The following is a 57,671-nucleotide window of genomic DNA, read 5'->3' on the forward strand; positions in this document are numbered from 1 at the left end:
AGGCCTTCCGTGGTGAGGTCCTTGATGGACTTTTCGATGAAGGGTGCCTGGTCGAAGACCGGCGTGAACCTGGCGTTGGAGCCCAGTTCCGCCTCCAGGCCCTTCAGCGAGTCCCGCACCGCATGGGAGATGCCCACCGTGTCGCCCTCGGGTTTCTTGGTCACGGAGATGGCAAGGGTTTCGGCGCCGTTGGTGCGGGTGATGGAGGTGCGTTCGTCATCCTTGAGGGAAACATCGGCAACGGAGCCGATTGTTGCCCCATTCCTGGCACCTGCCAGCGGGAGTGCCTTGATGGCGTCCAGGGAGTCCACCGGGCTGCCAATCTGAAGCGACAGCGTCTTGCCCTGCTCCTGGAGCGTCCCGGCGGGGACCAGCGCGCCGTTATTGGACAGCGCGTCCCGGATGGAGGTGACACCTGTACCCGCCGCTGCCATGGCGTCGGCCCTGGGAAGGATCTCGATGTGCTGGGATGCGCCGCCGGTGACATCGGCGCTGCGGACGCCGTCGATCTTCTGCAGCCGGGGAACGCTCAGGCGCTGCAGGTCGGCATTCAGCTCGCTGAGCGTCTTGTCCGAGGAGACGGCGAGGAAGACGATGGGGAAGTCGCTGATGCTTCCGGCAATGGCCTGCGGCTGGACATCGCTGGGCAGGGACCGCTTGGCATTGGAGATGGCCCGGTCGATCTGGTTCCTGGCCCGGTCCAGGTTCGACCCGTACGTGAACACCATGGTGATCTGGGAGACGCCGGTGCGTGACGTGGAGGAGGTGGATTCCAGCCCCTCCACGCCGTTCAGCGCCTTCTCAAGCGGGCCGCTGACCTGCTTGTCCACCACTTCCGGCGACGCGCCCGGCATGGAGCTGAGCACCGTGATCTGCGGGAACTCAATGGAAGGGATGAGTTCCTGCTTCAGCGATGACATGGTGATCACGCCGAAGACCGAGGCGAACACGGTGATCAGTGCGATCAGGGCCCGGTTTGCCAGGGAAAGGTGCGCCAGCCGGAACATGGGTGGTCTCCTGGGGGTCTAAGTGACTGGTACATGCCCTGGGGGTGCCAGCCGCTGGCCCCGCAGGGTCAGTGGCTGGCGGAAACGCTCTCCAGCTGGAGGGACGCGGCCGTTGCCCGTTCCAGCTCCGCGGCAAGGTTCGGATTCTCATCCAGCTTCACCCCGTAGCCGGGCATCATGTCCTTGAGCTTGCCCTGCCAGCCCTTGAAGTTCTTGGGGAACGTCTTCTGCAGCAGTTCGATCATGATGGGGACAGCGGTTGAGGCTCCGGGCGACGCGCCCAGGAGCGCACCGATGGAGCCGTCGCGGCCGGCAATCACCTCGGTACCGAACTGAAGGATGCCGCCCTTTTGCGGGTCTTTCTTGATGATCTGTACACGCTGGCCGGCGGTGATGAGTTCCCAGTCCCCGCCCTTTGCCTCGGGGTAGTACTCGCGCAGTGCCTCAACCTTCTGGTCGTGCCGCTTGACCACTTCCTTGACGAGGTACGCGGTGAGGTCCATGTTGTCCTTGGCCACGGCCAGCATCGGGATGATGTTCCCGGGCCGGATGGACAGCGGCAGGTCCAGGTAGGAGCCGTTCTTCAGGAAGTTGGTGGAGAAGCCGGCGTACGGACCGAACAGGAGCGAACGCTTCCCGTTGACGTAGCGGGTGTCCAGGTGCGGAACAGACATGGGGGGAGCGCCCACGGAGGCCTGGCCGTAGACCTTGGCACTGTGCTGGGCCGCGATGGCCTCGTCCGTGCAGCGGAAGAACTGGCCGGAGACGGGGAAGCCGCCATAGCCCTTGCTTTCGGGGATGCCGGAGGCCTGCAGCAGGTGCAGGGCCCCGCCGCCGGCTCCGACGAAGACGAACTTGGCGTGGATCTTGCCGTGTTCCCCGGACTTGGGGTACTTCAGCGTCAGGTCCCAGCCGCCGTCGGAGGCGCGGGAGATCCCGGTGACGTCGTGGTTGTAGTTGATTTCGACGCCGTTGTGCCCAAGGTAGGTCACCAGCTCGCGCGTGAGTGCCCCGAAGTCGACGTCGGTGCCCTCGGCCGCGCGGGTGGCGGCGATGCGCTGCTGGGGGTCGCGTCCCTTGACGATCAGTGGCGCCCACTTGGCGATCTGCGCGTGGTCCTCGGAGTACTCCATGCTGCGGAACAGGGGGTGCGGCTTCAGCGCCTCGTAGCGGGTCTTCAGGAACCGGGTGTGGTCCTCGCCGATCACGAAGCTCATGTGCGGGACAGTGTTGATGAAGCCCTTGGGCGAACCGATCAGGTTGTTGTCCACCAAGTGGGACCAGAACTGGCGGGAGAGCTGGAACTGTTCGTTGATGAGCAGTGCCTTGCCGGGGTTGACCGAGCCGTCTTTGGCTGCGGGGGAGTAGTTGAGTTCGCAGAGGGCGGCGTGGCCCGTGCCCGCGTTGTTCCAGGGGTCCGAGCTTTCGAGGCCCGGCTGGTCCAGCCGTTCGAACAGGGAGATGGTCCAGTCCGGCTCCAGCTGCTTGAGGAATGCCCCCAGGGTGGCGCTCATGATGCCGCCGCCTATCAGGACAACGTCGGCGTGTGGGGTCTTGGAAATGAAGGTCACGATCAGTCTCCGATTGCAGCGGCTCTGGCTGTCACAGAATATCCCCGCGCGGCCCGCATACTGAAATTGGCCGGGCCCGTCAAGGCTTTAGCTGGACCTTCGTGAAAACTTCGTTTAAGACCGGCGATGCAGGGTAGCTCAGCACCCGGTCTGACAGGGCAAGCGCGGAGATGGGGAAGGCGATGGGGACTGCCGGCACGGTCGCGGCGATCTGGGCATTGATGGTGTGATAAAGCTCATCCCGTTCCTTGCCGTCAGGCAGTCCCCGTGCCCGGTTGATCTTCGAGAACACCTGGGGATCCTGGTAGCCGAACTCGCCGTTCTTCTCTCCGAAGAGAGGGCCGACGAAGTTGTCCGCGTCCGAGTACGAGCCGTTCCAGCCGAGGATGTGCAGCGCGTGGTCGCCGGCGGACTGGACCTTCTGGAGGTAGCCGTCCGACCAGTCCACGGGGACAGGACGGATATTGAAGCCGACGGCGGTGAGCTGGCGGCTGAGCTCGGCGTAAACCTTTTCCGGCGTGGGCAGGTAGGGCCGGGTGACGTTCATGGGGTAGTAGAACTTCAGTTCCTCGCCCGCGTAGCCGCCCTCCTTGAGGTAATCCTTGGCCTTCAACGGATCGTGCCCGAGTGCCGGGGCGTCATTGTTGAAGCCGCTGATCTTGGGCGGGACAAACTGCGTGGCTTTGGCCGTGTTGTCGATAAAGAACTTCCGGATCAGGGTTTCCTTGTCGATCGCAAGCTCCACCGCCTGCCGGATCTTCTGGTTCTGCAGTACCGGGATGTCCTGGTTCATGCCGACGTACATCACCGAGAACGGGTCGCGCTGCACAATCTGTTTGCCGCGCTTGACCAGTTGGTCGAAATTCCCCACGGTCACGGCGTCATAGCCGTCGATCTTTCCGTCCAGCAGGGCCTGGAGGCGAATCTGGGGATGGTTGTAGGCCTGGAAATTGATGGTGGCGATCTGGCCGCGGTCACCCCAGTAGGTCTTGTTGCTGGAGAGGGTGACACTGTCGCTGCCCCACGCCGCCAGGGTGAAGGGCCCGGTGCCGACGGGGTTCGTGGCGAACCTGGACATGGCCTGGCCGCCCCGGTTCTGGTCCAGGACGTCTGCCGTGCCGGCGGCAAGGGCCCCAGGGGACGCAATGGCGAAAGCCGGCAGGGTCAGGGCCTGGAGGAACGCCGTGAAGCGCTGCGTCAGGTCGATCTGGACGGTGTCGGCCGAGACCGCCGTGCAGCTCTTGAAGATGGACAATCCGGGCTCGTCCGAGTGCGCCTTGAACACGCTCTTGAACGAGCTGCCTGGCGCCTGCCTCCGCAACTCGGCGGGAAACGCGAACCAGCGGTTGAAGTTGGCGCAGACGGCATCGGCGTTGAATGGCGTGCCGTCCTGGAACGTAACCCCGGAGCGGAGCTTGAAGGTGTAGGTCCGGCCCTCGTTGGACTCGTTCCATTCCGTGGCCAGCAGCGGGGTCGGCTTGCCGGTGGTCTGGTCCACGCCCACAAGGCCTTCAAGGATCTGGCGGGTGATGCGCTGCGACTCCACGTCGCTGGACAGGGCGGGATCCAGTCCCAGGGGCTGGGCGGCCGTGCCGAAACTGAAGGTGGCATCAGGCTCCGCCCGCGCGGAACTGGGCGTTCCGGATGTGGGGGAAGGGGACGGCATCCCGGTGCATGACGTCATGCCCAGCGCCATGAGGACGGCGCCGGCCTTGATGACCGTTCGCCGCGATGTACTGCTGGGCACTCGTTTATCACCTCTGGATGCTGCCGGCTCCGCCCCTTGCGGGCCGGGACCAGTCTAGAGGACAAGGCATGGGGCCAATCCCAGGCACGTCCGGGACGCGCCAGGGCCGGGCCCGCTCGTTGCAGCGGGCCCGGCCTTGGTCATGTGGGGAAGAGAGGGCTTACTTGGGCATGAGGACGGAGTCGACCAGGTAGACCGTCGCATTCTTGGTCTTGACGCCGCCGCAGACCACGTTGGCGTTGTCCACCTTGAGGTTGTCGCCGCTGCCGGTGACGGTGACGGAGCCGCCCTGGACCGTGGCGTGCGTGCCGGCAATCTTGTCCGGGGTGATCTGGCCGGGAACCACGTGGTAGGTCAGGATCTTGCTGAGCAGCGCATCGTCCGTCTTCAGGGTCTCGATCGTGGCGGCGTCGATCTTCTTGAAGGCGTCGTCCACCGGCGCGAAGACGGTGAATTCGCCGCCGTTGAGCGTGTCAACCAGGTCCACCTTGGGGTTCAGCTTGCCGGAGACTGCAGCGGTGAGCGTGGTCAGGATCGGGTTGTTGGAGGCGGCGACGGCCACCGGGTCCAGGGCCATGCCCTCCACCGAGCCCGCACCGGTGGGAACCTGCTTGGCGTAGGCGGCGCAGCCTGGGCCAACCAGGTTTGCGGCCGGGTCCATCATGCCGGCCGAGGAGCTGGCCGACGCACTGGCGGACGGGGACGCCATGCTGGAGCTGGGGGAGGATGACATCGGCGCCGACGACGCCGACGAACCGGAGGTGCTGCCGGAACTGCCACATGCGGTGAGGCTGAGCAGAGCGGCCGCTGCAACGCCTGCGACGGTGAAAGTTGTGCGCTTGAAGGTCTGCATTTCAGTTCTCCTTGGATCGTTTTGCCTGCCGCCCCGGATGGGATGTCCGCGGCCTGCAGTCTGCCTTGGGGTAAGCACCTGCCCTTGGCTGGTGTCTCAATGGCTATTCGGCCGTTGGGCAGTGGTGGATGGGTGATCTTTGGAGTTTTTCGATTTGAGGCACTAATCCGGCCCAAGCACCGTCATGCCTTAAACGCAAAATCCCCCGGCCGAAGCCGGGGGATCCCAGGTGCGCAAGGGGGGACTTGAACCCCCACGCCCGAAGGCACAGGAACCTAAATCCTGCGTGTCTGCCAATTTCACCACTCGCGCGCGGTTTCCTGCCGGGAACCCTGAAGGTTCGACGGCGGATGCCAGTGTCCATTGTAGCGTTGCCCGGGTACGTGGCTGGGAGGGTGCCTGGACAACTGACAGGGGCGGTTGCCTGCGGGGTCAGTTGTCCAGATTGAGGTCCCGCCGCAGTTTGGCGACGTGTCCCGTGGCGCGGACGTTGTATTGGGCAAGGGAAACGTTGCCAGAGGGGTCCACGACGATTGTGGAGCGGATAAGGCCCTGGTACGTCTTGCCGTAGTTCTTCTTTTCGCCCCAGGCGCCGTAAGCCTCGGCCACCGCGTGGTCCGCGTCGGAGAGCAGGGGGAACGTCAGCGACTCGTTGGCAGCGAACTTGGCCAGTTTTTCAACCGGGTCGGGGGAGATGCCAAGGACGTCGAAGCCGGAGGCCTGCAGCGACGCAAGGTTGTCCCGGAAGTCGCAGGCTTCTTTGGTACAGCCGGGCGTGGAGGCGGCCGGGTAGAAATACACAATGGTGGAGCGGCCGGGCCGGGGAGCCAGGCTGACGTCCTTGCCGGTCGAATCCTGAAGAGTGAAAGCGGGTGCTTTGTCGCCGGTAACGAGTCTTTCAGCCATTGTTTTTCTCCTTGTCGCGGGCGGGACACAACAGCCTAGTAAGCACGTGGGGCGAGTGCTAATCGGCATTTGGCTATACTTGCTGCTATGCCTGATATGGATCACTGGCCCACAGGGCGCCTCCTGTCCACTGCTGCGCGCCTCGTTGAACACTCCTGGAACGAAAAACTTGGCGCCATCGGACTCACCCACGCCGGTGTTATCGCCATCGAGGTCCTTGCCGCGCAAGGACCCATGACCCAGGCGCAGCTTGCCCAGTATGTCCGTGTCCAGGCCCAGACCATGGGCAAGACACTCAGCCGGCTTGAGTCCCACGGCCACATCGTCCGGGTCCGCAGCACCTCGGACCGCAGGAGCCACGTCGTGTCGCTCACCGAGCAGGGCAAGGAAGCCGTTGCCCAGGCCGTGGAGATGGAGCGCTCCGTGCTGGCATCGGCGTCGATCGACCCCGAACTGCTGCGCCAGGAACTCAAGGCCGTAGTGCGCGAACTGGCCAGCCAGTTCTCCACCACGCCCAGCAACGCGGGCGACCTGGTGGACAACGCCGCCAAGTAGCAGTTGGCCCCGCAGGCCGTTTAAGGAAAAGCGCGGTCCCGGCATGGAAAAGCCGGGACCGCGCTTTTTTGGTGCCCGACTGTGCGGGGTGCCCGTTCCGGACGCCGTGAAGCCCTAAAACAAAACAGCCTCCGGTTTGTGTTTCCACAAACCGGAGGCTGTTTTCCCAGTGGTGCACCCCCCGGGACTTGAACCCGGAACCCATTGATTAAGAGTCAATTGCTCTGCCAATTGAGCTAGAGGTGCATCTTTTTTGCTTCCATCCCCGGGCTTTTTCTTTCCCGTTGATCTCCGCAACGACATGAAACTCTACACGAACTTTTGGTGCAAGTGAAATCGGCCCGGGTGGCGGTGCCTGAATCACTGGAATGGGCGCAAAACCAGCACGAAATCAGGGTTTTCGTTGTTCGTCAGCAGCCACAAACCTCCCTGCGGGGTCCGAATCACGTCGCGGATCCGGCCGTATCCGCCTGTGAAATAGGCCACAGGGGTGCCCGCCTCTGTCCCGTTGAGCGGCACCGTCCACAGGCGCTGCCCCCGGAGGGCGCCCAGATAGGCAACACCCCCGGCTATCTCCAGTCCGCTGGGTGAAGAATCGCTCGTCGACGGCCACACCACTTTTGCATCCTGGAACTCCGCCCGGTGCGGTGCGCCGGTGACCAGCGGCCAGCCGTAGTTGGCGCCCGGCACAATCAGGTTCAGTTCGTCGTCCACGTCGGGGCCAAACTCGCTGGCCCACAGCCTGCCGGCGTCATCCCAGGCCAGGCCCTGGACGTTCCGGTGGCCCAGGCTGTAAGTGGCGTTGCCGAACGGGTTGCCCGGGGCGGGGCTGCCGTCGGGCGTAAGCCGAAGAATTTTTCCGCCCAGGGCGTTGGGGTCCTGCGGCTGCCCGCGGCGCTGGGCGTCGCCGGTGCCCACGTACAGGAGGCCGTCCGGGCCAAAGCGGATCCTGCCGCCGTTGTGGGTGGTGGCCTTTGGGATTCCTGTAAACACAACCTGGGGCTGGCCGAGCGCCAGGGAACCATCGCCATTGGCCTTGACGGTAAACCGGATGATGCGGTTGTCCTCCTGTGCGGTCAGGTAGGTGTACAGCAGGTGGTCCGTGGCGAAGTGCGGGGACAGTGCCAGGCCAAGCAGGCCCCCTTCCCCGGCGGGGACCACGCCCGGGATTTTGCCAAGCGTTGTGGCTTTTCCTTCCCGGACGGCCTTCAGGAGCGCTGTGTCCCGCTCGGAGATGATGGCGGTGCCGTCCGGAAGGAAGACCGCCGCCCAAGGGATGCTCAGCTGCAGGTCCAGCCGTTCCTGCACCGCCGGTACGGGGGCAGAAGAAGCGGAAGGGGCAGGGGCGGTAGAGAGTGGGGGAACAACGACGGCGGTTTCCGGCGGGGTGCCGCGGCTTGCCGTGCCTGTGGCCGGTGCAGGCGGCCCGGGGGTCCCCGTGCAGGCGGCAAGCGCCAGGGACAGGGCCAGCGCCAGGCACGATGCCAGCACCTTGGATGAGTCCAGGCAAGGAAGGCCCGCCGCAACGCGGCGGGCCTTCCTCCTCTTAGAGCCGTTTGCGCCGGGGCGCGCGGAAGCCGGCGGCCTCCGCGTGTGCGGCAGATTCAAACCAGACTTCCGCCCGGGTCTGCTCATAGTCGGGATGTCCTTCTTCGTAGTAGACCATCGCGGCGGCATCGCCCTTCACGGTGTAGTCCGCCGGTCCGCTCCCATCGGGGCCCGGCGCGGCCGAACCTGCGCCATAGGGCTCATCTGCTGCGAGGTGTCCGGCCGGCTCGACGGCAGCCATACCCTGTGCCTGAGCGCCCTGGGCGTGACCGCCTTGTGGCGGCGCGCCCTGCCCGGCCGCTGCCACGTCCTGCCCGGCCGCGGGCACACCCTGGTCCTGGCCGGAGGGCTGGTGGTGATCCGCCCCGTTCTCCACCAGGGCGGAGGACTGGGTGCGGTCCAGTGTTTCGGCCGCTGCGGCCTGTCCCTCGGTGCCATCGGCGGCTGGCGGCACGGCCGGCTCCTGGTGGGCCGGTGATGCGGACGTGTCGGCGTGGTGCCGTGGCGCGTGCCCGCCGGCCGGCTGCGCTGGCGCCGCGCCGCCGTCGTCCGTGCCTTCCAGTGCAGCCGTTTCAGCGCCGGGAAGCGTGGGGGCGTGCGGTGCCGTGTACTCGTCATGGTGGAGCGGGCGGGTCGCCGGGGGTGAAGCCTGCCCGGACGGCGCCCCGGCGGGAGCTCCGGCCTGTGCCGGCTGTTCCGCGGGAGTTCCGGCTGCACCTACGGCGGAGGAGCCGGAACCGGAGCCGGCCTCGGACCACTGGGTTTCCCACTCGGCCTGGTCTGCCGCCTGGTTCTGTGCCTGGTCCTGGCTGCGACCGTCCCCGTCCTCTGTGCTGCCGGGTGACGTGCTGCGGGGCGACGTGCCGCCTGCCGGAGTGCCGGCGCTGGATGCAGCGGCGGAATCAGCCGGTTCCTCAGCGGTGGGAAGGACGGCCGGTTCGGCGGGCTTTCCGAACCCCGCCGCCGTGGGGATGCCGGTGGTGCCCGCAGCCTGGGCGGAGGCCGCGGCACTGCCGCCTTCGAGCGCTCCATCGGTCCGGACCCTGTCCGTCCCTGCCCCCGCCGATGATCCGCCGCGCTGATTGGCGGACCTGCTGCGGTTCACCAGCCAGCCGATGATGATGATGACGATAACGACGAGAATGATCCAGAAAACAATGTCCATGGCAGGCCTTTCGGTCCAAGTGGCTCGGTGTCCTGTCCCCGACGCTACGTCGGGTCACCACTGCTGTCCAGAGATCCCGCGCCACGCCGGGGGAGTCATGGCCGTGAAGCTCCTGCGGCCGGCCGGGACCCGGCATGCGCTGCGCTGAGTCTCGAAATATGAGACGAATGTCCACTATTTGACAACCATTTCCGTGCCTTTTGGCCCAACCTCTGCGCAGACTGTCGTTTCCGCGACGGTCCGAGCCCTAGACTTTCCCCTATGAGTGACGCCCAGACCGCCTCCGAGACCACACCTGACATCAAACCCCGCAGCCGCGTCGTGACCGACGGGATCCATGCGGCCCCCGCGCGCGGCATGTTCCGGGCGGTCGGGATGGGCGATGACGACTTCGCCAAGCCGCAGGTGGGCGTGGCGAGTTCATGGAATGAGATCACCCCCTGCAACCTCTCACTGAACCGGCTTGCGCAGGGCGCCAAGGAAGGCGTCCACGCAGGTGGCGGGTTCCCCATGCAGTTCGGCACCATCTCCGTCTCCGACGGCATCTCGATGGGCCACGAGGGCATGCACTTCTCCCTGGTTTCACGCGAGGTCATCGCCGACTCCGTTGAGACCGTCATGCAGGCGGAACGGATCGACGGTTCGGTCCTCCTGGCCGGCTGCGACAAGTCCCTGCCCGGCATGCTGATGGCGGCGGCCCGACTGGACCTTGCCAGCGTGTTCCTCTACGCCGGCTCCATCATGCCCGGCTGGGTCAAGCTCGAGGACGGCTCCGAGAAGGAAGTCACCCTCATTGACGCCTTCGAAGCCGTCGGCGCATGCGCGGCCGGCAAGATGAGCATGGAGGACCTCACCCGCATCGAAAAGGCCATCTGCCCCGGCGAAGGCGCCTGCGGCGGGATGTACACGGCCAACACCATGGCCTGCATCGGCGAGGCCCTGGGCATGTCCCTGCCCGGCTCGGCCGCACCGCCCTCGGCAGACCGCCGTCGTGATGAGTTCGCCCGCAAGTCCGGCGAAGCCGTGGTCAACCTCCTGCGCAAGGGCATCACGGCCCGCGACATCATGACCAGGGAGGCCTTCGAGAACGCCATTGCCGTCACCATGGCCTTCGGCGGCTCCACCAACGCCGTCCTGCACCTGCTGGCCATTGCCCGCGAAGCCGAGGTTGAGCTCACCCTTGACGACTTCAACCGCATTGGCGACAGGATCCCGCACCTGGGCGACCTGAAGCCTTTCGGCCGCTACGTGATGACCGACGTCGACAGGATCGGCGGCGTGCCGGTGATCATGAAAGCCCTGCTCGACGCCGGCCTGCTCCACGGCGACTGCCTCACCGTCACGGGCAAGACCATTGCGGAAAACCTGGAAGCGATCAACCCGCCGGACGTGGACGGAAAGATCCTCCGCGCTTTGGACAATCCCATCCACAAGACCGGCGGCATCACCATCCTTCACGGCTCCATGGCGCCCGAAGGCGCCGTCGTCAAGAGTGCCGGATTCGACGCCGATGTCTTCGAGGGAACCGCCCGCGTGTTCGAGCGCGAACAGGGCGCCCTGGACGCGCTGGACAACGGCAAGATCCAGGCGGGCGACGTCGTCGTGATCCGCTACGAAGGACCCAAGGGCGGCCCCGGCATGCGCGAAATGCTCGCAATCACCGGCGCCATCAAGGGGGCAGGCCTGGGCAAGGACGTCCTGCTGCTCACCGACGGCCGGTTCTCCGGCGGCACCACCGGCCTGTGCATCGGCCACGTTGCCCCGGAAGCGGTCGACGGCGGCCCCATCGCCTTCGTGAAGGACGGTGACAGGATCCGGGTGGACATCGCCGCCCGCAGCTTCGACCTGCTGGTGGACGACGCAGAACTGGAAGCCCGGAAGGTGGGCTGGGAGCCGCTCCCTGCCCGCTACACCAAGGGCGTGCTTGCCAAGTACGCCAAGCTGGTGCACAGCGCCAGCCAGGGCGCCTACACCGGCTGACGGGTGATCCCTTCCCAAGTGATGCGGCGCGGCCGCCGCATCACTTGGGGCCCTCGGGATCCCCCTTATTAAGCCCTGCCGCCTGTGCGGTTGGGTTTCGGTCGGTCCTTCCGAGATAGGATCAAAGAGTGGACAACGGGGTCCACATGGTGAGATAGGGTTGTCGCTCGTTGACACCTGTCTCACCGAGAGGGAAGACTGAACGCATGACTTTCGTTACCGCCGGCACCGTCGTCGTCCTTACCAAGCGCGTGGCACATTAGCCTCCACTGGTAACGAATCGTCACGCGCGAAACCCCTCACAGAGCCACCCGGCTGAGGGGTTTTTTTATTTTCCTCAGCCAGAAACCACAGAAGATCCACAAGGAAGAGTCCGATGAGCAAAGGATCGCCCATCAGCCCCTCGCTGATGGCCACCAAGTCCGCTGGAGCCGCCAAGGCTCCGGAACGCGCCGACCGGACGGCTGACCACGCCGCCGTCGTCGCCGACCTTGCTGCCGTCTCTCCTGTCCTTGGGCCGAACAACGTCGTACCCCCGACGGTGATGACCGGCTCGCAAGCAATCGTCCGCTCGCTCGAAGAACTCGGCGTCGACGACATTTTCGGTTTGCCGGGTGGCGCGATCCTGCCCACCTACGACCCCTTGATGGCCTCCACCATGAACCACGTGCTGGTCCGTCACGAACAGGGAGCCGGCCACGCCGCGCAAGGCTACGCCATGGTCACCGGGCGGGTTGGCGTCTGCATCGCCACCTCGGGCCCCGGGGCCACCAACCTCGTTACCGCCATCATGGATGCCCACATGGACTCCGTGCCGCTGGTGGCCATCACCGGCCAGGTGTCCAGCGGCGTCATCGGCACCGACGCCTTCCAGGAAGCCGACATCGTGGGCATCACCATGCCCATCACCAAGCACTCCTTCCTGGTGACCGACCCCAACGATATCCCGCACGTCATGGCCGAAGCCTTCCACCTGGCTTCCACCGGCCGTCCGGGCCCCGTGCTTGTCGACGTCGCCAAGGACGCCCAGGTGGGCCAGATGACGTTCTCCTGGCCGCCGAAGATCGACCTGCCCGGCTACCGGCCGGTCACCCGCGGCCACAACAAGCAGGTCCGCGAGGCGGCCAAGCTCATTGCGGCGTCCACCAAGCCGGTACTGTACGTGGGCGGCGGCGTGGTCAAGGCACACGCGTCAGCTGAACTGCTTGCACTCGCCGAAGCAACCGGGGCACCTGTCGTCACCACCCTGATGGCCAAGGGCGCATTCCCGGATTCGCACCCGCAGCACGTGGGCATGCCCGGCATGCATGGCACCGTTTCCGCCGTCACGGCCCTGCAGCAGTCCGACCTGCTGATCACCCTCGGAGCCCGCTTCGATGACCGCGTGACCGGCGTGCTGAAGACCTTCGCGCCCAACGCCAAAGTCATCCATGCGGACATCGACCCGGCCGAGATCTCCAAGAACCGCACCGCCGATGTGCCCATTGTGGGGTCCGTCAAGGAGATCATCCCGGAACTGACCGAGGCCGTACGCAGCCAGTTCGAGGCCTCCGGCGCCCCTGACCTGACCACCTGGTGGGCCTTCCTTAACAACCTCAAGGAAACCTATCCGCTGGGCTGGACGGAGCCTGACGACGGCCTCATCGCACCGCAGAAGGTCATCCAGCGGATCGGCGCCCTGACCGGGCCCGAAGGCGTTTACGTGGCCGGCGTGGGCCAGCACCAGATGTGGGCTGCCCAGTTCATCAAGTACGAGCGCCCCCACGCATGGCTGAACTCCGGCGGTGCGGGAACCATGGGCTACGCCGTGCCGGCGGCCATGGGCGCCAAGGTGGGCGAGCCGGACCGGGTGGTCTGGGCCATCGACGGCGACGGCTGCTTCCAGATGACCAACCAGGAACTGGCCACCTGCGCCATCAACAAGATCCCCATCAAGGTAGCTGTCATCAACAACTCCTCGCTGGGCATGGTGCGCCAGTGGCAGACCCTCTTCTACGAGGGCCGCTACTCCAACACCGACCTCAACACCGGCCACGACACCGTCCGCATCCCGGACTTCGTCAAGCTGGGGGAGGCCTACGGCTGTGCCTCGTTCCGCTGCGAACGCGACGAGGACATTGACGCCACCATCCAAAAAGCCCTCGAAATCAACGACCGCCCCGTGGTTATCGACTTCGTGGTGAGCCCCAACTCCATGGTGTGGCCGATGGTGCCCGCCGGCGTGAGCAACGACCAGATCCAGGTTGCCCGCAACATGACCCCGGAATGGGAAGAGGAAGACTGAGCATGAGCCGCCACACACTCTCCGTCCTGGTTGAGGACAAGCCCGGCGTCCTGACCCGCGTGGCCAGCCTGTTCGCCCGCCGCGCCTTCAACATCAACTCCCTGGCCGTTGGCCCCACCGAAGTGCCGGGCGTATCCCGCATGACGGTGGTGGTCGACGCCGACGGCGACCTCATCGAGCAGGTCACCAAGCAGCTCAACAAACTGATCAACGTCATCAAGATCGTTGAGCTGACCCCAGAATCTTCCGTACAGCGCGACCACATCCTGGTCAAAGTACGTGCGGATGCCGCAACACGTCTGCAGGTAACCCAGGCCGCAGACCTGTTCCGTGCCTCAGTGGTCGACGTCTCCACCGACTCCGTCGTCATTGAGGCCACCGGCCACCCCGAAAAGCTCACGGCACTGCTTTCAGTGCTGGAGCCCTTCGGCATCCGCGAAATTGTGCAGTCCGGCACCCTGGCCGTTGGACGGGGATCCCGCTCCATGAGTGACCGGGCGCTCCGCTCCGCCTAGGCACCTGCCCAAGGCGGGCCCCGCGCCCGTAACCGCAGCACCGCAAGACCACTATCTACAACCACTCAAGAGGAGTTACGCAAGTGACTGAAATGTTCTACGACGACGACGCCGATCTGTCGATCATCCAGGGCCGCAAGGTTGCCATCGTTGGCTACGGTTCCCAGGGCCACGCCCACGCGCTCAACCTGCGCGATTCCGGCGTCGAGGTCGTCATCGCCCTGAAGGACGGCTCCAAGTCGACCGCCAAGGCGCAGGATGCAGGCTTCACGGTCAAGAACGTTGCCGACGCCGCCGAATGGGCTGACGTCATCATGATCCTGGCGCCGGACCAGCACCAGCGCGCGATCTACAACGACTCCATCAAGGACAAGCTGACCCCCGGCAAGGCACTGGCCTTCGCCCACGGCTTCAACATCCGCTTCGGCTACATCCAGGCACCGGAAGGCGTTGACGTCATCCTGGTGGCCCCGAAGGCTCCGGGCCACACCGTGCGCCGCGAGTTCGAGGCCGGCCGCGGCATCCCGGACATCATCGCCGTCGAGCAGGACGCGTCCGGCAACGCCTGGGAGCTGGCCAAGTCCTACGCCAAGGCCATCGGCGGCACCCGCGCGGGCGTCATCAAGACCACCTTCACCGAAGAGACCGAAACGGACCTCTTCGGCGAGCAGGCTGTCCTCTGCGGCGGCGTTTCCCAGCTGATCCAGTACGGCTTCGAGACCCTCACCGAGGCCGGCTACCAGCCGCAGATCGCCTACTTCGAGGTGCTGCACGAGCTCAAGCTCATCGTCGACCTCATGTGGGAGGGCGGCATCGCCAAGCAGCGCTGGAGCGTCTCGGACACCGCAGAATACGGCGACTACGTCTCCGGCCCGCGCGTCATCACCCCGCAGGTGAAGGAAAACATGAAGGCCGTCCTGGCCGACATCCAGTCCGGTGCCTTCGCCAAGCGCTTCATCGAGGACCAGGACAACGGCGGCGTGGAGTTCAAGGAACTGCGTGCCAAGGCCGAGCAGCACCCCATCGAGGCTGTCGGCCGCGAACTGCGCTCCCTGTTCTCCTGGCAGCAGCAGGACGTCGACTACGTGGAAGGCTCCGCAGCCCGCTAAGGCTGCCAGCCCAACCACATAGACCGCAACGGTGAGGCCGGGTTCACACTTAACAATGTGAGCCCGGCCTTTCCGTCGGCCTAGACTTGTTTCCATCCCCAGGACTGCAACGCAGAGGATCAGCCGTGTCAAAACCCGTAGTACTGCTCGCCGAAGAACTTTCCCCCGCCACCGTCGAGGCCCTTGGCCCGGACTTTGAAATCCGCCAGACCGACGGTGCCGACCGTTCCCAGCTGCTTTCTGCGATCAGTGACGTAGACGCCATCCTGGTCCGCTCCGCCACCCAGGTTGACGCCGAAGCCATCGCTGCGGCCAAGAACCTGAAGGTCATTGCCCGTGCCGGCGTGGGGCTGGACAACGTGGACATCAAGGCCGCCACCCAGGCCGGCGTCATGGTGGTCAACGCGCCCACGTCCAACATCGTGTCCGCCGCTGAACTCACCGTGGGCCACATCCTGAGCCTGGCCCGCCACATCCCGCAGGCCAGCGCCGCCCTCAAGGACGGCGAATGGAAGCGCTCCAAGTACACCGGCATCGAGCTGTTCGAAAAGAAGATCGGCATCATCGGCCTGGGCCGGATCGGTGCCCTGGTGGCAGCCCGCCTGAAGGGCTTCGACACCAAGATCCTTGCCTACGACCCCTACATCACCTCCGCCCGCGCCGCGCAGCTGGGCGTGCAGCTGGTGACCCTGGACGAACTCCTGGCCCAGTCGGACTTCATCACCATCCACATGCCCAAGACGCCCGAGACGGTGGGCATGCTGGGCGCTGACGCGTTCAAGAAGATGAAGAGCACCGCCTACGTGGTCAACGTGGCCCGCGGTGGCCTGGTGGACGAGGAAGCCCTCTTCACCGCCCTCCAGGACGGCGAGATCGCCGGCGCCGGCGTGGACGTCTTCGCCAAGGAGCCCAGCACCGACCTGCCGTTCTTCAAGCTCGACAACGTGGTGGTGACCCCGCACCTGGGCGCCTCCACCGACGAAGCCCAGGAGAAGGCCGGCGTCTCCGTGGCCAAGTCCGTCCGCCTCGCCCTCGCCGGCGAGTTGGTGCCGGATGCCGTCAACGTTGCCGGCGGCGTCATTGCCCCGGACGTCCGCCCCGGCATCCCGCTGATCGAGAAGCTGGGCCGCATCTTCACCGCGCTGACCCACGCCTCCCTGACCCAGTTCGACGTCGAGGTGGCCGGCGAAATCTCCTCACTCGACGTCAAGGTCCTGGAACTGGCCGCGCTGAAGGGTATCTTCGCCGACGTCGTGACCGAGCAGGTGTCCTATGTCAACGCCCCGGTGATCGCCGAGCAGCGCGGCATCAACGTCCGCCTGATCACCACGCCGGAGACCGAGTCCTACCGCAACGTCCTGACCCTGCGCGGCGCCCTCAGCGACGGCAGCCAGATCTCCGTGGCCGGCACCCTGACCGGTCCCAAGCAGATCGAGAAGCTGGTGGGCATCAACGGCTTCGAGGTTGAGATCCCCATCAGCGAGCACCTCGTGGTGGTTGCCTACACCGACCGCCCCGGCGTGATCGGAACCATCGGCCACATCCTGGGCATGAACAACATCAACATCGCCGGCATGCAGGTGGCGCGTTCCAACGAGGGCGGCCAGGTCCTTGCCCTGCTGACCATCGACAGCTCTGTGCCGCAGCAGGTGCTGGACGCCATCAAGGCAGGCATCGGCGCTGAGATGGTCCGGGAAGTGGACCTGGAAGACTAACGCGACACACCGGCCGAAACGCCGCTGCCGCCCCTCCGCAAGGCCTCGTCCACTGCGGAGCCACGTATGATTGGCCGGTCTGCTTACAATGGCTTGGTCCTGATTCAGGACCGTAGCCGGCAGACCGGCCAATACCTTTTGCACATCCGTCCGTCATTGTCCACGTCTGCCCGGGCGGATGGAAGTGTGCGCACGCAATCCAGGTTTCAGGGAGTTCCATGAACGCCGTCCAGAGGTTCATCAGAAGCAGGGTGCTGCTGTTGACCGCGGCCATCTTGATCGCAGCCATGTGCTTGTCGGTCCTCGTTCAAAGCCAGTCACAGGCTGCGCTCAACCGCACGGTTGATGAAAACTCGAGGGGGCTCTACGACATCCTGGTCCAGGCCAAGGCACCCTCCGGGGCCCTCCTGCAGCCCGAGATCGCCAACGGCGCCGGCGGCATCGGCTTCGACCAGCTGGACTCCATCCGGAAGCTGTCCGGCACGTCCGTGGCGGCCCCCATCAGCCTGGTCTCGCGGGTCACCCAGAACCTTGAGACGCCCCGGCTCGACGCCATGGACTACCTCGGCTACAACGCCGGGCTGGCCGGCACCGCCACCGCGGACCAGGCGGCGGGTGCCACCTCGCCGGACAAGTGGCCGGCCGCTGAATCGGTCCTGACCGATGCCGCCAAGAAGTACCGGCTGACCGCCAGCGCAGTGAGCTCTGACGGCAACTCGGAGCAGACCCTCTTCAAGACCACCGCCGAGGGCACGCTGGGCAAGGCCCGGCTCGTGGAGGAAAAGGCCCAGGGCGGCAGCAGCATCCGCATCGCCCCGGCGGCGGGGGAGACCGGCATCAAATTCCCCGCCCCCGCCGGCGGCTCCGAGCACAATCTCTTCAACCTTTCCGTCGCCCTGCCGCTGGCTCCCGAGGTCACCGAATCCGTGGTGGCAGTGGACCCGGCCGCTGAACGGGCCCTGCTGGGCTCCGCGGGCGACTTCCTGGCCCCGCTGGAGAAGGCCCCGCCCGCCGACGCACGCGACGCGGGCGCCGTGGGCCGCTACCTGGAAGGCCTCTTCACCAACGGCATCAGCATGGACCAGCTCAAGGAAGGTCCGGACTTCCTGGGCGTCAAGCTCAAGTACTGGGCTCCGCTGATGACCCAGTACCAGCAGGCCAAGCGCACCGGCCAGCTGACCAGCGGCTCGCAGGCCGTCCCGCTGATCGTGCGTTCCGGAACATCGCTGGACCTGAAGTACAACGTCAAGATCGAGGAGATTGACGACGCCGGCAAGGTAGTCAAGGACGTCGGCACCGTGTCGAAGTCCCTGGGCAAGGATTACCTGCCGTTCGTCTCGAAGGACCCGTTCGTTTTGTCATGGCCGGGCTCCACGGACCACTCGTCGCTGCTGGGCAACAACGGCAACTTCAACGCGGGCCTGTACACCCCGGCAAAGTGGAGCACCAACTTCGCCGGCGCCCCCAAATACAACGACAGTGACACAGCGGCCAACGGTGCCGTGGACAAGACCGCTGTTCCCGGCGAATGGGTCACCGTCAACCGCCTTCCTGACAAGGCCGCCAACGGCGCGCCCGTTGACCAGACCCAGCGGAACCCGGTGGACGAGCGGTCCTACCGGGACAACCTGTCCACCGGCCAGCAGCAGGCGGCAACGCCGTTGCCCATGGTGTACGGCACGTTCGACCCCGCCGCTGTCGAGGCGGCCTCCGGGGACGTCAACAAGCTCCCGCTGGGCGGCTACGACCCCACGCCGTTCACGCTGGTCAAGGATGCTGCCGGCAAGGATGTTCCCGCAGCGGACCTGAAGCCCTCGTTGAGCGCCACCGGGCTGGCCAGCCAGTCCGCCGGTGCCATCACCGACTACTACGGACTCGCAGCAGCGCGCGGCTACAAGCAGAACGCCGCCGTCATCGACGCCGTGCGCGTCCGCGCCAAGGCGCCGGGCAGCTGGAAGGACGCCCAGCCCGAGGTGGAGAAGCTCGCCGCCGAGATCAGGGACATGGGCCTGGACGCCACCGTGGTGGCCGGTTCGGCGCGTGAGGACACCAGCATCTTCGTTCCCGGCTACTCCAAGGACGGAGCCGGCAAGGAGTCCGCCCTGGGCACCGTCCAGCAGTCCTGGGTCCGGCAGAACGCTGCCGAAGCCGTGGCCGGAGCGCTGTCCGGAACGAACATCACGCTGCTGTTCCTCACCCTGTGCGGCGCCGCCCTGCTGACGGGGGCCTCCACCGTGAGCTACATCCGGAAACGGCGCAGCGAGGCAGGGACCCTGCGGGCCATGGGCTGGACCCAGCGGCGGATCCGCAGCTGGGTACTTGAGGAATTCGGCGTCGGGGCCGTACTGCTCGCCGCCGCCGGCATCGTGCTGAGCCTGGTGAGCTGGAGCCTTGCCACCGCACTGGTGTGCGCCGCCGTCCTGGTCCTGTACTGCGGCGCGGCCCTCTTCGCCGCGCAGCAGCTCCGCCACCGCGACGTGATCGACCAGGAGCCGCAGCACGACGAACGGCTCATCCCGGTGGACTCGCCGCTGACCTTCGCCAACCGGCAGCTGAGCACCAACAAGTTCAACACGTTGTCCCTGGCGGTTGCGGTCGGCGTCTTCGGTGCCGCCGTCGGCGGGCTGATCGCCCTGCTGATCGACATCCCGCGGGCAGCGGGTGCCAGCGCGCTGAGCGGCCTCGCGGCGGCCAGCGTCACCCTGCCGAGCATCCTGCTGGCGCTTGCGGGGGTGGCCGTGGGACTGGTGCTCACCCTGGTGACCGGCCGCTTCGAGCTCAACGCCAAGCGGCAATACCTTGGCATCCTCCAGGCGATGGGCTGGAACCCTGACATGCTCCGCCAGGTCCGTTTGTTCGAGAACGCACTGGTGGGAACCGTGGCCCTGCCGCTGGGCGTGCTGGGCGCCCTGGGCATCGGCCTGCTGCTGGCACCCTACGCGGCCATCTGGGCCGCCGTAGCCGGCCTGGTGGCTGTAATTTGCTGGATACCTATTGCAACGAAAGTGGTCCAATGACAAACCCGACGAACCTCCAGCGCAGCCGCAGGAGCGGCTCCAACGAGGTCCCCCTGCAGACCCGGGCCAACACCATCGTCAAGTCGGCCGACCACGCCACCCCGCTGGAGATGCGCGACATCACCATCCGCTATGGCGGCGGAAAGGGCGGCGCCGAGGCCGTGAGCGTGGTGGAAGGCTTCGACCTGACCCTGCACGCCGGCGAAATGCACTGTGTGGCCGGCCGAAGCGGCTCCGGCAAGACCAGCATCCTGACCGTCGGCGCGGGACTCACCCTGCCGACGTCGGGCCGCGTTTTCTGGGAAGGCGATTCGCTCGAAAGCATGGGCGACGACGAAATCGCCGACCGCCGTCGTGCACTGATCGGTTATGTGGACCAGGGCGGTGCCCTGATCGACGGCATGAGCGCACTGGAGAACGTGCTCCTGCCTGCCGTTCCGGACGGCGAAGTGGACCAGCGGCGCGACATGGCCAAGGACCTCCTGGACCTGGTGGGCCTTGGCCGGCGGATGCGGCACCGTCCCGCCCAGCTGTCCGGCGGTGAACGGCAGCGCGTGGCGATCGCCCGCGCCCTGATCCTGGGCACCAAGGTCCTGGTGGTGGACGAGCCCACCGCCAGCCTGGACCGTGCCTCTGCCAACCGCATCATCAGTATCCTGAAGGACACCACCTCCGACGGGATCGCCGTCCTGGTGGCCTCCCACGACCACGAACTGGTCCGGCTGAGCGATACCCTGACAGAACTGATCTAGCCCCGCCCACTCCGCACTGAAGGTAACCGTCCGAACGTGACTGCTCCAGAAAAAACGCCGTTCTACATCACCACGGCCATCACCTACCCCAACGGTGTGCCGCACATCGGCCATGCCTACGAGTACATAGCCACCGACGCCATGGCGCGCTTCAAGCGGCTGGACGGTTATGACGTGATGTTCCTGACCGGCACGGACGAGCACGGCATGAAGATTGCCCAGACCGCGGAGAAGGAGGGCGTCACGCCCAAGGAGCTGGTGGACCGGAACGCGGAGGTCTACATGGCCGCGCACGCCGCGCTGGGCATCAGCTACGACCGCTTCATCCGCACCACGGACGAGGACCACTACGCTGCCTCGCAGGCCATCTGGAAGAAGATGGAAGCGAACGGGGACATCTACCTCTCCAAGTACGAGGGCTGGTACTCCGTCCGGGACGAAGCCTTCTATGGCGAGGATGACACCGTGGTCAAGGACGACGGCGTGCGCTACTCGAAAGAGACGGACACTGAGGTGACGTGGACGGCGGAGGAGAGCTACTTCTTCCGGCTGTCCGCCTACCAGGACAAACTGCTGGCACTGTATGAATCCCACCCGGAATTCGGCGCGCCGCAGTACCGGTTCAACGAGGTCATCAGCTTCGTCAAGCGCGGGCTGGAGGATCTGTCCATCAGCCGGACCACGTTCGACTGGGGCGTTCCCGTGCCCGGCAACGACAAGCACGTCATGTATGTCTGGGTGGACGCGCTGACCAACTACCTCACGGGCGTCGGTTACCCGGATGTGGACTCGGACAAGTTCCGGAAGTACTGGCCCGCCGACGTCCACATCATCGGCAAGGACATCTCCCGGTTCCACGCCATCTACTGGCCCGCCTTCCTGATGAGCGCAGGGCTGGATCTGCCCAAGCGGGTCATGATCCACGGGTTCCTGCACAACAACGGGGTCAAGATGTCCAAGTCCCTGGGCAACGTGGTGGCTCCTGCCGATTTCGTTGCCCGCTATGGGCTGGACCAGGTGCGGTTCTTCTTCCTCCGCGAAGTCCCGTTCGGGGCCGATGGCAGCTACAACCACGAGGCCATCGTGGGGCGCATGAACGCGGACCTGGCGAACAACTTCGGCAACCTCGCACAGCGGTCGCTGTCCATGGTGGCGAAGAACTGCGGCGCCTCGGTTCCCACCCCCGGAGAGTTCACGGCTGCGGACCAGGCCATCCTTGACCAGGCCAACGGCCTGCTGGACGCCGCCCGCGCCGCCTTCGACAAGCAGGAATTCAGCCGCGCCCTGGAAGCTGTCTGGGGCGTGCTGCACCACACCAACGCCTACTTCGCCGATCAGGCGCCCTGGGTCCTGCGGAAGACCGACGTCGAACGCATGAACACCGTCCTGTACGTGACCCTGGAGGTCCTGCGGATCGTGGCCATCCTGGCCCAGCCGGTCATGCCCAACGCCACGGCCAAGCTCCTGGACGCCCTGGGCCAGGCAGAAGGTGAAGCCCGCCAGTTCGCCGCCATCGCCAGCCCGATCGTCCCGGGAACGGCACTGCCGGCTCCCACTCCTGTGTTCCCCAAGTTCGAGGAACCGGCCGAAGCCTGAGGTTCCGGCGCACGAAAGGGCAGGTGAGGCGGACTTCCGCGCCACCTGCCCTTTCCCGTTCCGGCGCCCTGGCCCGGCCGTCGGCGGGCTATGCGGCGGCAAGCCCCTGGACAGGCGACAGCCGTGCCGCACGCCGGGCAGGAATGACCGACGCCAGCAGGCCGGCGACCACGGCCACGGCCAGTACCCCCAACAACTGCAGCCAAGGGACGGAGGGTGTGACCTCGGCCAGGCTGCCGAGGGCGGACCGCGCCCCCAGCCAGCCATAGACGCTGCCCAGGACAGCACCAATCACTGCGGCGACGCCGGCCACCAGGGCTGCCTCAAGGGCCAGCATGCCCCGCAGCTGGCCTTTGGTAAGGCCCAGCGCCCGGAGCAGGGAGTTCTCCCTGGTCCGTTCGAGCACGGACAGCGACAGTGTATTGGCCACGCCGATCAGCGCGATCAGCACCGCCACCCCCAATAGGCCCGTGACCACTAGGAGCAGTACGTCGATGACCTCATTGAAGGTGACCCGCTCTATGGCGGCGCCGCTGACCGCACCCGCGGACACGCCTGCTGCCTGGGCAACAGCGGACTGGATGTCCTTGATCCGGTCTGCGGACAGCGGTGCGCCGCCGGGAGCGTCCGCCAGGCGCAGCCAGACGGCACTGGCCGCGGGGCCGGTGCCATCGGTCCGCGCACTGTCTGTTGGGGCAACGCCACTGCCCGTCAGGCCCGACTGGCGGGCGGTGTCGGTGGACACCAGGGCCGGGATGTTGTGGGTCCGCAGCACCACGGCTTCCAAGGTGGCCCGTCCGGCGGCGCCGTTGACCTCAACGGATCCGGCCGGGGAGCCTTCGGGCAGGTAGATCCTGCCCGGTTCAAGGGTAATAGTGGTGTCGCGGAGCAGCCGGCCGGCCTCCGCCGCGTCGAGGGCATAGACGGGGCTGTCCATGCCTTCGCCGGCCATGGTGCCTGCTACCGGCAGCAAGGCCGCAGTAGCGACGCCGTCGATCCGTGCTACTGCGTCACGCTCGAGGGCTGTCAGTGCACCCCCGGTGATGGCCATATCCACGGGGTAGGTACCGTCGAGGGCGTCATCAAACGCCTGGCGGGCAGTGGCAGCCCCGGTCATCATGAGGGACACCAGCGTGACGCCGATCAGGAGGGCGGCAGCGGTGACGGAAGTCCGGGCCGGGTTGCGGACGGCATTGAGTGCGGCCAGCTTCCCGGGGACGCCGGCAGGGGAGGCCAACCGTCCCGCCAGGCCCACCAGCTGCGGGACGAACAGGGTGGCGCAGAGCAGGACTCCGACGAAGGAGAGCACGCCGCCGGCGAAGGCCACCACCAGCATCACGCCCGCGGCGCCGAGGGCCAGCAACGGAATACCAAGGGCAAGGGCGGCAAGGCCCAGCACCAGTCGCACTCGGCCGCGCCGGTTCCCGATTCCGGCATCGTCAGCCGGCCGCAGGGCAGCAAGCGGAGCCACGGCCGTGGCAGCTTTCGCGGGAACCAGGGCGGCGCCCAGGGTCAGGAATGTGCCTACTGCCAGCCCCGCAATGACGGACGACGACGGGACGGCCATGGTGGCAAACGCCATGTCCGGCTGCGTCCCGGCCCAGCCGATCAGGGCAGCCATCAGGGCGACGGCGGCGAGCACACCAGCCGCAGAGGACACCAGGCCCACCACCAGGGCTTCGGCCAGGACCGAGTTGCGTACCTGGCTCCGGCACGCCCCCAGGCACCTGAGCAGCGCCAGTTCCCTGGTGCGTTGGGCCACCAGCACCGCGAAGGTGTTGGTCACCACCAGGCCGGAGACAATCAGGGCGACCCCGGCGAACGCCAGCAGGATGATTGTCAGTTCATCCTGGCCTCCGGTCATCATCGCCACCTGGGCGGTGACCTGTTCGTCTGCTGTTTTGACCTGCGCGCCTGCGCCGACGCCGGTGAGCGCCGCCAGCACGTTCTTGCTGGTTGTGGCGGCGTCGGTGCCTGAAGCCAGGGCCAACTGGATGGTCCCGTAGCCGGCGCCGGCGCCGGTACCACCTTGCGGGTCCCGGGCACCGGCTGCCAGGGCACTGACGGCCGGTGTCCCGGCGACGATCTGCGGGAGGGCAGAGGTGAAGGGGTCGTTGCTGCCGCGAAGGATCCCGGTGACGGTCATGGCCACGGTTGTGGCGCCGTCGGGGGCCCTGAGGGTCAGGGAGTCGCCGACGCGCAGCCCATAGCGGGCGGCGGCAGCCCTGTCCACCGCAACGCCGTCAGCACTCTCCGGGAGGGCGCCGTCGGTCACGGCCGCGGTTTCCAAGGCCATCGGCGCCAGGTTCCGGGCCTGCGCAAACACCTCCTGGCCGCCGGCGGTGAACTCGGCGTACGCCTCCATCCGGCCATAGGCCTCGGTCACGCCAGGTACCGCACGGACTGCTGCCAGGGCGGCATCATTGAAGGTTCCCGTGTCCGGGGTGGCGATGAGGCCGGCCTTGCTGTAAGCCTCTCCGAGGCTGGCACCCAGCGAAGCACGGGTACTCGCCCCCATCATCAGGGTGGTGGACAGGAACGCCACTGACAGCATCACCGCCAGGCCGACGGCAATGAACCGGCGGCTGTGGGACTGGAATTGCGAGAAGGCAACGCGCAGCACGATCAGCCTCCCAGCTTGCCGAGGGCAGCGAGGACGGACCCGGCGGTGGGCTCGGCGATCTCGCCCACCAGACCGCCGTCACTCATCAGGACCACGCGGTCGGCGTAGCTGGCCGCCACCGGATCGTGGGTGACCATGATGATCGTCTGGCCCATTTCCCGGCTGCTGCGGCGCAGCAGTGCCAGGACCTCGCCGCCGGCGGTCGAATCAAGGTTGCCGGTAGGTTCGTCCCCGAACACCACGTCGGGCCGGGTCAGCAGGGCCCGGGCCACGGCCACCCGCTGCTGTTGACCGCCGGAGAGCTCGTGCGGCCGGTGCCGGAGCCTGTCCTTAAGGCCAAGCGTGGCCACCACTGTGTCGAACCAGGCGGTGTCGGTGGCCTTGTTTGCCAATGCCAGCGGCAGCGTGATGTTCTGTTCGGCTGTCAGCGTCGGCACGAGGTTAAAGGCCTGGAAGACAAATCCGATCCTGTCGCGGCGAAGAGTGGTGAGCTGCTTGTCGTTCAGGGCCGTGATGTCCGTCCCGCCCACCAGGATCCGTCCGGAGTCCGCGGTGTCCAGGCCGGCGAGGCAGTGCATCAGGGTGGACTTTCCGGAGCCGGAAGGGCCCATTATTGCGGTGAAGCGGCCAGCATCGAATGTGACGCTGACCTCACGCAGGGCGCTGACGCGGGTGGCGCCGCGGCCGTACGTCTTGGCCAGGGAGAGGGCCTGCACGGCGGGAGCGGAGGTGATGTTTTGCCTGTTAAAAGCAGTATGGGCATGCGCGGAAGTTGTCATGTTTCCACGCTATGGCCGCACCCGGCGCCCGGGGATCGGCCGGTGGTCTGGTCCTGCCGGGGCCGGCCTCATACCCAGGTCTGAGACCACCGCGCCAGGCGTCAGCCCCCGGGAGTGACAACCCCGGTCTCGTAGGCGAGCACGACTGCCTGGACCCGGTCCCGTGCCCCAAGCTTGGCCAGGATGTGCCCTACATGCGTTTTGACGGTTGCTTCGGAGACAAACAGGTCTGCCGCGATCTCAGGGTTGGATCGCCCTTGTGCCATGAGGGTGAACACTTCGCGCTCGCGGGCTGTGAGCCGTTCGACGGCCTCGTGGTCCTCGGGCCGTTCGTTGCCGTGCGCGCGCAGCAGCGGAGCTACGTGGTCCAGGAGCCGGCGGGTGGTGGAGGGGGCGATGACGGCGTCCCCGCGGTGGACCGTGCGGATGGCTTCCAGCAGTTCCTCCGGCGGGGCGTCCTTCAGGAGGAAACCGCTGGCGCCGGCTTGGATGGCCGCCAGTGCGTACTCGTCCAGATCGAAGGTCGTGAGCACCACGACGCGAAGTTCAGCCCTGGCTGACCCGGCGGGGGCGGAAGCGGCGCGTTCGATAAGCCTGCGGGTGGCCTCGATGCCGTCCATTCCCGGCATGCGCACGTCCATCAGGACGACGTCGGCGGCTGCTGCTCCGAGGGCCTGGAGTGCCTCGAACCCGTTTCCGGCCTCGACCACGACGTCAAGGTCCGGCTGGGAGTTGATCAGCATGCTGAATCCCGAGCGCACCAGTTGCTGGTCATCGACCAGCGCCACTCGGATCGGAGCGGTTGTGTCGCGGTCTAGTGGCAATGTCATGCTCAAGCCTCGGTGTAGGGAAGGAAGGCCGAAACCTGGAAGCCCCCGCCCGCGGCCGGGCGGGCCGCCAACGAACCATCGTAAAGGCTGATCCGTTCCCGCATGCCCCGCAGCCCGTTACCGCCGTCTTCCCCGGCACCCACCGCCGGATGGGCAGCAGCGCCCCGGCCGTCGTCGTGCACTTCGAGCTGCAGCCCGCGTGGCTGCCACCGCACCAAAACCCGGGCCCGGGCCCGCGGACCTGCATGCTTGAGGACGTTCGTCAGGGATTCCTGGAGGACCCGGTATGCCGTGAGTTCGGCGCCCGGAGGCAGGGTGCGCCGCGGCGATCCCAGCCGTTCGACGTCCAGCGGCAGGCCGGCCGCACGGAACCCCAGGAACAGCTCATCGAGGTCCACAAGTCCGGGCAACGGGCGGGTGGTGGACTCATCGCCGTGCCGCAGCACACCCAGCAGCCGGCGCATTTCCGCCAACGATTCCCGTGCCGTGGCGGCGACGGTGGCAAGCGTTTCCGTGGCCACGGCAGGGTTGGCTGCCGCTGCGTATCGTGCACCGTCGGACTGGGTGATGATCACGGACAGGGAATGCGCCACGATGTCGTGCATCTCACGGGCAATGTGGGCGCGTTCATCGGCGGCGGCCAGGGAGCGTTCCTGCTGTTGTTCGGTTTCGAGCCGACGGGCACGGTCCGCGAGGGTCTGCAGTTGCTGACGGCGGACGCGTGTCAGGTCCCCGAGGGTCCAACTGAACAACACCAGCATCCAGATCAGTACGGTGTACACGGCACTAATGGTGAGGCCCAGCACGCCCGTTTGGGCCGTGCTGCTGAGGTTTCGGGTGGTCAGCAGCACGCCGCCCAGCAGGCCCAGGCCCAGGACCGACCGGCTGGCCCGGGCAGGACCGTAGGCGGCAACGGCATAGATGATCAGCGGAACAGCCATCAATCCCGCCAGGGGCTCCAGCCCGGATGCCCATAACGCCAGAGATGCCACCACAATGGCGCCCGCCGCGGGCACCGGCCGGGTGCGTCGCCATGCCAGCGGCACCACCAGTGCGCTCGACAGCACGAAGTGCCAGGGTCGGTCCGCGATGAGGTACACCGGGCCGCAGAAAAGCAGGAGCGCCAGCATGAGGACCAGGTCCACCCGGAAGGTGTTGACCCGGAGCCAGTGATAAGCCTTGTGCCGTAATTCCACCCCGAAACTCTATGCTGATGCGGTGGCGGGTGCCTCATGCCTGGGGCTGATCGCTGTACACGTCCGGGACTCCAACGCCGCCGACGGACCCGGTGTCCGGAATATGGGACGGCTTGACCAGCATATGGATGGTCTGGCTACCCTGAAGACATGAGCGCATCCTCCATCGATCTTGCAGTTATTCCCGGCGACGGCATCGGCCCCGAGGTCATTGCCGAGGCCCTTAAAGTCCTGGAAAAGGCTGTTGCGGCGGAGGGCGTGGAGCTCAAGCCCACGCATTACGAGCTCGGCGCCGAGCACTGGCTTCGCACCGGCGAGACCCTGCCGGACGACGTCCTGGCCGACCTGAAGACCCGCGACGCCATCCTCTTCGGCGCGGTGGGCGCCGCCCCCGGCGACACCCGGATCCCGTCCGGCATCATCGAGCGTGAGCTGCTCCTCAAGCTCCGGTTCAGCCTGGACCACTACGTCAACCTGCGGCCTTCCCGGCTTTACGGTACCGTCGGCAGCCCCCTGGCCAACCCCGGCACCATCGACTTCATCGTGGTCCGCGAAGGCACCGAAGGGCCCTACGTCGGGAACGGCGGCACCCTGCGTGCGGGCACCCCGCACGAGGTAGCCACCGAAGTTTCCCTGAACACCGCCCACGGCGTGGAGCGCGTGGTCCGTGACGCCTTCCGACGCGCCAGCGCGCGGGAACGCAAGCACGTCACCCTGGTGCACAAACACAACGTCCTGGTCTTCGCCGGCCACCTCTGGAAGCGCACCGTCGAAGCCGTCGCCCAGGAATTCCCGGACGTCACTCACGACTACCTGCACGTGGACGCCGCCACGATCTTCATGGTCACGGACCCGTCCCGCTTCGATGTCATCGTCACGGACAATCTGTTCGGCGACATCATCACCGACCTCGCCGCTGCCATCACCGGCGGCATCGGCCTGGCCGCCTCCGGCAACATCAACATGGACCGCACCGCGCCGTCCATGTTCGAACCGGTCCACGGTTCCGCGCCGGACATCGCCGGCCAGGGCAAGGCAGATCCCACCGCGGCGATCCTCTCCGCGGCCCTCCTGCTGGACCACCTGGGCTACACGGACGCCGCCCGCAGGATTGAAGCTGCCGTGGTTGCCGACGTCGAAAAGCGTGACGGCACCGCACGCAGCACCACGGCCGTGGGCGACGCCATCACCGCCGGCCTTTAGCCCGCGCCGGGGCATCCGGCATCGGGCGTAAGCTTGTCTCGAATCACCAAATGCCGCCCCGCCGTTCAGCGCTGAACGAGGTGGCGGCCGATCGTGGAGGAACCATGACCCAGACCGCCCATGGCGTCGAATTCACCCGGCAGCCTTCGGCCAACCCGAAGTCCGCCGAAGAGCGTGCAGCTATCCTGGCAAACCCGGGATTCGGCAACTACTTCACCGACCACACCGCCATCGTGGACTACAGCGTGGACGCGGACGGCAACGGCGGCTGGCACGATGCCCGTATCGAACCCTACGGTCCGATCGTCCTGGATCCTTCCGCCGCCGTCTTCCACTACGGCCAGGAGATCTTCGAAGGGTTGAAGGCCTACCGCCACGCGGACGGGTCCATCTGGACCTTCCGCCCGGAGGCGAACGCGGCGCGGCTGAACAAATCCGCCCGCCGTCTGGCCCTTCCGGAACTGCCGGCCGAGTACTTCCTCGGCGCCATCCGCGAACTGGTGGCAGTGGACAAGGAGTGGGTCCCCTCCGGCGACGGCGAGGCCCTGTACCTGCGGCCGTTCATGATCGCCACCGAGGCCTTCCTGGGCGTCCGCGCCGCCCGCGAGGTGTCCTTCCGGGTGATCGCCTCGCCTGCCGGCAACTACTTCGGCGGCGAGCTCAAGCCCGTGTCCATCTGGATCTCCCGGCAGTATGCCCGCGCCGGCCGTGGCGGCACCGGCGACGCCAAGTGCGGCGGCAACTACGCGGCTTCGCTGATCGCGCAGCAGGAGGCCGAGGCCAACGGGTGCAAGCAGGTCCTGTTCCTTGACCAGGCCAACGACAACGCCGTGGAAGAACTGGGCGGCATGAACGTGTTCTTCGTCATGAAGGACGGCTCGCTGGTAACGCCCGCGCTCACCGGGACCATCCTGGAAGGCGTCACCCGGATGTCCGTCATCCAGGTGGCCAAGGACATGGGCCGCGAGGTTTCCGAGCGGAAGATCACCCTTGACGAGTGGCGTGACGGCGTGGCCTCCGGTGACATCACCGAAGTGTTCGCCTGCGGCACGGCAGCCGTCATCACTCCCATCGGAGTCCTCAAGGACGCCACCGAGTTCATCGGTTCCGAGGACGCCAAGGCGGGGGAGACCACCATGGCCATCCGCGAAAAGCTCTTGGGCATCCAGACGGGCACGGAGCCGGACACCCACGGCTGGCTGACCCGCCTGGCATAGCCTGGCAGTTTTCAATGTACGACGGCGCCTGCCGGACTTGGGTCCGGCAGGCGCCGTCCTGCGTTCCGGCCAACAGGCATTCCTGGGCTGGTTCGCAGATCCTGACCTTGAAGGCGTGGTTGTGCGAACAAGCTGCTGACTGTTGCGGGGTGGATGCCGGCACACCGACGCGCTGCGGGGCTGGGGTGGGGCAGCGCCGGATGCAAGGATGGACCGGTGACTTCAGTTTCCGGCCCCCGGCTGCAGCGCAGCTCCGGGCTCACACAGTTCATCCTGGCACCCAACCCCGGCCCCATGAGCCTGGACGGCACCAACTCCTACCTCGTGCGTGCCCCCGGCCATTCCTCCGTGGTGGTCGTGGATCCCGGTCCCCGGGACGAAACGCACCTGAACGCACTGGCCGGGACCGCCGCCGTCGAACTGATTTTGGTGACCCACCGGCACGCGGACCATACGGCGGGTTCCGCCCGCCTGCATGAATTGACGGGCGCGCCGGTCCGGGCGGCGGAGCCCGGCCACTGCCACGGCGGGGGAGTGCCGCTGGTCCATGGAGAGGTGATCCAGGCCGCAGGGCTGGAGATCGTCGTCCTGGCCACGCCCGGCCACACCTCAGACTCCGTCTGTTTCCACCTGCCTGCGGACGGGGACCATGGATCGGTGCTGACGGGCGACACCGTCCTTGGCCGCGGCACCACCGTCCTGGATTATCCGGACGGCACGCTGGGCGACTACCTGGCATCCCTGGACCGGCTCGAAGCGCTGGGGCCCGCAACCGTCCTCCCGGCCCACGGCCCGGTGCTGCCCTCCCTTGAAGCCATCGCACGGGACTACCGGACACACCGGGAAGAACGGCTGGCGCAGATCCGCGCCGCGCTGGACCGGCTGGGCCAGGATGCAGCCGCGGGGGAAGTGGCCGACGCCGTCTATTCCGACGTCGAGCCTTCCGTGCGGCGTGCCGCCGAGCTGTCCGTGGCCGCGCAGCTGTCCTACCTGCGCGGCGGCGGCAGCGCGGGCCAGGCGGCACCGGCGGGACGGTAGGGTAGGAGCCATGCGTATTGCCAGGTTTGTAGTCGATTCCGATCCCCTGTACGGCGTTGTGGAAGGTGAACCGGGCAGTGAGGAAATCACTGTCATCCACGGCGACCCCTTCTTCCATGGCGTGGAGCGCACATCCGTGCGCCACAAGCTGGAGGACGTCCGGCTGCTGGCGCCGATCATCCCGCGGAGCAAGGTGATCGGCGTTGGCCGGAACTTCGTGGATCACGCCCATGAACTCGGCAACGAGGTCCCCGCCCAGCCGCTGCTCTTCCTGAAGCCCAACACCGCAGTCGTGGGCCCCAACGACCCCGTGGTGCTGCCGGAGTTCTCCGAAGAGGTCTCCTTCGAAGCTGAACTCTGCGTGGTGATCGGCCGGATCTGCAAGGACGTGCCGGAAGACCGCGTGGACGATGTCATCTTCGGCTACACGTGCGGCAACGACCTCACGGCCCGCGACGTCCAGAAAACGGACCTGCAGTGGACCCGCGCCAAGGGCTTCGACACCTCCGCGCCGCTGGGGCCCTGGATCGAGACCGACCTGGACACGGAGGACCTGCGGATCCAGGGCAGGCTCAACGGTGAAGTGCGCCAGGACGGCAGCACCAGCCAGATGATCCGCGGCGTGCGCGAACTGGTGTCGGTGGTATCGCAGGCGTTTACCCTGCTGCCGGGCGACGTGATCATGACCGGCACGCCCGCCGGCGTGGGCCTGGTCAAGGAGGGCGACCGCTTCGAGGTGGAAATCGAGGGCATCGGACGGCTTTCCAACCCCATCGTCCGCCGCTAGGCCTGTCCGGCCGGCGGAAGGCCGGACCCGGCCAGGCGGGTAAAGTTGAAGCCACTATGACTATCGCTTCTTCGTCACCCGCCGCAGCCATTCCGCCCGTTACCGCCGAGACGCCCGTCCGGGTCCGTTTCTGCCCGTCGCCCACGGGTACCCCGCACGTTGGACTGATCCGGACGGCCCTGTTCAACTGGGCCTACGCGCGCCACACCAAGGGCACGCTGGTTTTCCGCATCGAGGACACGGACGCGGCGCGGGACAGCGAGGAAAGCTACCACCAGCTGCTCGACGCATTGAAGTGGCTGGGCATCGACTGGGACGAGGGCGTTGAGGTCGGCGGCCCGCACGAGCCGTACCGGCAGTCCCAGCGCGGCGACATCTACCAGGACGTCATCAAGCGGCTGCATGACGGCGGGTTCATCTACGAGTCCTTCTCCACCCCGGAGGAGATCGAGGCGCGCCACCGCGCGGCCGGGCGGGACCCGAAGCTTGGCTACGACGGCTTTGACCGGCACCTGACGGAGGAGCAGCTGGCGCAGTACCGGGCGGAGGGCCGGCAGGCTGTCCTCCGCCTGCGCATGCCGGACGAGGACATCACGTTCACCGACCTGGTCCGCGGCGACATCACGTTCAAGGCCGGTTCCGTCCCTGACTTCGCCGTGGTGCGGGCCAACGGTGCTCCGCTCTACACGCTGGTCAACCCGGTGGACGACGCTCTGATGGGCATCACCCATGTGCTGCGCGGCGAGGACCTGCTCAGCTCCACGCCCCGCCAGATCGCCCTGTACCGGGCGCTGTACGCCATCGGCGTCGCCGAGTACATGCCGGAGTTCGGCCACCTTCCCTACGTCATGGGCCAGGGCAACAAGAAGCTGTCCAAGCGCGACCCCGAGTCCAGCCTGTTCCTGCACCGGGAGCGGGGCTTCATCCCGGAAGGGCTGCTGAACTACCTGTCCCTGCTGGGCTGGTCCCTCAGCGCGGACGAGGACATCTTTACGGTGGAGCAGCTTGTGGAGCACTTTGACGTCCACGACGTCCTGGCCAACCCGGCCCGCTTCGACCTGAAGAAGGCCGAGGCCATCAACGGCACCCACGTCCGGATGCTCGAGCCCAAGGTGTTCCGTGACCGCGTTGCGCACTACCTGCGCGAGGCAGGCCTGGTGGGGGAGATCCTGACAGACCGCGAAGAGGAAATCGTCACCGAGGCGGCGCCGCTGATCCAGGAACGCATCACGCTCCTGGGCGAAGCCCCGGACATGCTGGCGTTCCTGTTCAAGGCCGATGACGCCATCGACATCGCCGACGACGCACGCAAAGGCCTTCCCGCCAACCTTCCCGAGGTCCTTGATGCCGCCATCGCCGCGCTGGAACCGGTGGCGGAATGGACGCCGGACAACATCCAGGCCGCACTCAAGCAGGCCCTGGTGGAGGACATGGGCATCAAGCCGAGGCTTGCCTTCGGCCCGGTGCGCACGGCCGTTTCCGGCCGCCGCGTGTCGCCGCCGCTGTTTGAGTCCATGGTGATCCTGGGCAAGGAGTCCTCCCTGCGCCGGCTCCGCGCCTTCCGCGGCTGATGACCGCTCCCAGCCAAGCGGCCCGAGCCGGCATACTGGAGACACCTTTCGGCCGTGTCCGGGGCGTCCTGTTCGACATTGACGACACCCTGGTGGACCTCGAGTATTCGATGACCACCGCGCTGCGCGAGGTCAGCGAACACCTCCTGCCCGGACTGGACCAGGCCGGGTGGGAGCGGTTCGGCCGCATCTTCACCCACGAGACCACCCACTTCTACGACCGCTACCTGGCCGGCGAGCTGACGTTCAACGAACAACGCCTGCTCCGCGGGCGTGCGGCACTGGGACACTTCGGCGTTGACCTGGGCGAGGGCGAGGAGTCGCACCGGTGGCTGGCGGCCTACATGGAGAAGCAGCCCGCGTACGTGAAGCCGTTCCCCGATGTGCTGCCCCTCCTGGACGTCCTGGACAATGCGGGAGTGCCCTACGGCGCCGTGAGCAACAACGTCCATGACTACCAGCGCGCCAAGTTGGACGGGGCCGGGCTGGAGCGGATCACGCACCTGGTGGGCACGGACACGCTTGGCGTGGCCAAGCCCGATCCGGCCATGTACCTTGAGGGCGTCCGGCTGCTGGGCACTGCCCCGGGCGAAACGCTGTACGTGGGCGATAACCGGCTGCTGGATGCGGAGGGTTCGACGGCGGCAGGGCTGCTGGGCGTCTGGCTGAACCGCATGGGTGAGGTTGTGGAGGGCTTCGAGGGCAGCATGGTTGCTTCCCTGGAGGAACTGCTGGCCTAACCGGACCAGCCGGCCACATAGGCGTTGCAGGCCGGGACCGCGGCCCCCCTTTTTGCAGGGCCGCGGTCCCGGCCTGTCTGCGTCAGCTGTCAGGGGGCCCGCAGGCCCGCGGCACGGCGGCGCAGGAGCAGGTAGGCCGCGACGGCGGCGGCCACGAGCAGCGCGATCAGCAGCAGGGCGATGCCCGGGTTGTCCAGCCAGGACGACGGCGACACTGCCGCCACTTTCGTGTGCAGCTCCTGCGTGCCGGCAGCGATTTTCGCGTTGCCGTCCGCCAGCTTGCCGGCGCCTTCCGCCAGTTTGCCGGAACCGTCGTCCAGCCGGCCGTTGCCATCGGCCAGCTGACCTGATCCTTCGGCGAGCCGTGCGGACCCCGATTCCAGTTGGCCCGTCCCACTGCTGAGCTTGACGGTTCCGTCGGAGAGGGCTTCCGTTCCCGCCAGCAGGCCCGGGTTCGCCGGGTCGCCGCCGCCGTTGATGCCCGCGCTGAGCCGGGTGGTGCCGTCCTGGAGGTTGTTGGCGGCGTAGATCAGGCCGGGACGGTCGGGGTCGCCCGGCACACCGTCCATCCCCACCCGGATCTTCGCCGTCCCCTCGGCCAGCATCGACGTGCCCAGCACCACGCCCGGGTTCTGCGGATCCGTCGCATTGAGCTTTTCCGCCAGGGTGGCAAAGCCCGCCTTCAACCGTCCGGCGCCGTCGTTCAACTCGCCGGCTCCCGTGGCCAGCCTGCCCGTTCCGGTCTTCAGCTGCCCGGCGCCGTCGTCCAGGGCCCCGGCCCCGCCGTTGACCTTTGCTGCACCGGCGTCAAGCTGTACCGCCCCGGCATAGGCCCTCCGGCCGCCGTCGGCCAGCTTGGCTATCTGGTCCTTGATCACTGCAAGGGGTACCAGGCCCTGCGGTCCGTTCGCTGCCGCTTCGAGCTGGTCCAGTCCCTGGCTGAGTGCGGCGAGCCCGTCGCCCTGTGCGGGGTCGTTGCCGGCACCCGGGTAACCCTTGAGCCGGTTTGCTCCGGCTGCCAGCTGGCCGGTGCCGTCCTTCAGCGCTGCGGTCCCGCTGCGCAGCTTGGTGGCGCCGGCATCAAGATCGCCGGCACCTGCGGCGAGCTGGCCCGTGCCTGCAGCGATCCGGCCCGCGCCGTCAGCAAGGTTGTTGGGTGCGTTTCCGGATGCGGTTGGGGTCAGCGCAGCGGAAAGAGCGACGGCGCCGGACTGAAGCTTCCGTGCGCCGTTGTCCACCTGGTAGATACCCGGTACCAGCTTGTTCAGCACATCATTCTGCAGCTTGGTGGTACCGGCGTGCAGCTTGTCCACCCCTGGTGCCAGCTGGTCGCGGACTCCGGAGAAGATCCGGCCGGCCCCCGACTGCAGGGCCGCGGCGCCGGCATTCAATTCGCTGCTGCCGTCCCTGACCTTGTTCGAGCCGTCCTTCACCTGCGCCGCGCCTATGTTCGCGGCCCCTGCTCCTGCTGCCAGCTGGCCCGAACCGTCTTTGAGTTGGTTGGCCCCCGCGGCAGCCTGCTCTGCTCCGTCCATCAGCTGCGCGGCACCGTTGGCGATCTGGCCCGTGAGGAAGGTATAAAACGCAAGGAAAAGAGCCAGCAGCAGGGACAGTGCCGTGATGGCGATGGATTGGGACCGGGTTTTGGGCTTGGCTGTTGCGATGGATTCTGTGCGGGTTGTCAACGCTGACACTTCCTAACTGGGCCACCGGGCGACGCTGCCCGGTGGTCGAAACCGTTGGTGGGAGGGCCATCCTGTTTCCTCGTGGGGGTGCCCGGATAGCGGGACGGGAAGTTGTTACTGATGGGTAACTTACTCGAGGGTAACCATACGGCGGGAGCGTGGGCAAGGGCCTGCATGGAGAAGTCCATGCGGCTGCCGGCGACTTCGTCGATCCCGATTTGTGCGAGCCGAAAGTCTCGGGTAAAGTAATTTCTCGTGCTGAGGCGCACGGAGCAGGGAAAAAGCCCTGAAAACCGGCCCGAAAGTGCCATTGGGATATGGTGTAATTGGCAACACTACGGTTTCTGGTACCGTCATTCTAGGTTCGAGTCCTGGTATCCCAGCTCTGATTTGAAAGCTGGCTTCAGCTGGAATTCAGTAGGTTTCCACTCGGTTCGCCGATTTGAAACCACGGCAAAGTGTGTGAAATACTCACTGAGCTTGAGCGGCGGAAACGCTGCCGGAAGTACTCTGGCCCCATCGTATAGCGGCCTAGTACGCCGCCCTCTCACGGCGGTAACGCGGGTTCGAATCCCGCTGGGGTCACCATCGAAATGGTCCCGGGCATTAGCCCGGGGCCATTTTTTATGAGCATCAGGCCGGTTCCCCTCCAGCCGGACGAGACCGCCTGCCGTTTCGAAGGAAACCGTCCTGCTGCGGGGGAATTCCCTGCTGGGGACGACACGCGGTGGAACTTCGCGCCCCCTACTCAACTGGCATGATGTAGCTGTGACCTCCCATGACGAGCACGGCCGCCCCATCCCGCCGGTGCCGCACGCCATGGCGGCAGTGACCCTGCTGGAGGAGATCCGCAGCGGCCTGGACGATGTGCTGCTGCCGCTCGCGCTGCCGGGCGCGGACCAGGCACGCCGCGAAACGTCGGCCGCGAGGGCGCAGCTGGACGACTACATCCTTCCGCGGTACCGGAGCCTGGACGCCCCCTTGCTTGCCGTCGTCGGCGGTTCCACCGGTGCCGGCAAATCCACCCTGGTGAACGGGCTCGTGGGGCATCCCGTCACGCGTGCCGGGGCCATCCGCCCCACTACCCGCCAGCCCATCCTGCTGCACAACCCCGCAGAGGGAACATGGTTTGAAGGGCAGCGGGTCCTGCCCGGGCTAAGCCGGATCCGCGGTACCCTCGCCGGCAGTCCGGCCGCCGCGGGCGCCATGCCGGAGCCGCGCGACGCCGCTTCGCTGGTGCTGCTGGCCGATCCGGCGGTTCCGGCCGGCATCGCACTCCTTGACGCCCCGGACGTTGACTCCATTTCCGACCAAAACCGCCTGCTGGCCGGCCAACTGCTGGCCGCCGCGGACTTGTGGGTGTTTGTCACCACAGCCAACCGGTACGCGGACGCCGTTCCCTGGAAGCTCCTCCTGGACGCGGCGGCGCGGGACATTACTGTGGCAGTGGTGCTGGACCGGGTGCCGCCGGGCGCGCAGGCGGAGGTAAGCGAGGACCTCCGCGGCCTGCTCGAACGGGAGGGGCTCGGTGGGAGCCGGCTGTTCATCATCGCCGAGACGGTCCTTGATCCGCACGGCATGCTGCCTCCCGGCGCTGTCAATGAGCTGCGGGACTGGCTTGGTGCCCTGGCCGCCGATGCTGCCGGCCGGGCCGCCGTCGCACGGCGGACCCTGAATGGAACCGTCCGCGCCCTGGCCCATCGGATTCCGGATATCGCAGGCGCCGTCCGTGAGCAGGAGCTGGCCGGCTCGCGACTTGAGGCCGACGCCTTGGCGGCTTACGCGGATGCCGCCAAGCGGATCCTTGATGCCACCCGCGACGGTGCACTCCTCCGGGGCGAAGTGCTGGCCCGGTGGCAGGATTTTGTGGGCACCGGTGAATTCTTCCGCGCCCTTGAGCAGAATGTGGGGCGGTTCCGGGACAGGCTGGGGGCCTTCTTCCGCGGTGAACCGGCACCGGCCGTCGGGGTTGAGTCGGCCATCGAAACGGGGCTTCAGGCCGTCATTGTGGACGAGGCCGCCAACGCAGCGGAGGACACCGACCAGCGGTGGCGCTCAGACCCCGCGGGGCGGCAGCTGCTGGGTCCGGACGACCTGTCGGGGACGGCGCCCGGGTTCGCCGAACGGGCAGCAGCGGAAATCCGGGCGTGGCAGGAAGCCCTGATGGAGCTGATCCGGACGGAAGGCCAGGGACGGCGGACGCAGGCCCGGTGGCTGTCCTTTGGCATCAACGGCCTCGGCGCCGCGCTGATGATCGTGGTGTTTTCGATGACTGCGGGCCTGACCGGACTGGAGATCGGCGTGGCGGGCGGAACCGCCGTCGTGGGCCAGCGCCTGCTGGAAGCGGTGTTCGGCGAGGACGCCGTGCGCCGCATGGCTGATAAAGCCCGTGAAGATCTGGCCGCGCGGTGCCGGCGCCTGCTGGCAGACGAGCAGGAGAAGTTCCTGCAGCGGCTGCCGGAAGGCAATCCCGCCCTCGCACAACGCCTTGCTGCGCAGGCCGGGGAACTGGCCCGGCTGGCGGAGAGCGCGTGAGCCGCCACGGCGGGGCACACGCGTCCTCCAAACTGGACGCCCGGCTCCAGGCGCTCCAGGACGCCCGGGAGCTGGGGGAGGGGGTCCTGCCGGACCAGGCGCTGCAGGACGTGTTCGACGTCCTGGAGCGCGCAAGTTCCCGCCGTTCCTTGTCCGGCGACCACACCGTGGTGGGATTTTTCGGGGCCACCGGAAGCGGCAAGTCCTCCCTCTTCAACGCGGTCAGCGGCGCGGAGATCGCGACGGCGGCGGCCCGCCGTCCGACGACATCGGAACCACTGGCAGGTGTTTGGGGAGCGGCAGGCAGCGAAGCCCTCCTCGACTGGCTGGAAGTGGGAAACCGGCATCACGCCGCGCCGGTGGACGGCTTCGCCGACGAACAGAGGGGGCTGATCCTGCTCGATCTGCCTGACTTCGACTCCACCCATGCAGCCAACCGCGAGATCGTGCAGCGGATGGTGGGGATGGTGGACGTCCTGGTGTGGGTGCTGGACCCGCAGAAGTATGCCGACGCTGCCGTCCACCATGGGTTCCTGGCGCCGCACGCTTCGCACGGGGCCGTCACGCTTGTGGTCCTGAACCAGGTGGACCGGCTCCCGGAACACGATGTGCAGCCCGTGCTCGACTCGCTGCACGCAATCCTTGCAGGTGAAGGGCTGGGACAGGTGCGGGTCCTCCCTTCATCGGCGGTGACGGGGGCGGGGATCGGGGAAGTGCGGGCGGCGATCCGGAAGGTGGCCGTCCAGCGCCAGGCCCAGTCCCGGCGGCTGGAGGCGGATATCACTAAGGCCGGGCAGGACCTGCGGCAGGCTTCCGGGGACGGCGACGCCGCAGGGGTCCGGCCGGCCGCCAGGTCCCGGCTCGCGGGCGAACTGGCTGTGGCAGCGAACGTGCCTGCCGTGGTGCGGGCCGTCGGCCAGTCCTACCGGCTGGAGTCCGTCCGGCGCACCGGCTGGCCCGTCACCCGCTGGCTCTCCAGGTTCCGCCCGGACCCGCTGCGCCGCCTCAATCTCCGCAGGGATTCACCTGCCGGGCTGAACCGGACCTCCCTGCCAGCCGCCGGCGCGCCGGAGCGGGCCCGGACGGACGCTGCCGTCAGGGAATTTGCGGACGCGGCCAGCGAGGGGGCTCCGGGACCCTGGCGGGCAGCGATTAGGGGGAGGGCCAGGGCCGGCCGGGACCGGCTGCCCGACGCCCTGGACCAGGCCATCGCCGGGACCGACATCGGGGCCAACCGCAAGGCGTGGTGGTGGGGTGCCTTCAACGTGGTTCAGTGGCTGGCGCTGCTGACGGTGCTGGGCGGCCTGGGCTGGCTTGGCGTCCTGGCCGGACTGGCCTACCTGCAGCTGCCGGTGCCCGAAGTTCCACGCGCGGAAGGCTGGCCGGTACCCACCCTGATGATCGCCTTCGGCCTGGTGCTGGGGATATTTTTGGCGGTCACCGGCCGTTTCATTGCGTCCGGTGCTGCCCGGGCGCGGGCTGCAAGGGCACGACGGCGGCTGAACAGCGCTGTGGCAGCGGCGGCGCAGGAGCTGGTGGTGGCGCCCGTGGAGGAGGAGATTGCCAGGCTGGCAGCCTTCAACAAGGCGCTGAAGAAGGCCATGGGGCCGTAGGGCTGCTACCGGCCCATAATGACCTAGCCGCCCGCCAGGGCGGCCGCGGCGTCCCGGACCTTGATGAGGGTGCGCAGGTTGCGGGTGGTGGTTGCGGCCTTGAACTTCGTTTTCGCGCTGATCTTGCTGAAGGGGCTGTCCAGTGTCCCTCCCGCCGGGGCCAGCCAGGCAAGCGCTTCGGGCCCCAGCCGCTGCTGGTCCTGGCTTTCAAGGGCTGACCCGGCCGCCTCCAGTTCGTCAAGGACGGCGGTGTCCGAGGACAGGGTGATATAGGTGTGGGTGGACCTGTCGTCGTCCGGGTAGGGGCAGCCATCCACCAGTTGGGCCACCCGCCCGGCGTCCAGGACCACAACCCACGCTTCATAGCCAAAGGCGGCCCGGAGGCACTTTTCGCATTCCTGTTTGACCGCTGCCGCGTCCAGGGTGCTGCTGAGCACCACGTTTCCGCTGGCCAGCAGGGTCTTTGCGTCCGTGAAGCCGCAGGATTTCAGCGCGTCCCGCAGGTCCGCCATCTTGATATTGATCCCGCCCACGTTGATGCCGCGGAGGAACACCGCATAGCTGCCCATGGGCACAGCCTAGCGGCCGGAGCCCCGGTGGGGCCGGCAGGAGCCTAGTCGTTGTTCTTGCGGAGGGCCTCGGTGAGGATGCGCCCGGCATTGCAGACAACTTCGGCGTGCAGGCGGCCGGGCTGGCGGGTCAGCCGCTCAATGGGACCGGAAATGGAGACGGCGGCAATCACCCTGCCGGACGGACCCCTCACCGGTGCCGAAACGGAGGCGACCCCCGGCTCACGCTCGCCAAGGCTCTGTCCCCAGCCCCGGCGTCGTACTCCTGCCAGGACGGTCGGCGTGAAACGGGCCGACTGCAGGCCCTCGAGGAGCCTGTCGTGATCCTCCCAGGCGAGCAGGACCTGCGCGGCAGAGCCGGCCTTCATGGACAACTGCGTGCCCACGGGAATGGTGTCGCGCAGGCCGATGGGGCGCTCCGCGGAGGCGACGCATACGCGCCAGTCACCCTGCCTGCGGAAGATCTGGGCGCTTTCGCCGGTGGCATCGCGCAGTTGCATGAGTACGGGCCCGGCCGAGGCGATCAGGCGGTCTTCCCCGGCGGCGGAGGCAAGCTCCACAAGCCTGCTGCCGAGCACGAACCGGCCCTGGATGTCTCGGCTGACCAGCCGGTGGTGCACCAGCGCTAAAGCGAGGCGGTGGACAGTGGGCCGGGCCAGGCCGGTGGCGGCTACCAGCTGCGCCAGCGTGGTGGGGCCGGCCTCAAGGGCATCGAGCACCTGGGCCGCTTTATCAATGACACCGACTCCACTAGAATTGTCCATGTAATGATATTGCCGTCTCAATATCTGAGATGCAAATCTTTCGGCTGGCGCAGCGCGGAGCCGTCCTGATTCAGTTGGATCAATCAGCCAAACAGCAGTGAAGGGAGATGGCCATGGCAAAGACATTGGCCGAGAAAGTCTGGGACGCACATGTGGTGCGCAAAGGTGACGGCGATGGTGCCAACGCCCAGCCGGACCTTCTGTACATCGACCTTCACCTGGTCCACGAAGTCACGTCCCCGCAGGCGTTCGAAGGCCTGCGGCTGGCCGGCCGCAAGCTGCGCCGGCCGGACCTGACCATTGCCACCGAGGACCACAACACCCCCACGCTGGACATCGACAAACCGATTGCCGACCTGACCAGCCGCACCCAGATCCAGACCCTGCGCAACAACTGCGCGGAGTTCGGCGTCCGGCTGCACAGCCTGGGCGATGCCGAGCAGGGCATCGTGCACGTGGTGGGCCCGCAGCTGGGCCTCACCCAGCCCGGCATGACGGTGGTCTGCGGCGACTCGCATACATCCACCCACGGCGCTTTCGGTGCGCTGGCCATGGGCATCGGCACCTCCGAGGTGGAGCACGTCATGGCCACCCAGACCCTGTCCCTGAAGCCGTTCAAGACCATGGCCATCAACGTCGAGGGCACACTGCGTCCCGGCGTGACCGCCAAGGACATCATCCTCGCCGTGATCGCCAAGATCGGCACCGGCGGCGGTCAGGGCTACGTCCTGGAATACCGCGGGTCGGCGATCCGCGCCCTGTCCATGGAAGCGCGCATGACCATCTGCAACATGTCCATCGAAGCCGGCGCCCGCGCCGGCATGGTGGCCCCGGACGAAACCACCTACGAGTACATGAAGGGCCGCCCCCACGCGCCGGAAGGCGAGGACTGGGACGCCGCCGTGGAGTACTGGAATACGCTGCGTACCGACGACGACGCCACCTTCGACGTGCAGGTTGACCTGGACGCCAACACCCTGGAGCCGTTCGTCACCTGGGGCACCAACCCCGGCCAGGGCGTGTCCCTGTCCGAGTCCGTTCCGTCACCCGGGGACTTCGGTGACGAAAACGCCAAGGCCGCTGCCGAGCGCGCCCTGCAGTACATGGGACTCGAAGCCGGCACGCCCATGAAGGACATCCGCGTGGACACCGTCTTCCTGGGCTCCTGCACCAACTCCCGGATGGAGGACCTGCGTGCCGCTGCCGACATCATCCGCGGCCGGCAAAAGGATCCGAACATCCGGATGCTGGTGGTCCCCGGCTCTGCCCGCGTCCGGCTGGAAGCCGAGGCCGAGGGCCTGGACAAGGTCTTCAAGGACTTCGGTGCTGAGTGGCGCTTTGCCGGCTGCTCCATGTGCCTGGGCATGAACCCGGACCAGCTGGAGGTGGGGGAGCGTTGCGCCTCAACCTCCAACCGAAACTTCGAAGGCCGGCAGGGCAAGGGTGGCCGCACCCACCTGGTCTCCCCGGTGGTGGCCGCAGCCACGGCAGTACGGGGCACGCTCAGCTCTCCATCGGACCTTGACCCGGCTCCCGAACCCGCCGCCATCCGCATCGACGCAGCCTAGGACAGCACAAATGGAAAAGTTCACCAAGCACACCGGTATCGGCGTCCCGCTGCGCCAGAGCAACGTCGACACCGACCAGATCATCCCCGCGGTCTACCTCAAGCGGATCACCCGGACCGGCTTCGAGGACGCGCTCTTCTCCGCCTGGCGCAAGGACCCCTCCTTCATCCTGAACCAGGAGCCCTACAACGCGGGATCGGTCCTGGTGGCAGGCCCCGATTTCGGCACCGGTTCCTCCCGTGAACACGCGGTCTGGGCGCTGAAGGACTACGGTTTCAAAGCCGTCCTGTCCTCCCGGTTCGCCGATATCTTCCGCGGCAACTCGGGCAAGCAGGGACTTCTGGCCGCGCAGGTTGCGCAGGACGACATCGAGCTCATCTGGAAGGAACTCGAAAACGCCCCGGGAACCCAGGTCACGGTGGACCTCGAGTCCAAGACCGTCGTCTGCGGCAACATCGTGGCGCCGTTCGACATCGACGACTACACCCGCTGGCGGCTCCTGGAAGGCCTCGACGACATCGGGCTGACCCTCCAGCACGAAGCCGACATCACCGCCTACGAGGCGACCCGCCAGGCGTTCAAGCCCAAGACCCTGCCGGCGAAGCTTTCCTAGCCCCGGGGCCACCATCCCGGCGGCGTGGCGCAGCGGGCGAAGGCCGCGCCACGCCCCGCCGCCGGTACCCCCTTATTTCGGTTCGGTAACGCGACCTCCTATGCTTGGTTGGAGCCTTTGCAAGGTTTTGGGGGCTAGTGATCGTGAGGAAACCGGTATATGAGTAGTGTTCTGACAATCCGCGGCGGTGTCCCGCTTACAGGCCGCGTCAGCGTCCGTGGGGCAAAGAATCTTGTCCCCAAGGCAATGGTGGCGGCGTTGCTGGGCAACGAACCCTCGGTGTTGCGGAACGTGCCGGAGATCAAGGACGTGGAGGTGGTCACCTCCCTGCTGCAGCTGCATGGGGTGACCGTGGAGAAGGACCCGGTCAACGGTGACCTCACCCTCGATCCCAAGGCCGCAAAGACGGCGCCGAGCACCGCGATCGATGCCCATGCCGGTGACTCCCGCATCCCCATCCTGCTGTGCGGACCGCTGATCCATGCCATTGGCGAAGCCTTCATTCCCGACCTGGGCGGCTGCAAGATCGGCGACCGTCCCATCGACTACCACCTGGATGTCCTGCGCCAGTTCGGTGCCGTCGTGGAGAAGCGCCCCGGTGGCATCCACATCTCTGCACCCAAGGGCCTGCACGGCGCCAAGATCTCGCTGCCGTACCCGTCCGTGGGCGCCACCGAGCAGGTCCTGCTGAGCGCCACCCGCGCGGAAGGCATCACGGAGCTGTCCGGCGCGGCCACCGAGCCGGAAATCATCGACCTTATCGCCGTGCTGCAGAAAATGGGCGCCATCATCAGCGTGCAGACGGACCGGACCATCCGCATCGAGGGTGTCCGTGACCTCGGCGGCTACAACCACCGTGCCCTCTCGGACCGCAACGAATCGGCGTCCTGGGCTTCGGCCGCACTGGTGACCCGCGGCGACATCTTCGTTGAAGGCGCATCCCAGCGCGACATGATGACGTTCCTGAACACCTACCGCAAGGTGGGCGGCGGAATGGACATCGGCGAGGACGGCATCCGGTTCTACCACAAGGGCGGAAAGCTGAACCCGCTGGTCCTTGAAACGGATGTCCACCCCGGCTTCATGACGGACTGGCAGCAGCCCCTGGTGGTTGCGCTGACCCAGGCCGAGGGCGTATCGATCGTGCACGAGACGGTGTATGAGAACCGTTTTGGCTTCACCGACGCCCTGATCCGCATGGGCGCCAGCATCCAGGTGCACCGGGAATGCCTGGGCAGTGTCCCGTGCCGGTTCGGCCAGCGCAACTTCCTGCACTCCGCGGTGATTTCCGGACCCACCCAGCTCAAGGGAACCGACATTGATGTCCCCGACCTGCGCGGCGGGTTCAGCCACCTGATTGCCGCCCTGGCCGCCACCGGAACGTCCCGGGTCACCGGCATCGACATCATCAACCGGGGCTACGAGCGGTTCACGGAAAAGCTCGCCGGCCTTGGGGCCGACTTCGACATCACCACCACGAAGTAGCGCGGCACCGTGAAGGAATCGGCCAAAAGCAAGGCCACATTTGTTTTCATTGCCAGCATCGCCCGGCCGCTGCTGAACCTGATGATGTCCAAGACGTGGGAAGGCACCGAAAAGCTTCCCGCCGGCGGCTTCATCGCAGCCCCCAACCACTGCACGGAGATCGACCCCCTTGTTGTGGGGCACATGCTCTACAACCAGAAGCGTGCCCCGCACTTCCTGGCCAAGGCCGCGCTGTTCAAGGTTCCCGGCCTGGGTGCGCTCCTGCGCGCCACCAAGCAGGTGCCGGTGGAGCGCTCGACGGCGGGAGCGAACCGATCGCTGCAAGTGGCCCAGGAGATTGTGGCTGAGGGCGGGGCGATCATCATTTACCCGGAGGGAACGCTGACACGCGATCCCGGGCTTTGGCCGATGAAGGGGCATACCGGCGCGGCAAGGCTGGCCCTCGAAGGCGATATTCCGGTGGTGCCCATTGCCCACTGGGGCGCGCACGAGGTGTTCCCCAGGTACGGCAAGCGGTTCCACGTGTTCCCCCGGAAGCACTCACGCGTCGTCGTGGGCGAACCGGTGGACCTGAGTGCGTTCCGCGGCCGCCCGCTGGACAAGGCCACCCTGACGGAGGCGACGGAAGTGATCATGGACGCGATCACGGCTTTGCTGGCAGGCCTGCGCGGCGAGCAGCCTCCCGCCGAACGCTGGGACCCGGCCAAGCGGCCGCAGGCCAAGCACGGACGGTTCGTTGACCGCGGCGAGCCCGAATCAGGAACGGAAGCTCCGTGACCGCTGACGGGAAGCCGGGGGCGGCGGGCACGGTAGCCGTCCTGGGTGCGGGATCGTGGGGGACAACCTTCGCGAAGATCCTCGCGGACGCTGCGATTGCCGCCGGAACGCCGCGCGTCATCAGGCTTTGGGGCAGGCGCGCCGGGGTGGTCGAAGAGATCAACAACTGCCACCGCAACAGTGAGTACCTCAAGGACATCGTCCTGCCGGAGAGCATCACGGCGTCCACAGACGTCCGCGCAGTCCTGGCGGGAGCCGACCTGGTGGTGCTGGCGGTTCCGGCCCAGTCGCTGCGCCCGCAGCTGCGCGAATGGAAGGACATGATCGCTCCCGGAGCTGTTGTGGTCTCCCTGATGAAGGGGCTGGAGCTGGGCACGGACGCGCGGATGAGCGAGGTCATCGCACAGGAACTGGGCCTGCCGCTGGAACGCATCGCAGTTGTCTCGGGACCCAACCTCGCCATGGAAATTGCGCGGGAAGAGCCTACGGCATCAGTCGTGGCATGCGCTGACTCCGCCACTGCAGGCTGGCTCGCCCGGACCTGCACCGCCCCCTACTTCCGGCCCTACACCACGGCCGATGTGGTCGGCGTCGAAATCGGCGGCATCGTCAAGAACGTGATTGCGCTGGCAGTAGGCATCTGTGAGGGCAAGCAGATGGGGGACAACACCAAGGCCTCGGTGATTACCCGGGGACTCGCGGAAACGTCCCGCCTCGCCTTGGCGCTGGGCGGCGAGGCCAAGACCATGGCCGGGCTCGCCGGGCTGGGCGACCTTGTGGCAACCTGTTCGTCCGCGCTGTCCCGGAACCACACGGCCGGGAGGCTGCTGGGCCAGGGCCTGACCCTGGAGGAGGTGGGCCGAAAGATGACCCAGACCGCCGAAGGCATCAAATCCGGCCAGGCCGTCCATGAACTCGCCGGCAAGCTCGGCGTCGACATGCCCATCACTGCCGCCGTCGTCGCGGTGCTGGCGGGCAAGCTGTCCGTTGACCAACTGGGGCCGGTTCTGCTGTCCCGGGAATTGAAACCTGAAGGCGATTACTGACCATGTCCCAAGACACACCCAACACAGGGGAAACTGCCACCAGCCGCAAGCCGCGGGTCGCCGTGCTTTTCGGCGGCCGCTCCAGCGAGCACGCCGTGAGCTGCGTCACCGCAGCAGGCGTGCTGGGCGCGATCAACAAGGACAAGTACGACGTCATCCCCATCGGGATTGCCAAAACCGGCCAGTGGGTTCTTGCCCCGGCCGAAACCACCCAGTGGTCGCTTGCCGCATCATCACTCCCCGAGGTAGTACCTTCCCCGCAGACCGTCACGCTTGCTGAGATCGGCGGGGAACACCAGCTGATCGTGGCGTCCCCCAACGAGGTTCCGCAGGAACTGGGCGCCGTCGACGTGGTCTTTCCGCTGTTGCACGGCCCCTTCGGCGAGGACGGGACCATCCAGGGGCTCCTTGAACTTTCCGACACCCGCTACGTCGGCGCCGGAGTCCTGGCATCGGCCGTCGGCATGGACAAGCACTACATGAAGGTGGTCTTCGAGGCCGCCGGACTCCGCGTGGGACCCTACGTGGCTGTGACCGACCGGCAGTGGCAGCGGGATCCCGAATCCGTCAGGAAGCAGGTGGACCGCCTCGGTTTCCCCGTCTTCGTCAAGCCGGCCCGTGCCGGCTCGTCGATGGGCATCTCCAAGGTTGATTCCCTTGAGGACCTGGACGCCGCGATCGAAGAGGCCCGCCGCCACGACCTCAAGCTGGTCATTGAAGCCGGAATTGTCGGCCGCGAAATCGAATGCGCTGTCCTGGAAGGCAGGGGCACCGATGCGCCCCGGACCTCGATGCCGGGCGAAATCTCGGTGTCCGGGGGGACGCACGAGTTCTACGACTTCAACGCCAAGTATGTGGAGGATGATGCCGCAGCCCTGAGCTGTCCCGCAGACATCCCCGCGGAAGCGATCTCCCGGGTCCGGGAGCTGGCGGCCGCCGCATTCGACGCCGTCGGCGCCGAGGGCCTGAGCCGCGTGGATTTCTTCTACACCCCCGAGGGCGAACTGATCATCAACGAGATCAACACCATGCCCGGCTTCACGCCCAAGAGCATGTACCCGCAGATGTGGGCAGCGTCCGGACTGGGCTACGCGGACCTGATCGACGAACTCATCCACCTGGCCCTGAACCGCAAAACCGGCCTTCGCTGATCCACGCCGGAACCCTCCCGGCGTGGGCCCACCCGCCTGGACCTACCGGCTCTTCGGCAGGTTCTGCAGGTCTTCCTGGCCCACGCAGTTCCGTGCTGACGGCACCTTTTCGGCAGCTGCTGCCAGGTCCGCGAGTACGGTTGCGGAGCTGATTTTGTCCGGGTCCATCAGGATTTCCGTGGCCGGTTCCCGCCCGTAGGTGGTCAGCGTCCACACCGGGTCGCCCTCCTTGATGACCCAGTCGACGCCGTTGACGGTCACGCAGCGGTCCGTCGTAGGGCCTGGCACATTGACGCCGCAGCGGAGGATGACAAGCGACGGGTCGCCCCAGGCTGCGGTGGCCTGGCTGTTGGTCTTCCGCAGCTTTGAATCGCCGATGGCGTCCGGCAGGGCCACCATCATCGGTGCGCACAGCGGATTGGCGGCGTCCCTGGCGGGCGTGACGTCCACCGCGGGGGAGCAGGCGGTCAAGGAAAGGGCGGCAATTCCCCCAACCATCGCCATCCTAGCGGCACGGGCGGACAGGGGCAGCTGGGGATGGTGCATGATCCCAGCCTATCGCCGCCGTCGTCCCCGCCCGGACACGATGTCGGCCGGGCGCGGTAGCGTAGTGGCGTGCCTGAAGACCTCCGTAACCGCGTCGCCTGCCAGCCCACCGTCGCCGGCCTTTCCGAAGCCGAGCTGCTGGACCGGATTTTTCCGCGCCTCCGGATGGCCGGGGGCCACACCGCCAGCACGTTGCTGGGTCCCGGCGATGACGCCGCCGTCGTCGCAGCCCCGGACGGCAGAACCGTCATCAGCATCGACACCCAGGTCCAGGACCAGGACTTCCGCCTCCTGTGGCCCAACGGCTACCGCACCACCGGGTTCGACGTCGGATGGAAGGCTGCGGCACAAAACCTCAGCGACATCAACGCCATGGGCGCACAGGCAATATCCATGGTGGTCAGCCTCACCCTCCCCGTGGACACGCCCGTGAGGTGGGTGGAGGACCTGGCGGACGGGTTGACAGCCGGAATCCGTGAACTTGGCGCCGCGCGTTGCTCCGTGGCCGGCGGGGACCTGGGCCGGGGCCGCGAAATCTCGGTAACCGTGGCGGTGCTGGGGACGCTCGACGGCGGACAGCCGGTCCTGCGGTCCGGCGCCCGGGCGGGGGACATCCTGGCGCTGGCAGGAACAGCAGGCCATGCCGCCGCAGGCCTGGCGCTGCTTGAATCGGACATCGCCGTGGACACCCTCACCCCGGCCGAGCGCGCCTTCGTGGACCTGCAGTGCCGGCCGCGTCCGCCGCTGCATGCCGGGCCTGCAGCCGGGGCGGCGGGTGCCACGGCAATGCTGGACATCTCGGACGGACTCCTGCGGGACGGCAAGCGGCTGGCCGCTGCCAGCAACGTCGCCGTCGCGCTCGATCCGGCCGGCCTGGCGCAACTGGCGGGCCTCCTGGCCCCCGCCTCCGCCCGCCTGGGCGGGGACGGCACGGCATGGGTGCTGGGCGGCGGAGAGGACCACGGGCTCCTGGCCACATTCCCGGCGGGCGTTCAGCTGCCACCCGGATTCACTGCGATAGGCTCGATACATGCACTCGGTACCGACGAAGGCCCGGGCGTCCTGATTGCGGGCCGGGCCGCGGACACCGGGGGATGGGATCACTTTGCACACTAAGGTTGCCGCCAACGCGCTGGCGATGAAGAGGTGGCTGGGCAAGGCTGAAACTGCCCTGGGAAACCACAGCGACCGGCTCAACGCCATCAACATCTTCCCGGTGGCCGACGGCGACACGGGCACCAACCTCTATCTCACCGTGCGCGCTGCCGCCCGCTCCCTGGTGCTCGCCGAGGATCAGCCGGCCCCGGTCGACGTCGGGGAAGTCCTTGCCACGGCCGGGCAGGCCGCCATGGAGGAAGCCAGGGGAAACTCGGGAACTCTTTTTTCCGTGTTTCTTTGCGCCGCCGCGGAACCCCTTGCCGGCCATACCCGGTTGACCTCCACGCTCCTGTCGGCAGCGCTGAACCGTGCCCAGATCCGCGCATGGTCCGCACTGAGTGATCCAGTTCCGGGAACCATGTTGTCGGTCATGGAAGCGGCAGCCCGTGCGGCAGCCGCCGTCGACGCCGCCCAGGACGGCGATGACAGCAACCATGCGCTGGGCCTGGCCCTGGACGCGGCGGTGGAGGGTGCGCTGGCCGCCGTGATCCACACCGAGGAGCAGCTCGATGCCCTGCAGTCCGCCCATGTGGTGGACGCGGGCGGCGTGGGCATGCTGCTGATCCTCGACTGCCTCCGCTCCGCCGTCCTGGGCGAGGAACTGCAGAGCGAACTCCTCGATGGCCTGCACGGCTACGACGTCTCCGATCCCCACATCCACACTTCCATGCCGGACGACGACGGCGTGGAAGTCATGTGCACCATCAACCTTTCGCCCCTGAATGCCGCCACCCTCCGGCAGCGGCTGGACGAGATCGGCGAGTCCGTCATCATGAGCCAGGTGGGCAACGGCTCGGATCCCGAGGGCAACTACCGGTGGCGGGTCCACGTCCACGTTCCGGAACCTGACGCGGCCGTGGACATCATCAGGTCGCTGGGGGAGCCGTCCCAGATCAGCATCAGCGAGTTGGCGCTTCCCCGGGACCCGGATGCGGAAAAGGTGAACACCGGCGGGCATGAACGCTGAGCTGGACCTCGCCCTGGAACGCCGGATCGGAAAGCGCTCCGCGGCCGTCATTGAAAAACACCTTGGCATCACCACTGTCGAAGGCCTCCTCAATTACTTTCCCCGCCGCTACCTCATGCGCGGTGAGCTGACTCCCATCAGTGAGCTCCCGCTCAATGAGGACGTCACCCTCATCGCCCGGGTGCTGTCCAGCAGCACGCGGGCAATGCAGGCACGGCGGGGGACCATCACGGACGTCATCGTTTCCGACGACGACGGGCAGCAGGGCCTCCGGCTGGTGGGCGGCAGGGACTACCACGGCAAAGTGCCCGGGACCCTCAAGATCAGCTTCTTCAACGGCTACAAGGCAAAAGCCGAGCTCCTGCAGGGACGGCGGGCGCTGTTCTCGGGAAAAGTCACCAGCTTCAAAGGCCAGCTGGGCCTCACCAACCCGGACTTCCAGCTCCTGGACGATGACCCCTTCGTGCAGGGCACCGGTGACCCCGCGAAACTCGCCGCGATGCCCATCCCCGTGTATCCCGCCACAGCCAAGCTTCCCAGCTGGAGGATCCAGAAGGTGATCGGCACCCTGCTCGAAACCGTGGACCTGGGTGCGCTGCCGGATCCGCTTCCACCTACGGTCGCCGCGAGGGAAGGCTTCCTGCCCGTGGCGGAGGCGTACCGGCTCATCCACGCGCCGGAAATCGCCGCCGACTGGAAACGCGCCCGGGACCGGTTCCGGTACCAGGAAGCCCTGGTGCTGCAATCAGCGCTTGCCAGGCGCCGGGCCCAGCTCGCCGCCGAGGAAGCCACCGCACGGCGCCCTGTCACAGACGGTCTCCTGGCTGCCTTCGACCAGGACCTGCCCTTCACGCTCACAGCCGGCCAGGCCGCCGTCGGCAAGACCCTCGCCGCGGAGCTGGCGCAGGCAGCCCCCATGAACCGGCTGCTGCAGGGTGAAGTGGGCTCAGGGAAAACCGTGGTGGCGCTGCGGGCCATGTTGCAGGTGATCGACGCCGGCGGCCAGGCCGCACTCCTGGCGCCCACCGAAGTGCTCGCCGCCCAGCATTACGACTCCATCCGCCGCACCCTGGGCGTGCTCTCCAGCGACGGACTCCTCGGCGGGCCGTCCGGGGGCAACGGGCCGTCCGTGCAGGTCACGCTTCTGACCGGGTCCATGCCCACTGCGGCACGGAAACAAGCCATGCTGGACGCCGCCTCGGGGACCGCAGGAATCATCATCGGCACCCACGCCCTCCTCAGTGACAACGTGTCCTTCTACGACCTCGGCCTGATCGTGGTGGACGAGCAGCACCGCTTCGGTGTGGAACAGCGCGATGCCCTGCGGGCGAAGGCCCGGAAACCGCCGCACCTGCTCGTCATGACCGCCACGCCCATTCCCCGCACCGTAGCGATGACCGTGTTTGGCGACCTTGAGACCTCCACCCTCGACGAACTGCCAAAGGGCCGGGCCCCGATCACCACCTACCTCGTGGGCCTTGCGGAAAATCCCGGCTGGGTGGCACGGATCTGGGCACGTGCCCGGGAAGAGATCGACGCCGGCCACCAGGTGTACGTGGTCTGTCCCAAGATCGGAACAGACGACGACGGCGACTTCAGCCCCGGGGAGGCGGCACCTCCCGGCATGGACACAGAGGAGACGCGGGAGCTCGCGTCGGTCACCGCCGTCGTGGACCATCTTCAGGGCGAGCCCTCGCTGGCAGGGGTGCCGCTGGCTCCCCTGCACGGACGCCAGGACCCCGACCTGAAGACCGAGACCATGGCCGGGTTCACCGCCAACCGCATCAAGCTGCTCGTCTCCACCACCGTGATCGAAGTGGGGGTGGACGTCCACAACGCCACCCTGATGGTCATCCTGGACGCCGACAGGTTCGGCATCTCCCAGTTGCACCAGCTTCGCGGCCGTGTGGGCCGCGGCGGACTGCCGGGAACCTGCCTGCTGGTCACCGCCCTGGAACCGGGCCACCCAAGCCGGCGGCGGCTGGATGCCGTGGCGGCCACCACCGACGGGTTTGTGCTCTCCCAGGAAGACCTCAAACTGCGGCGCGAGGGCGACATCCTGGGCGCTTCCCAGTCCGGCGGACGGTCCACATTGAAACTGCTGCGGGTGCTCGAACACGAAGACGTCATCGCCCGGGCCAGGGAGGACGCCCAGGCGATCGTAGGCGGCGACCCGTTGCTGTCCGGCTACCCGGAACTCGCGGACGCCATCGAGAAATACCTCAACCCTGAGAAGGAGGCGTTCCTTGAACGCGGTTAGCAAAGAAAGCGGAGCGGGCGCCGGCGGATCGCGGTGGGCACGGTGACCAGGATTATCTCCGGCGTTGGTGGCGGAACGCCGTTGGCGGCGGTTCCCGGGTCCTTGACCAGGCCTACGACAGACCGGGTGAAGGAAGCTCTGTTCTCCCGCCTGGACGCCTTCGAGGTGATTTCCGGGGCGCGGGTGCTTGATCTATACGCGGGTTCGGGTTCCCTGGGGGTGGAAAGCGCCAGCAGGGGAGCCGCGACAGTGGACCTGGTGGAATCCGACGCCAAGGCCAGCGGTGTGTGCCAGCGCAACGCGGACCTCATTAACGGAGTCCTGGGCCGAAAGGCCGTCACGGTGCACCGCTCCAGGGTGGAACCTTTCCTGGACCGGGCCGCGGAATCTGCGGCCTGGGACCTGGTGTTCCTGGATCCGCCGTATCCGTTGGAGGAAGCCGCACTGTCGGCGGTGCTGCAGAAGCTCGCCGCGCACCTGGTCCCGGGTGCCGTTGTGGTGGTGGAACGCTCGTCCCGCTCCCCGGAACCGCAGTGGCCGGACGGGATGACGAGGTTCGCCGAAAAGAAGTACGGGGAAACCCGGCTGTGGTTCGCCGAGCCGTTCGTGCCCGACGCCATCGCTCCGGATGACCTGGCCGATGTTGCCGGACCTGACACCCAGGGCACCTAGCCCGCCAAGGCGCTCAGCCCGAGAAGGGGTCCAGATCCACTCCCGCCAGGACACGGGCAGGGTGGGGGCCCCGGGCGGTCAGCTCAGCTGTCCACGATTCCGGCCAGGGGCCCTGTGTGCCTGCCAGGATGATGTTGCCCGGGTACCTGCCCTCGAACATGCCCGCTTCCGCAAAGGCACCCACATCCGCCATTGCCGCGCGCATCGCCGCCACCTGGCTCCGGACCAGTGTGAGGGCCGCCTCGTCGCCCACGTTGACGATCAGCAGGCCGTCCGGGCGCAGACGCTCCCTGGCTTCGCGGTAGAAACCGCTGGTGGCGATGTGGGCCGGCGCTTCCGGGCCGGAAAAGATGTCCAGGATTACGACGTCGAACGTGAGTCCCGGATCGAGGGCACCGAGCGCCTCGCGGGCGTCGCCGATGACGGTGGTCAGGTCTGTCCCGTCGGGCATGGGAAGGTGCCGAAGGACAAAGTCGAGCAGCTCACGTTCCAGCTCGACCGCGTACTGGAGCGAACCGGCGCGGGTGGCCTGGATGTAGCGCGCAAGCGTCAGCGCCCCTGCCCCCAGGTGGAGGGCGCTGATCGGCTCGCCGGGAGGGGCGGCCAGATCCACCAGGTGCCCGATCCTGCGGAGGTATTCGTAGAAGATGTCCTCCGGCCGGTCGAGGTTGACGTGGGATTGTTCGGAGCCGCCGATGCTCAGTACATAGCCCCCGTCAGTGAACGCATCGGGTTCGATGGTGGCATGCCGGCCGGTGGTCCGCAGGAAGCGGCTGGCGTGCACGCCGCTGCCGCCGGACATCAGAGCCTTCCGCGCAGGGTGGACAGCCGCGCCGCAGCCTCCTCCAGGACTTCTGTCTTTTTGCAGAACGCGAACCGGAGCAGGCTTCGCATCCGCTTCGCGCCTTCCGCATGGCAGAAGACCGGAACGGGAATGGCTGCGACGCCCACCAGTGCCGGCAGGCGGCGGGCGAGGTCCAGGGCATCGGTGATGCCCAGCGGAGCCGTATCCACATTGACGAAGTAGGTTCCCTGTGGTGTGAAAACGTCAAAGCCCGCCGCCCGAAGTCCGGCGCTGAGGATGTCACGTTTCGTCTCAAGGGCGGCGGCGATGCCCGTGAAGAAACTGTCCGGCAGGGCCAGCCCCTTGGCGATCGCGGCCTGGAAGGGAGTGCCTGAGCTGTAAGTAAGGAATTGCTTGACCGTGCGGACGGCGGAGACCAACTCTTCGGGCCCGCTCAGCCAGCCGATCTTCCAGCCGGTCAGGGAAAAGGTCTTTCCGGCAGAGGAAATGGTGATGGTGCGGGCGGCGGCCCCTGGAAGGGTGGCAACGGGGGTATGGGCCACGCCGAAGGTGAGGTGCTCATACACCTCATCCGTGATGACAATGCTGCCGTGCTTCTCCGCGAGCTCCACCACGCGCTGCAGGACGGCCGGCGGAAAAACGGCGCCGGTGGGATTGTGCGGGTTGTTCAGCAGTACCACGCGGGTCCGCCCGTTGAACGCTGCCTCCAGGGCCGCCATGTCCGGCATGAAGTCCGGGGCAGCGAGCGGCACCGTGACGTGGGAGGCGCCGGAAAGCCCAATGACCGCGCCGTAGGAGTCATAGAAAGGCTCGAACGTCAGGACCTCGTCGCCGGGTCCGGCAAAGGCCAGGAGGGCCGCGGCGATGCCTTCGGTGGCTCCGGTGGTGATGATGACTTCGGTTGCCGGGTCCGGCGCAAGCCCGTAGAACCGTTCCTGGTGTGCGGCCACCGCCTGGCGGAGTTCGGGCAGGCCCTTGCCGGGCGCGTACTGGTTGGCCCCCGCTGCGATGGCTGCCCGGGCTGCCTCCCGGATTTCGGCAGGCCCGTCCTCATCGGGGAAGCCCTGGCCCAGGTTGATGGCCCCGGTCTGGACGGCCAGGGTGGTCATCTCTTCAAAGATGGTGACACCCAGCCCGCCGTCGGGCGCCAGGAGGTTGGCACCGAGCGCCGTACGCTGCCAGGGCGCAGGTGCCAAGGGGGTGGAAAGTTCCCGTGGTGGATGCATCCAGTCATGGTATCCCGGCCTTTCCATGGGGTAGGTTCGGAGCATGAGACGCGCTGTGTGCCCCGGATCCTTCGACCCCATCCACAACGGCCATCTCGAAGTCATCGCACGGGCTGCCGGTCTTTTCGACGAGGTCATCGTGGCCATTTCCACCAACTACGCCAAGAAGTACATGTTCAGCCTGGAAGAGCGGCTGGAAATGGCGCGCGAAACGCTGGCACTGCTCAAGGGCATCGTGGTGGAACCGGTGGGCGAGGGGCTCCTGGCGGAGTACTGCCGCCAGCGGGGCGTGTCGGCCATCGTCAAGGGGCTCCGGTCCTCGTCGGACTTTGACTACGAGCTGCCCATGGCCACCATGAACCGGCAGCTGAGCGGGGTGGAGACAGTGTTCCTCCCGGCAGAGGCCAGCTACGTCCATTTGTCCTCCACCCTGATCAAAGAGGTGTCGTCCCTGGGTGGCAGCGTGTCCGACTACGTGCCCCGCTCGGTGCACCGCCGCATGGTTTCCGGCGAGCCTTCGGCGGATCAGCAGCCAAAGCGGTAGGCTGGATCGGTACTTCGGCGCTTCCTCGTGCCGGTTTGAGTCGCTGCGGCTCTTCAGGCTAAGATGGTACGTCGGTCATATGTTCAACAGGAGTTCTCATTAACAGAGATGCTGGTTCGCCCTTGGCGTTCGACGTCAAGGACCTCGGGCGCAGCCCGGGAAGCATGCGGACACTGAAGGAACATGTACCCGCACCGGGTGATCTTGGTGTGGCGCTCATTGGTGTTCAGGAAGGCTCGGATGTCGAGCTGGATCTGAGGCTGGAGGCCGTACACGAAGGAATTCTGGTATCAGGAACCGTGGTTGCCGAAGTTACTGGCGAGTGCGGCCGATGCCTGGATCCCCTTGCGTATGACCTTGAGGTCAATGTGCAAGAACTTTTCTTCTACGAGGGCATTCAGCTTTCGGATGGAGAAGATGATGAAGAGCAACGTCGAGTCGAGCACGATGTAATCGATCTTGAACCGGTGTTGCGGGACGCGGTTGTCACCAATCTGCCGTTCCAGCCGGTGTGCCGGGAAGACTGCCAGGGCCTTTGCTCCGAATGCGGAGCTCGCCTGGAAGACGAGCCGGGGCACCACCACGAGGTCCTGGATCCTCGCTGGGCTGCCCTAGCTGATATGGCTAAGCCTGACCGGCAAAATTGATTTGTACGTGTTTGTCTAGAGAGAAATGAGTTAGCCGTGGCTGTTCCCAAGCGGAAAATGTCTCGCTCGAATACCCGCGCCCGCCGCTCGCAGTGGAAGGCGACCGCCCCCCACCTGGTGAAGACCGTTGAGAACGGCCAGGTCACCTACAGCCTGCCGCACCAGGCAAAGGTCGTTACCGACTCTGCCGGCACCGCGCTGTTCCTTGAGTACAAGGGCCGCAAGGTCGCTGACGTCTAATCGGCCCAACAGGCTGACTGATGTCTTCAACTGAAGAGCTTCTGAAGCGTCTCGGTGTCACTATTGACGCCGGGACGCTTCGTCTTGCGCTTACCCACCGTTCGTACGCATACGAGAACGGCGGCATACCCACCAACGAGCGGCTCGAGTTCCTGGGCGACTCCATTTTGGGATTCTCCGTCACCGATGCCCTCTACCGGGACAACCCGGACCTGCCCGAAGGCGAACTCGCCAAGCGCCGGTCCGCCGTCGTCAGTACCCGGGCCCTCGCCGGGATCGGCCGCAGCCTCGGCATCGGTGAGTACATCTACCTGGGGCAGGGCGAAAAGCTCACCCACGGCAAGAACAAGGCCTCCATCCTCGCGGACACCATGGAGGCCCTGATCGGGGCAACGTACGTTTCCAACGACATCGAGACCGCGCGCCAGCTGGTCATGCGGCTGGTCGGTCCGCTGCTGAAGGACGCCGCAGTCCTGGGCGCCGGCACCGACTGGAA

48 protein-coding genes and 4 tRNA genes (2 of these 52 only partly in view) are annotated in these 57,671 nt (G+C 66.9%); 33 read left to right on the forward strand and 19 right to left on the reverse strand.

Annotated features, from left to right (window positions below; all coding sequences use genetic code 11):
- The 6 genes from AC6JAM_RS16770 to bcp form a co-directional block, all read right to left on the reverse strand.
- Positions 1-1,007, reverse strand: the start of a protein-coding gene (locus AC6JAM_RS16770) for an efflux RND transporter permease subunit (RefSeq protein ID WP_056387929.1). 2,224 nt of this gene lie to the left of the window's left edge; only the first 1,007 of its 3,231 coding nucleotides appear in the window; the start codon lies at positions 1,005-1,007; the stop codon falls past the left edge of the window.
- Between the two features lie 68 nt (positions 1,008-1,075).
- Complete coding sequence (locus tag AC6JAM_RS16775; protein ID WP_056387928.1) at positions 1,076-2,578, reverse strand: malate:quinone oxidoreductase; 1,503 nt, start codon at positions 2,576-2,578, stop codon at positions 1,076-1,078.
- 79 nt (positions 2,579-2,657) lie between these two features.
- Positions 2,658-4,325 carry an ABC transporter substrate-binding protein gene (locus AC6JAM_RS16780; RefSeq protein WP_497935288.1) on the reverse strand — a complete coding sequence of 556 codons (1,668 nt, stop codon included), beginning with the start codon at positions 4,323-4,325 and terminating at the stop codon, positions 2,658-2,660.
- Positions 4,326-4,485: 160 nt separating this feature from the next.
- Positions 4,486-5,178, reverse strand: coding sequence for a fasciclin domain-containing protein (locus tag AC6JAM_RS16785; protein ID WP_497935289.1), 693 nt, complete (start codon positions 5,176-5,178; stop codon positions 4,486-4,488).
- 230 nt (positions 5,179-5,408) lie between these two features.
- A tRNA-Leu gene (locus AC6JAM_RS16790) sits at positions 5,409-5,490 on the reverse strand.
- A 120-nt stretch (positions 5,491-5,610) separates the two neighbouring features.
- Complete coding sequence (bcp, locus tag AC6JAM_RS16795; RefSeq protein WP_497935290.1) at positions 5,611-6,084, reverse strand: thioredoxin-dependent thiol peroxidase; 474 nt, start codon at positions 6,082-6,084, stop codon at positions 5,611-5,613.
- 96 nt (positions 6,085-6,180) lie between these two features.
- On the opposite strand from bcp, the gene AC6JAM_RS16800 reads away from it, so the two are divergent.
- Entirely contained in the window at positions 6,181-6,639 is a 459-nt protein-coding gene (locus tag AC6JAM_RS16800) for a MarR family winged helix-turn-helix transcriptional regulator (RefSeq protein ID WP_018768344.1), read from the forward strand.
- Between the two features lie 170 nt (positions 6,640-6,809).
- On the opposite strand, the gene AC6JAM_RS16805 is transcribed toward AC6JAM_RS16800, so the two are convergent.
- From AC6JAM_RS16805 to AC6JAM_RS16815, 3 genes are all read right to left on the reverse strand, one after another.
- Positions 6,810-6,885 (reverse strand) — tRNA-Lys (locus AC6JAM_RS16805).
- A 114-nt stretch (positions 6,886-6,999) separates the two neighbouring features.
- Positions 7,000-8,130, reverse strand: a complete 1,131-nt coding sequence (locus AC6JAM_RS16810) for a PQQ-dependent sugar dehydrogenase (RefSeq protein ID WP_497935291.1) — start codon at positions 8,128-8,130, stop codon at positions 7,000-7,002.
- A gap of 55 nt (positions 8,131-8,185) precedes the next feature.
- Entirely contained in the window at positions 8,186-9,352 is a 1,167-nt protein-coding gene (locus tag AC6JAM_RS16815; RefSeq protein WP_497935292.1) for a sunset domain-containing protein, read from the reverse strand.
- A gap of 261 nt (positions 9,353-9,613) precedes the next feature.
- Between AC6JAM_RS16815 and ilvD the strand changes: the two genes are divergently transcribed.
- The 8 genes from ilvD to metG all read left to right on the forward strand — a co-directional run bounded on the left by ilvD (position 9,614) and on the right by metG (position 22,320).
- On the forward strand, positions 9,614-11,332 hold the full coding sequence (gene ilvD, locus AC6JAM_RS16820) for a dihydroxy-acid dehydratase (RefSeq protein ID WP_497935293.1): 1,719 nt from the start codon (positions 9,614-9,616) through the stop codon (positions 11,330-11,332).
- A 376-nt stretch (positions 11,333-11,708) separates the two neighbouring features.
- Entirely contained in the window at positions 11,709-13,616 is a 1,908-nt protein-coding gene (locus tag AC6JAM_RS16825; RefSeq protein ID WP_018768341.1) for an acetolactate synthase large subunit, read from the forward strand.
- A 2-nt stretch (positions 13,617-13,618) separates the two neighbouring features.
- Positions 13,619-14,131: an acetolactate synthase small subunit gene (gene ilvN / locus AC6JAM_RS16830; protein ID WP_018768340.1), complete on the forward strand. Its 513-nt coding sequence runs from the start codon at positions 13,619-13,621 to the stop codon at positions 14,129-14,131.
- A gap of 83 nt (positions 14,132-14,214) precedes the next feature.
- A complete protein-coding gene (ilvC, locus tag AC6JAM_RS16835) occupies positions 14,215-15,240 on the forward strand; it encodes a ketol-acid reductoisomerase (RefSeq protein WP_026265624.1) in 1,026 nt (341 codons plus the stop codon).
- A 125-nt stretch (positions 15,241-15,365) separates the two neighbouring features.
- Complete coding sequence (serA, locus tag AC6JAM_RS16840) at positions 15,366-16,955, forward strand: phosphoglycerate dehydrogenase (RefSeq protein ID WP_018768338.1); 1,590 nt, start codon at positions 15,366-15,368, stop codon at positions 16,953-16,955.
- A 218-nt stretch (positions 16,956-17,173) separates the two neighbouring features.
- Positions 17,174-19,972 (forward strand): ABC transporter permease, encoded by a 2,799-nt coding sequence (locus tag AC6JAM_RS16845; RefSeq protein ID WP_018768337.1) that lies wholly within the window; start codon positions 17,174-17,176, stop codon positions 19,970-19,972.
- On the forward strand, positions 19,969-20,724 hold the full coding sequence (locus AC6JAM_RS16850; RefSeq protein ID WP_497935294.1) for an ABC transporter ATP-binding protein: 756 nt from the start codon (positions 19,969-19,971) through the stop codon (positions 20,722-20,724). Before AC6JAM_RS16845 ends, AC6JAM_RS16850 begins: the two co-directional genes overlap by 4 nt.
- Positions 20,725-20,760: 36 nt before the next feature.
- Positions 20,761-22,320, forward strand: a complete 1,560-nt coding sequence (metG, locus tag AC6JAM_RS16855) for a methionine--tRNA ligase (protein WP_018768335.1) — start codon at positions 20,761-20,763, stop codon at positions 22,318-22,320.
- Positions 22,321-22,408: 88 nt separating this feature from the next.
- Here the strand turns inward: metG and AC6JAM_RS16860 are convergent, their stop codons facing one another.
- From AC6JAM_RS16860 to AC6JAM_RS16875, 4 genes are all read right to left on the reverse strand, one after another.
- Positions 22,409-24,943 carry an FtsX-like permease family protein gene (locus tag AC6JAM_RS16860; RefSeq protein ID WP_497935295.1) on the reverse strand — a complete coding sequence of 845 codons (2,535 nt, stop codon included), beginning with the start codon at positions 24,941-24,943 and terminating at the stop codon, positions 22,409-22,411.
- Positions 24,944-24,945: 2 nt separating this feature from the next.
- Positions 24,946-25,722 (reverse strand): ABC transporter ATP-binding protein, encoded by a 777-nt coding sequence (locus tag AC6JAM_RS16865; RefSeq protein WP_056387913.1) that lies wholly within the window; start codon positions 25,720-25,722, stop codon positions 24,946-24,948.
- A gap of 101 nt (positions 25,723-25,823) precedes the next feature.
- The gene (locus AC6JAM_RS16870; RefSeq protein ID WP_186447731.1) at positions 25,824-26,552 is read right to left on the reverse strand and encodes a response regulator; all 729 of its coding nucleotides are present in this window, start codon (positions 26,550-26,552) and stop codon (positions 25,824-25,826) included.
- Between the two features lie 2 nt (positions 26,553-26,554).
- The gene (locus AC6JAM_RS16875) at positions 26,555-27,748 is read right to left on the reverse strand and encodes a sensor histidine kinase (protein ID WP_056387910.1); all 1,194 of its coding nucleotides are present in this window, start codon (positions 27,746-27,748) and stop codon (positions 26,555-26,557) included.
- 150 nt (positions 27,749-27,898) lie between these two features.
- Between AC6JAM_RS16875 and AC6JAM_RS16880 the strand changes: the two genes are divergently transcribed.
- From AC6JAM_RS16880 to AC6JAM_RS16905, 6 genes are all read left to right on the forward strand, one after another.
- Positions 27,899-28,951 carry a 3-isopropylmalate dehydrogenase gene (locus AC6JAM_RS16880; RefSeq protein WP_018768329.1) on the forward strand — a complete coding sequence of 351 codons (1,053 nt, stop codon included), beginning with the start codon at positions 27,899-27,901 and terminating at the stop codon, positions 28,949-28,951.
- Between the two features lie 104 nt (positions 28,952-29,055).
- Entirely contained in the window at positions 29,056-30,168 is a 1,113-nt protein-coding gene (locus AC6JAM_RS16885; protein WP_018768328.1) for a branched-chain amino acid aminotransferase, read from the forward strand.
- Between the two features lie 216 nt (positions 30,169-30,384).
- Positions 30,385-31,206, forward strand: coding sequence for an MBL fold metallo-hydrolase (locus AC6JAM_RS16890; RefSeq protein ID WP_497935296.1), 822 nt, complete (start codon positions 30,385-30,387; stop codon positions 31,204-31,206).
- 10 nt (positions 31,207-31,216) lie between these two features.
- Positions 31,217-31,993, forward strand: a complete 777-nt coding sequence (locus AC6JAM_RS16895; protein WP_018768326.1) for a fumarylacetoacetate hydrolase family protein — start codon at positions 31,217-31,219, stop codon at positions 31,991-31,993.
- Positions 31,994-32,049: 56 nt separating this feature from the next.
- A complete protein-coding gene (gene gltX, locus AC6JAM_RS16900) occupies positions 32,050-33,564 on the forward strand; it encodes a glutamate--tRNA ligase (protein ID WP_018768325.1) in 1,515 nt (504 codons plus the stop codon).
- Complete coding sequence (locus tag AC6JAM_RS16905) at positions 33,564-34,304, forward strand: HAD family hydrolase (protein ID WP_018768324.1); 741 nt, start codon at positions 33,564-33,566, stop codon at positions 34,302-34,304. Before gltX ends, AC6JAM_RS16905 begins: the two co-directional genes overlap by 1 nt.
- 89 nt (positions 34,305-34,393) lie before the next feature.
- Here the strand turns inward: AC6JAM_RS16905 and AC6JAM_RS16910 are convergent, their stop codons facing one another.
- Positions 34,394-35,989, reverse strand: coding sequence for a hypothetical protein (locus tag AC6JAM_RS16910; protein ID WP_497935297.1), 1,596 nt, complete (start codon positions 35,987-35,989; stop codon positions 34,394-34,396).
- Between the two features lie 311 nt (positions 35,990-36,300).
- Between AC6JAM_RS16910 and AC6JAM_RS16915 the strand changes: the two genes are divergently transcribed.
- The 4 genes from AC6JAM_RS16915 (at position 36,301) to AC6JAM_RS16930 (ending at position 40,137) form a co-directional block, all read left to right on the forward strand.
- Positions 36,301-36,372 (forward strand) — tRNA-Gln (locus AC6JAM_RS16915).
- 129 nt (positions 36,373-36,501) lie between these two features.
- Positions 36,502-36,577 (forward strand) — tRNA-Glu (locus AC6JAM_RS16920).
- Positions 36,578-36,757: 180 nt separating this feature from the next.
- Entirely contained in the window at positions 36,758-38,524 is a 1,767-nt protein-coding gene (locus AC6JAM_RS16925) for a dynamin family protein (protein WP_497935298.1), read from the forward strand.
- Positions 38,521-40,137 (forward strand): GTPase, encoded by a 1,617-nt coding sequence (locus tag AC6JAM_RS16930; RefSeq protein ID WP_497935299.1) that lies wholly within the window; start codon positions 38,521-38,523, stop codon positions 40,135-40,137. Before AC6JAM_RS16925 ends, AC6JAM_RS16930 begins: the two co-directional genes overlap by 4 nt.
- Positions 40,138-40,160: 23 nt before the next feature.
- On the opposite strand, the gene AC6JAM_RS16935 is transcribed toward AC6JAM_RS16930, so the two are convergent.
- Both AC6JAM_RS16935 and AC6JAM_RS16940 read right to left on the reverse strand, forming a co-directional pair.
- Positions 40,161-40,706, reverse strand: coding sequence for a DUF1697 domain-containing protein (locus AC6JAM_RS16935; protein WP_056387902.1), 546 nt, complete (start codon positions 40,704-40,706; stop codon positions 40,161-40,163).
- A 44-nt stretch (positions 40,707-40,750) separates the two neighbouring features.
- Positions 40,751-41,470: an IclR family transcriptional regulator gene (locus AC6JAM_RS16940; protein WP_009356552.1), complete on the reverse strand. Its 720-nt coding sequence runs from the start codon at positions 41,468-41,470 to the stop codon at positions 40,751-40,753.
- 113 nt (positions 41,471-41,583) lie between these two features.
- Here AC6JAM_RS16940 and leuC point away from each other — a divergent pair, with 113 nt between their 5' ends.
- The 6 genes from leuC (at position 41,584) to AC6JAM_RS16970 (ending at position 48,110) form a co-directional block, all read left to right on the forward strand.
- Positions 41,584-43,038 (forward strand): 3-isopropylmalate dehydratase large subunit, encoded by a 1,455-nt coding sequence (gene leuC / locus AC6JAM_RS16945; protein ID WP_026265621.1) that lies wholly within the window; start codon positions 41,584-41,586, stop codon positions 43,036-43,038.
- Positions 43,039-43,048: 10 nt separating this feature from the next.
- Positions 43,049-43,651, forward strand: coding sequence for a 3-isopropylmalate dehydratase small subunit (gene leuD / locus AC6JAM_RS16950; protein ID WP_018768318.1), 603 nt, complete (start codon positions 43,049-43,051; stop codon positions 43,649-43,651).
- Positions 43,652-43,810: 159 nt separating this feature from the next.
- A complete protein-coding gene (murA, locus tag AC6JAM_RS16955) occupies positions 43,811-45,136 on the forward strand; it encodes a UDP-N-acetylglucosamine 1-carboxyvinyltransferase (protein ID WP_026265620.1) in 1,326 nt (441 codons plus the stop codon).
- Between the two features lie 9 nt (positions 45,137-45,145).
- Complete coding sequence (locus AC6JAM_RS16960; RefSeq protein ID WP_056387899.1) at positions 45,146-45,913, forward strand: lysophospholipid acyltransferase family protein; 768 nt, start codon at positions 45,146-45,148, stop codon at positions 45,911-45,913.
- Positions 45,910-46,959, forward strand: a complete 1,050-nt coding sequence (locus tag AC6JAM_RS16965; RefSeq protein WP_497935300.1) for an NAD(P)H-dependent glycerol-3-phosphate dehydrogenase — start codon at positions 45,910-45,912, stop codon at positions 46,957-46,959. Before AC6JAM_RS16960 ends, AC6JAM_RS16965 begins: the two co-directional genes overlap by 4 nt.
- Positions 46,960-46,961: 2 nt before the next feature.
- Positions 46,962-48,110 (forward strand): D-alanine--D-alanine ligase family protein, encoded by a 1,149-nt coding sequence (locus tag AC6JAM_RS16970; RefSeq protein WP_056387895.1) that lies wholly within the window; start codon positions 46,962-46,964, stop codon positions 48,108-48,110.
- A gap of 42 nt (positions 48,111-48,152) precedes the next feature.
- Here AC6JAM_RS16970 and AC6JAM_RS16975 read toward each other — a convergent pair whose 3' ends face one another.
- Positions 48,153-48,656 (reverse strand): DUF3515 domain-containing protein, encoded by a 504-nt coding sequence (locus AC6JAM_RS16975; RefSeq protein WP_018768313.1) that lies wholly within the window; start codon positions 48,654-48,656, stop codon positions 48,153-48,155.
- Positions 48,657-48,725: 69 nt separating this feature from the next.
- Between AC6JAM_RS16975 and thiL the strand changes: the two genes are divergently transcribed.
- From thiL to rsmD, 4 genes are read left to right on the forward strand one after another with little or no spacing between them, the layout of a single operon-like run.
- Positions 48,726-49,772, forward strand: a complete 1,047-nt coding sequence (gene thiL, locus AC6JAM_RS16980; protein WP_497935301.1) for a thiamine-phosphate kinase — start codon at positions 48,726-48,728, stop codon at positions 49,770-49,772.
- A 22-nt stretch (positions 49,773-49,794) separates the two neighbouring features.
- Positions 49,795-50,781, forward strand: a complete 987-nt coding sequence (locus AC6JAM_RS16985; protein ID WP_134163917.1) for a DAK2 domain-containing protein — start codon at positions 49,795-49,797, stop codon at positions 50,779-50,781.
- A complete protein-coding gene (locus AC6JAM_RS16990) occupies positions 50,771-53,041 on the forward strand; it encodes an ATP-dependent DNA helicase RecG (protein ID WP_018768310.1) in 2,271 nt (756 codons plus the stop codon). The genes AC6JAM_RS16985 and AC6JAM_RS16990 overlap by 11 nt, the downstream gene beginning before the upstream one ends.
- Before the next feature lie 42 nt (positions 53,042-53,083).
- On the forward strand, positions 53,084-53,713 hold the full coding sequence (gene rsmD, locus AC6JAM_RS16995) for a 16S rRNA (guanine(966)-N(2))-methyltransferase RsmD (protein WP_056388174.1): 630 nt from the start codon (positions 53,084-53,086) through the stop codon (positions 53,711-53,713).
- 13 nt (positions 53,714-53,726) lie between these two features.
- Here the strand turns inward: rsmD and AC6JAM_RS17000 are convergent, their stop codons facing one another.
- On the reverse strand, positions 53,727-54,515 hold the full coding sequence (locus AC6JAM_RS17000; RefSeq protein ID WP_200953130.1) for a spermidine synthase: 789 nt from the start codon (positions 54,513-54,515) through the stop codon (positions 53,727-53,729).
- Positions 54,515-55,744 carry an aminotransferase class I/II-fold pyridoxal phosphate-dependent enzyme gene (locus AC6JAM_RS17005; protein ID WP_497935302.1) on the reverse strand — a complete coding sequence of 410 codons (1,230 nt, stop codon included), beginning with the start codon at positions 55,742-55,744 and terminating at the stop codon, positions 54,515-54,517. Before AC6JAM_RS17005 ends, AC6JAM_RS17000 begins: the two co-directional genes overlap by 1 nt.
- Before the next feature lie 43 nt (positions 55,745-55,787).
- Between AC6JAM_RS17005 and coaD the strand changes: the two genes are divergently transcribed.
- The 4 genes from coaD to rnc form a co-directional block, all read left to right on the forward strand.
- On the forward strand, positions 55,788-56,288 hold the full coding sequence (coaD, locus tag AC6JAM_RS17010; protein ID WP_142072404.1) for a pantetheine-phosphate adenylyltransferase: 501 nt from the start codon (positions 55,788-55,790) through the stop codon (positions 56,286-56,288).
- Positions 56,289-56,410: 122 nt separating this feature from the next.
- Positions 56,411-56,935, forward strand: a complete 525-nt coding sequence (locus AC6JAM_RS17015; protein ID WP_082581631.1) for a YceD family protein — start codon at positions 56,411-56,413, stop codon at positions 56,933-56,935.
- 36 nt (positions 56,936-56,971) lie between these two features.
- Positions 56,972-57,175 (forward strand): 50S ribosomal protein L32, encoded by a 204-nt coding sequence (gene rpmF / locus AC6JAM_RS17020; protein ID WP_009356569.1) that lies wholly within the window; start codon positions 56,972-56,974, stop codon positions 57,173-57,175.
- A 20-nt stretch (positions 57,176-57,195) separates the two neighbouring features.
- Positions 57,196-57,671 carry the 5' portion of a ribonuclease III gene (gene rnc / locus AC6JAM_RS17025; protein ID WP_056387882.1) on the forward strand. 253 nt of this gene lie beyond the right edge of the window, so the window shows 476 of its 729 coding nt (coding positions 1-476); its start codon is at positions 57,196-57,198; the stop codon falls past the right edge of the window.

The organism is Arthrobacter sp. GmRoot5-12 (assembly GCF_059739365.1).

Coding starts and splice junctions, on each gene's coding strand:
- bcp (WP_497935290.1), bottom strand. CDS start 6,084: ATGGCTGAAAGACTCGTTACCGGCGACAAAGCACCCGCTTTCACTCTT.
- gltX (WP_018768325.1), top strand. CDS start 32,050: ATGACTATCGCTTCTTCGTCACCCGCCGCAGCCATTCCGCCCGTTACC.
- ilvN (WP_018768340.1), top strand. CDS start 13,619: ATGAGCCGCCACACACTCTCCGTCCTGGTTGAGGACAAGCCCGGCGTC.
- AC6JAM_RS16785 (WP_497935289.1), bottom strand. CDS start 5,178: ATGCAGACCTTCAAGCGCACAACTTTCACCGTCGCAGGCGTTGCAGCG.
- AC6JAM_RS16815 (WP_497935292.1), bottom strand. CDS start 9,352: ATGGACATTGTTTTCTGGATCATTCTCGTCGTTATCGTCATCATCATC.
- murA (WP_026265620.1), top strand. CDS start 43,811: ATGAGTAGTGTTCTGACAATCCGCGGCGGTGTCCCGCTTACAGGCCGC.
- ilvD (WP_497935293.1), top strand. CDS start 9,614: ATGAGTGACGCCCAGACCGCCTCCGAGACCACACCTGACATCAAACCC.
- AC6JAM_RS16970 (WP_056387895.1), top strand. CDS start 46,962: ATGTCCCAAGACACACCCAACACAGGGGAAACTGCCACCAGCCGCAAG.
- AC6JAM_RS16975 (WP_018768313.1), bottom strand. CDS start 48,656: ATGCACCATCCCCAGCTGCCCCTGTCCGCCCGTGCCGCTAGGATGGCG.
- leuD (WP_018768318.1), top strand. CDS start 43,049: ATGGAAAAGTTCACCAAGCACACCGGTATCGGCGTCCCGCTGCGCCAG.
- AC6JAM_RS16800 (WP_018768344.1), top strand. CDS start 6,181: ATGGATCACTGGCCCACAGGGCGCCTCCTGTCCACTGCTGCGCGCCTC.
- AC6JAM_RS16885 (WP_018768328.1), top strand. CDS start 29,056: ATGACCCAGACCGCCCATGGCGTCGAATTCACCCGGCAGCCTTCGGCC.
- leuC (WP_026265621.1), top strand. CDS start 41,584: ATGGCAAAGACATTGGCCGAGAAAGTCTGGGACGCACATGTGGTGCGC.
- AC6JAM_RS16990 (WP_018768310.1), top strand. CDS start 50,771: ATGAACGCTGAGCTGGACCTCGCCCTGGAACGCCGGATCGGAAAGCGC.
- AC6JAM_RS17000 (WP_200953130.1), bottom strand. CDS start 54,515: ATGTCCGGCGGCAGCGGCGTGCACGCCAGCCGCTTCCTGCGGACCACC.
- AC6JAM_RS16935 (WP_056387902.1), bottom strand. CDS start 40,706: ATGGGCAGCTATGCGGTGTTCCTCCGCGGCATCAACGTGGGCGGGATC.
- AC6JAM_RS16850 (WP_497935294.1), top strand. CDS start 19,969: ATGACAAACCCGACGAACCTCCAGCGCAGCCGCAGGAGCGGCTCCAAC.
- AC6JAM_RS16845 (WP_018768337.1), top strand. CDS start 17,174: ATGAACGCCGTCCAGAGGTTCATCAGAAGCAGGGTGCTGCTGTTGACC.
- AC6JAM_RS16895 (WP_018768326.1), top strand. CDS start 31,217: ATGCGTATTGCCAGGTTTGTAGTCGATTCCGATCCCCTGTACGGCGTT.
- AC6JAM_RS16825 (WP_018768341.1), top strand. CDS start 11,709: ATGAGCAAAGGATCGCCCATCAGCCCCTCGCTGATGGCCACCAAGTCC.
- AC6JAM_RS16940 (WP_009356552.1), bottom strand. CDS start 41,470: ATGGACAATTCTAGTGGAGTCGGTGTCATTGATAAAGCGGCCCAGGTG.
- AC6JAM_RS16905 (WP_018768324.1), top strand. CDS start 33,564: ATGACCGCTCCCAGCCAAGCGGCCCGAGCCGGCATACTGGAGACACCT.
- AC6JAM_RS16880 (WP_018768329.1), top strand. CDS start 27,899: ATGAGCGCATCCTCCATCGATCTTGCAGTTATTCCCGGCGACGGCATC.
- coaD (WP_142072404.1), top strand. CDS start 55,788: ATGAGACGCGCTGTGTGCCCCGGATCCTTCGACCCCATCCACAACGGC.
- AC6JAM_RS16870 (WP_186447731.1), bottom strand. CDS start 26,552: ATGACATTGCCACTAGACCGCGACACAACCGCTCCGATCCGAGTGGCG.
- AC6JAM_RS17005 (WP_497935302.1), bottom strand. CDS start 55,744: ATGCATCCACCACGGGAACTTTCCACCCCCTTGGCACCTGCGCCCTGG.
- AC6JAM_RS16865 (WP_056387913.1), bottom strand. CDS start 25,722: ATGACAACTTCCGCGCATGCCCATACTGCTTTTAACAGGCAAAACATC.
- AC6JAM_RS16985 (WP_134163917.1), top strand. CDS start 49,795: ATGAAGAGGTGGCTGGGCAAGGCTGAAACTGCCCTGGGAAACCACAGC.